Annotated in this window: 59 protein-coding genes, 1 pseudogene and 1 other annotated feature; of the genes and pseudogenes, 49 read left to right on the plus strand and 11 right to left on the minus strand. The window is 37.7% G+C overall.

The genetic code is table 11. The features are described 5' to 3' along the window. Positions 1-271: 271 nt before the first annotated feature. Genes F9U64_RS06325 through F9U64_RS06355 form a run of 8 tightly spaced genes read left to right on the plus strand, consistent with a single transcriptional unit; the run spans position 272 to position 3136 of the window. Entirely contained in the window at positions 272-460 is a 189-nt protein-coding gene (locus F9U64_RS06325) for a hypothetical protein (protein WP_153402163.1), read from the plus strand. A gap of 10 nt (positions 461-470) precedes the next feature. Continuing rightward, positions 471-878 (plus strand): hypothetical protein, encoded by a 408-nt coding sequence (locus tag F9U64_RS06330; RefSeq protein ID WP_153402164.1) that lies wholly within the window; start codon positions 471-473, stop codon positions 876-878. Then, entirely contained in the window at positions 879-1199 is a 321-nt protein-coding gene (locus F9U64_RS06335) for a hypothetical protein (RefSeq protein ID WP_153402165.1), read from the plus strand. Between the two features lie 35 nt (positions 1200-1234). Then, positions 1235-1360, plus strand: a complete 126-nt coding sequence (locus tag F9U64_RS23355; RefSeq protein ID WP_266095242.1) for a hypothetical protein — start codon at positions 1235-1237, stop codon at positions 1358-1360. A 59-nt stretch (positions 1361-1419) separates the two neighbouring features. Then, positions 1420-1608: a DUF6366 family protein gene (locus F9U64_RS06340; protein ID WP_153402166.1), complete on the plus strand. Its 189-nt coding sequence runs from the start codon at positions 1420-1422 to the stop codon at positions 1606-1608. Positions 1609-1668: 60 nt separating this feature from the next. Beyond that, a complete protein-coding gene (locus F9U64_RS06345; protein ID WP_153402167.1) occupies positions 1669-2187 on the plus strand; it encodes a DinB family protein in 519 nt (172 codons plus the stop codon). 20 nt (positions 2188-2207) lie between these two features. Further along, entirely contained in the window at positions 2208-2984 is a 777-nt protein-coding gene (locus tag F9U64_RS06350; protein ID WP_153402274.1) for an aminoglycoside phosphotransferase family protein, read from the plus strand. Then, complete coding sequence (locus F9U64_RS06355; RefSeq protein ID WP_153402168.1) at positions 2981-3136, plus strand: hypothetical protein; 156 nt, start codon at positions 2981-2983, stop codon at positions 3134-3136. The genes F9U64_RS06350 and F9U64_RS06355 overlap by 4 nt, the downstream gene beginning before the upstream one ends. Before the next feature lie 302 nt (positions 3137-3438). Here F9U64_RS06355 and F9U64_RS06360 read toward each other — a convergent pair whose 3' ends face one another. The 3 genes from F9U64_RS06360 to F9U64_RS06370 form a co-directional block, all read right to left on the minus strand. Further along, positions 3439-5028, minus strand: a complete 1590-nt coding sequence (locus F9U64_RS06360; RefSeq protein WP_153402169.1) for a DUF4179 domain-containing protein — start codon at positions 5026-5028, stop codon at positions 3439-3441. Next, complete coding sequence (locus F9U64_RS06365; RefSeq protein WP_153402170.1) at positions 5021-5536, minus strand: RNA polymerase sigma factor; 516 nt, start codon at positions 5534-5536, stop codon at positions 5021-5023. Before F9U64_RS06365 ends, F9U64_RS06360 begins: the two co-directional genes overlap by 8 nt. A gap of 146 nt (positions 5537-5682) precedes the next feature. Then, positions 5683-6597: a class I SAM-dependent methyltransferase gene (locus F9U64_RS06370; RefSeq protein WP_153402171.1), complete on the minus strand. Its 915-nt coding sequence runs from the start codon at positions 6595-6597 to the stop codon at positions 5683-5685. A gap of 193 nt (positions 6598-6790) precedes the next feature. Between F9U64_RS06370 and F9U64_RS06375 the strand changes: the two genes are divergently transcribed. After that, positions 6791-7630, plus strand: coding sequence for a DUF2785 domain-containing protein (locus F9U64_RS06375; protein WP_153402172.1), 840 nt, complete (start codon positions 6791-6793; stop codon positions 7628-7630). Between the two features lie 36 nt (positions 7631-7666). On the opposite strand, the gene F9U64_RS06380 is transcribed toward F9U64_RS06375, so the two are convergent. Next, the gene (locus tag F9U64_RS06380) at positions 7667-8911 is read right to left on the minus strand and encodes an MFS transporter (protein WP_153402173.1); all 1245 of its coding nucleotides are present in this window, start codon (positions 8909-8911) and stop codon (positions 7667-7669) included. Between the two features lie 60 nt (positions 8912-8971). Continuing rightward, positions 8972-9221 (minus strand) — a binding site (T-box leader). Between the two features lie 121 nt (positions 9222-9342). Between F9U64_RS06380 and F9U64_RS06385 the strand changes: the two genes are divergently transcribed. Beyond that, the gene (locus F9U64_RS06385) at positions 9343-10008 is read left to right on the plus strand and encodes a hypothetical protein (protein ID WP_153402174.1); all 666 of its coding nucleotides are present in this window, start codon (positions 9343-9345) and stop codon (positions 10006-10008) included. Here the strand turns inward: F9U64_RS06385 and F9U64_RS06390 are convergent. Next, positions 10005-10535 carry a GNAT family N-acetyltransferase gene (locus F9U64_RS06390; protein ID WP_153402275.1) on the minus strand — a complete coding sequence of 177 codons (531 nt, stop codon included), beginning with the start codon at positions 10533-10535 and terminating at the stop codon, positions 10005-10007. The two genes, F9U64_RS06385 and F9U64_RS06390, sit on opposite strands and share 4 nt — an antisense overlap. Continuing rightward, positions 10510-11400: an alpha/beta fold hydrolase gene (locus tag F9U64_RS06395; RefSeq protein ID WP_153402175.1), complete on the minus strand. Its 891-nt coding sequence runs from the start codon at positions 11398-11400 to the stop codon at positions 10510-10512. Before F9U64_RS06395 ends, F9U64_RS06390 begins: the two co-directional genes overlap by 26 nt. A 158-nt stretch (positions 11401-11558) precedes the next feature. On the opposite strand from F9U64_RS06395, the gene F9U64_RS06400 reads away from it, so the two are divergent. The 15 genes from F9U64_RS06400 (at position 11559) to F9U64_RS06470 (ending at position 19006) form a co-directional block, all read left to right on the plus strand. Continuing rightward, positions 11559-11981: an NUDIX hydrolase gene (locus F9U64_RS06400; protein ID WP_153402176.1), complete on the plus strand. Its 423-nt coding sequence runs from the start codon at positions 11559-11561 to the stop codon at positions 11979-11981. Next, on the plus strand, positions 11951-12271 hold the full coding sequence (locus tag F9U64_RS06405; protein ID WP_228275603.1) for a hypothetical protein: 321 nt from the start codon (positions 11951-11953) through the stop codon (positions 12269-12271). Before F9U64_RS06400 ends, F9U64_RS06405 begins: the two co-directional genes overlap by 31 nt. Before the next feature lie 28 nt (positions 12272-12299). After that, on the plus strand, positions 12300-12740 hold the full coding sequence (locus F9U64_RS06410; protein ID WP_153402178.1) for an NUDIX hydrolase: 441 nt from the start codon (positions 12300-12302) through the stop codon (positions 12738-12740). A gap of 14 nt (positions 12741-12754) precedes the next feature. After that, positions 12755-13486: a nucleotidyltransferase domain-containing protein gene (locus tag F9U64_RS06415; protein WP_153402179.1), complete on the plus strand. Its 732-nt coding sequence runs from the start codon at positions 12755-12757 to the stop codon at positions 13484-13486. A 2-nt stretch (positions 13487-13488) separates the two neighbouring features. After that, the gene (locus F9U64_RS06420; RefSeq protein ID WP_153402180.1) at positions 13489-13848 is read left to right on the plus strand and encodes a hypothetical protein; all 360 of its coding nucleotides are present in this window, start codon (positions 13489-13491) and stop codon (positions 13846-13848) included. A gap of 57 nt (positions 13849-13905) precedes the next feature. Continuing rightward, positions 13906-14196, plus strand: coding sequence for a hypothetical protein (locus F9U64_RS06425; protein WP_153402181.1), 291 nt, complete (start codon positions 13906-13908; stop codon positions 14194-14196). Positions 14197-14217: 21 nt separating this feature from the next. After that, positions 14218-14688, plus strand: coding sequence for a GNAT family N-acetyltransferase (locus F9U64_RS06430; RefSeq protein ID WP_153402182.1), 471 nt, complete (start codon positions 14218-14220; stop codon positions 14686-14688). An 89-nt stretch (positions 14689-14777) separates the two neighbouring features. Continuing rightward, positions 14778-15173, plus strand: coding sequence for a group-specific protein (locus F9U64_RS06435; protein WP_153402183.1), 396 nt, complete (start codon positions 14778-14780; stop codon positions 15171-15173). Positions 15174-15339: 166 nt separating this feature from the next. Beyond that, positions 15340-15696: an NIPSNAP family protein gene (locus F9U64_RS06440; protein ID WP_153402184.1), complete on the plus strand. Its 357-nt coding sequence runs from the start codon at positions 15340-15342 to the stop codon at positions 15694-15696. 35 nt (positions 15697-15731) lie between these two features. Continuing rightward, positions 15732-16211, plus strand: a complete 480-nt coding sequence (locus tag F9U64_RS06445) for an NUDIX hydrolase (RefSeq protein ID WP_153402276.1) — start codon at positions 15732-15734, stop codon at positions 16209-16211. Between the two features lie 13 nt (positions 16212-16224). Further along, positions 16225-16383 carry a hypothetical protein gene (locus tag F9U64_RS06450; RefSeq protein WP_153402185.1) on the plus strand — a complete coding sequence of 53 codons (159 nt, stop codon included), beginning with the start codon at positions 16225-16227 and terminating at the stop codon, positions 16381-16383. Between the two features lie 104 nt (positions 16384-16487). Continuing rightward, a complete protein-coding gene (locus F9U64_RS06455) occupies positions 16488-17021 on the plus strand; it encodes a GNAT family N-acetyltransferase (protein ID WP_153402186.1) in 534 nt (177 codons plus the stop codon). A 36-nt stretch (positions 17022-17057) separates the two neighbouring features. Then, entirely contained in the window at positions 17058-17366 is a 309-nt protein-coding gene (locus tag F9U64_RS06460) for a hypothetical protein (RefSeq protein ID WP_153402187.1), read from the plus strand. After that, entirely contained in the window at positions 17363-17848 is a 486-nt protein-coding gene (locus tag F9U64_RS06465) for a hypothetical protein (RefSeq protein ID WP_153402188.1), read from the plus strand. The genes F9U64_RS06460 and F9U64_RS06465 overlap by 4 nt, the downstream gene beginning before the upstream one ends. Before the next feature lie 249 nt (positions 17849-18097). After that, positions 18098-19006 (plus strand): endonuclease/exonuclease/phosphatase family protein, encoded by a 909-nt coding sequence (locus F9U64_RS06470; protein ID WP_153402189.1) that lies wholly within the window; start codon positions 18098-18100, stop codon positions 19004-19006. Positions 19007-19292: 286 nt separating this feature from the next. On the opposite strand, the gene F9U64_RS06475 is transcribed toward F9U64_RS06470, so the two are convergent. Next, positions 19293-19700: a hypothetical protein gene (locus tag F9U64_RS06475; protein WP_228275604.1), complete on the minus strand. Its 408-nt coding sequence runs from the start codon at positions 19698-19700 to the stop codon at positions 19293-19295. 160 nt (positions 19701-19860) lie between these two features. Here F9U64_RS06475 and F9U64_RS06480 point away from each other — a divergent pair, with 160 nt between their 5' ends. The 4 genes from F9U64_RS06480 to F9U64_RS06495 are packed head-to-tail and all read left to right on the plus strand — an operon-like array spanning position 19861 to position 22710. After that, positions 19861-20940 carry an NAD(P)H-dependent flavin oxidoreductase gene (locus F9U64_RS06480; protein WP_153402190.1) on the plus strand — a complete coding sequence of 360 codons (1080 nt, stop codon included), beginning with the start codon at positions 19861-19863 and terminating at the stop codon, positions 20938-20940. Position 20941: 1 nt separating this feature from the next. Next, positions 20942-21241 carry a hypothetical protein gene (locus F9U64_RS06485; protein WP_153402191.1) on the plus strand — a complete coding sequence of 100 codons (300 nt, stop codon included), beginning with the start codon at positions 20942-20944 and terminating at the stop codon, positions 21239-21241. Next, positions 21238-22146, plus strand: coding sequence for a VOC family protein (locus F9U64_RS06490; protein ID WP_153402192.1), 909 nt, complete (start codon positions 21238-21240; stop codon positions 22144-22146). The genes F9U64_RS06485 and F9U64_RS06490 overlap by 4 nt, the downstream gene beginning before the upstream one ends. 15 nt (positions 22147-22161) lie before the next feature. Further along, the gene (locus F9U64_RS06495) at positions 22162-22710 is read left to right on the plus strand and encodes an ATP-binding protein (RefSeq protein WP_153402193.1); all 549 of its coding nucleotides are present in this window, start codon (positions 22162-22164) and stop codon (positions 22708-22710) included. A 52-nt stretch (positions 22711-22762) separates the two neighbouring features. On the opposite strand, the gene F9U64_RS06500 is transcribed toward F9U64_RS06495, so the two are convergent. Beyond that, positions 22763-23398: a hypothetical protein gene (locus F9U64_RS06500; protein WP_153402194.1), complete on the minus strand. Its 636-nt coding sequence runs from the start codon at positions 23396-23398 to the stop codon at positions 22763-22765. Positions 23399-23983: 585 nt separating this feature from the next. After that, positions 23984-25240: a DUF4179 domain-containing protein gene (locus F9U64_RS06505; protein ID WP_153402195.1), complete on the minus strand. Its 1257-nt coding sequence runs from the start codon at positions 25238-25240 to the stop codon at positions 23984-23986. Between the two features lie 161 nt (positions 25241-25401). On the opposite strand from F9U64_RS06505, the gene F9U64_RS06510 reads away from it, so the two are divergent. The 11 genes and pseudogenes from F9U64_RS06510 to F9U64_RS06560 all read left to right on the plus strand — a co-directional run bounded on the left by F9U64_RS06510 (position 25402) and on the right by F9U64_RS06560 (position 32127). Continuing rightward, positions 25402-25800 (plus strand): SET domain-containing protein, encoded by a 399-nt coding sequence (locus tag F9U64_RS06510; protein ID WP_153402196.1) that lies wholly within the window; start codon positions 25402-25404, stop codon positions 25798-25800. Between the two features lie 107 nt (positions 25801-25907). Continuing rightward, entirely contained in the window at positions 25908-26408 is a 501-nt protein-coding gene (locus F9U64_RS06515; RefSeq protein WP_153402197.1) for a VanZ family protein, read from the plus strand. Beyond that, on the plus strand, positions 26408-26767 hold the full coding sequence (locus tag F9U64_RS06520) for a hypothetical protein (RefSeq protein WP_153402198.1): 360 nt from the start codon (positions 26408-26410) through the stop codon (positions 26765-26767). Before F9U64_RS06515 ends, F9U64_RS06520 begins: the two co-directional genes overlap by 1 nt. 12 nt (positions 26768-26779) lie before the next feature. Next, positions 26780-27513, plus strand: a pseudogene (locus tag F9U64_RS06525) (class I SAM-dependent methyltransferase). 5 nt (positions 27514-27518) lie between these two features. Then, complete coding sequence (locus F9U64_RS06530; RefSeq protein WP_153402199.1) at positions 27519-28577, plus strand: nucleotidyltransferase domain-containing protein; 1059 nt, start codon at positions 27519-27521, stop codon at positions 28575-28577. A gap of 51 nt (positions 28578-28628) precedes the next feature. Next, on the plus strand, positions 28629-29126 hold the full coding sequence (locus tag F9U64_RS06535) for a hypothetical protein (RefSeq protein ID WP_153402200.1): 498 nt from the start codon (positions 28629-28631) through the stop codon (positions 29124-29126). A 273-nt stretch (positions 29127-29399) separates the two neighbouring features. Further along, positions 29400-29957 (plus strand): histidine phosphatase family protein, encoded by a 558-nt coding sequence (locus F9U64_RS06540; protein WP_153402201.1) that lies wholly within the window; start codon positions 29400-29402, stop codon positions 29955-29957. Positions 29958-30030: 73 nt separating this feature from the next. After that, complete coding sequence (locus F9U64_RS06545) at positions 30031-30510, plus strand: DUF6985 domain-containing protein (protein WP_153402202.1); 480 nt, start codon at positions 30031-30033, stop codon at positions 30508-30510. Between the two features lie 46 nt (positions 30511-30556). Continuing rightward, positions 30557-31018, plus strand: coding sequence for a hypothetical protein (locus F9U64_RS06550; RefSeq protein WP_153402203.1), 462 nt, complete (start codon positions 30557-30559; stop codon positions 31016-31018). A 35-nt stretch (positions 31019-31053) separates the two neighbouring features. After that, positions 31054-31503, plus strand: a complete 450-nt coding sequence (locus F9U64_RS06555) for a hypothetical protein (protein WP_153402204.1) — start codon at positions 31054-31056, stop codon at positions 31501-31503. 138 nt (positions 31504-31641) lie between these two features. Further along, positions 31642-32127 (plus strand): hypothetical protein, encoded by a 486-nt coding sequence (locus tag F9U64_RS06560; RefSeq protein ID WP_153402205.1) that lies wholly within the window; start codon positions 31642-31644, stop codon positions 32125-32127. Between the two features lie 50 nt (positions 32128-32177). Here the strand turns inward: F9U64_RS06560 and F9U64_RS06565 are convergent, their stop codons facing one another. Continuing rightward, positions 32178-33260 carry an FUSC family protein gene (locus F9U64_RS06565; RefSeq protein ID WP_323125826.1) on the minus strand — a complete coding sequence of 361 codons (1083 nt, stop codon included), beginning with the start codon at positions 33258-33260 and terminating at the stop codon, positions 32178-32180. Between the two features lie 251 nt (positions 33261-33511). After that, complete coding sequence (locus F9U64_RS06570; protein ID WP_153402207.1) at positions 33512-34525, minus strand: S66 family peptidase; 1014 nt, start codon at positions 34523-34525, stop codon at positions 33512-33514. Positions 34526-34779: 254 nt separating this feature from the next. Here F9U64_RS06570 and F9U64_RS06575 point away from each other — a divergent pair, with 254 nt between their 5' ends. The 9 genes from F9U64_RS06575 to F9U64_RS06605 all read left to right on the plus strand — a co-directional run bounded on the left by F9U64_RS06575 (position 34780) and on the right by F9U64_RS06605 (position 46957). After that, positions 34780-35232: a GNAT family N-acetyltransferase gene (locus tag F9U64_RS06575; RefSeq protein WP_153402208.1), complete on the plus strand. Its 453-nt coding sequence runs from the start codon at positions 34780-34782 to the stop codon at positions 35230-35232. 81 nt (positions 35233-35313) lie between these two features. After that, positions 35314-35763, plus strand: coding sequence for an NUDIX domain-containing protein (locus tag F9U64_RS06580; RefSeq protein WP_153402209.1), 450 nt, complete (start codon positions 35314-35316; stop codon positions 35761-35763). A 631-nt stretch (positions 35764-36394) separates the two neighbouring features. After that, positions 36395-36565, plus strand: coding sequence for a hypothetical protein (locus tag F9U64_RS22610; protein WP_194287297.1), 171 nt, complete (start codon positions 36395-36397; stop codon positions 36563-36565). A gap of 154 nt (positions 36566-36719) precedes the next feature. Beyond that, on the plus strand, positions 36720-37088 hold the full coding sequence (locus tag F9U64_RS06585; protein WP_153402210.1) for a hypothetical protein: 369 nt from the start codon (positions 36720-36722) through the stop codon (positions 37086-37088). Between the two features lie 24 nt (positions 37089-37112). Further along, positions 37113-37394: a hypothetical protein gene (locus F9U64_RS06590; RefSeq protein ID WP_153402211.1), complete on the plus strand. Its 282-nt coding sequence runs from the start codon at positions 37113-37115 to the stop codon at positions 37392-37394. 222 nt (positions 37395-37616) lie between these two features. Then, on the plus strand, positions 37617-37757 hold the full coding sequence (locus F9U64_RS23480) for a hypothetical protein (RefSeq protein ID WP_323125823.1): 141 nt from the start codon (positions 37617-37619) through the stop codon (positions 37755-37757). Continuing rightward, a complete protein-coding gene (locus tag F9U64_RS06595) occupies positions 37736-38647 on the plus strand; it encodes a serine hydrolase domain-containing protein (protein ID WP_323125824.1) in 912 nt (303 codons plus the stop codon). Before F9U64_RS23480 ends, F9U64_RS06595 begins: the two co-directional genes overlap by 22 nt. Positions 38648-39396: 749 nt before the next feature. Next, on the plus strand, positions 39397-45810 hold the full coding sequence (locus F9U64_RS06600; protein ID WP_153402212.1) for an Ig-like domain-containing protein: 6414 nt from the start codon (positions 39397-39399) through the stop codon (positions 45808-45810). 67 nt (positions 45811-45877) lie between these two features. Continuing rightward, the gene (locus F9U64_RS06605) at positions 45878-46957 is read left to right on the plus strand and encodes an S-layer homology domain-containing protein (protein ID WP_153402213.1); all 1080 of its coding nucleotides are present in this window, start codon (positions 45878-45880) and stop codon (positions 46955-46957) included. Positions 46958-47220 lie beyond the last annotated feature (263 nt).

The raw sequence follows: 47220 nt of genomic DNA on the forward strand, positions 1-47220 counted from the left end.
GCGTTTATCCTATCAAAACTTCTGCAAGGGAGTGCAGATATGATAGTTAGAAGCGGTTATCCTATCAAAACTTCTGCAAGGCAGTGCAGATATGATAGTTGAAGCAGTTAACCTATCATGTCTTATCACAAAACAGTTGTTTTAGCGGATTAGAATAAAGTATTTACCAGACGGTCGAATGGATCGTCTTTTTTATAAGGACAATAACATTTATGGAATATTATGTTAGGATAGAGGGAAGGAAAAATATTAACACAGAAAGGTGATTCCATTGACTAAACATTCTTATGATTCTGAGAAACCTATCAATGATGCCACCGACCACCTGCGACAGCATCAGGGACTGCCGGCAAAAAGAGGAGGAAAACTTCCTGTTCCGATAAAGGTTCTTGGCTTTATCTTATTTGGCGTTTTCGGTATCATTTCTATTATTGGAGTAATTGTTAGTTTGCTAAACTAGGGGGATTCAGGTGATTAAACGAAAATTGTTGATGACATTGGTAGCGTCTCCACTTTCCATGTTCGTTATTGTTGCAGCCTTTTTTGATGTATGGCAATGGCCTCTCGGAATGTTGATGCTGACAGGAATCGGTGTCCTTATGGCATCCCCATACATTTTACTGTACGGGGTTCCTGTGAGTTTTTTCTCCGACTTTATAAGTAAGCGTTTCATCGGGAGGGTGCGTATGCTGATCGCTTTTCTTGTGCATATTCTGTTTGCATTCCTATTTGGTTTGATCGGTGTACTAAACAATAATATTCCTTTGTTGGGATTAGAAGTCGATGCAGGGATTGTATTTGCCGTGATAGTAGCATTTTTCTTCTGGTTAGTTGATGAGTTATTAAGAATAAAGTTAAAAAATATACGGAGGGATTAGATGGTCCGCAAAATATTTGGATGGACTGGCGCGGTATTTTTTCTTGCAGCGATTATTAGTGGGATTGCTGGTGTGAGGGTATATGGATCAGAGTTGTTTGTTTTTTACGGGCTTGGATTGATTGGCTTTGTTTGGAGTATTGCTGGCCGGTTTTGGAAGGTAGCAAAACCTGTGCCAGAAACTCCACTGTTTCGAGCTGTGGAAAGAGTCAGTTTTTATGGGAATTTAGTAATTACTGTTTTCTTTTTTCCGCCGTTGTTAATGTTGTGGGGGACATTGTTAGATTGGTTAATCGCTTGGTTGAAGGGGATGTTAGAATGAAAGTGGCAGGGACTTATATGTTTTGAGTATTTAACATGTTTCTGGAAGTCTTCTGGTTAATTACAGATGTTGGTGGTTCGAACATGGAAATTTTCTATGTATTTTCTTTAGTTGTTGGCGCAACTGGACTGAAACTGTACAGTGATCATCCAAGAAATTAGACGATTGGATGAAACTTTCTCCAGGTATCTTTCGTATTCAAAAGTATGGAGGCGATAAAATGAACAAAGAGAAAGAAACACCTGAAGAAAGAAGAGAGAGAATGAGACAGGAAGAATTAAAGCAGCCCTCCAGCAGTGTGCATGGCAGTGGATTACAGGATTTAGTCGGCGGTATTGGTTGGAAAGGCACTTTCATTATTATTATTGTAATTATTGCAGCATTTATTATTTATCAAGTATTTTTCTAGATAGAAGACAAACACCTAATGAAAAATAGAAAATAAGATAGGATAAAGGGGAAAATACGAATGTTTTACGATTTGCAAGGGGAAGCAAAAATGGCACCAATTGTGGGCATGTTATATTCCATGGTTAAAGAAAATACGGAAAGACTGCAATGGATCACAAGTGGAATGATTCAGCAGGAAGTCGATTACAAGGGACCTAACCAAGAGTATAATAGTACGGCACAATTAATCAGACACCTTACATATGTTGATATTAATTGGGTGTATCGCATCAAAGACCAGCCAATTCCCAAGTCTCTAAAACAAAAATACGGACCAATGTTAGATAAGAACAACCGACTTCCCATGGTTCAAGGAGTGTCATTAAACAGCCTCATATCAGATTATCAATCAGTTATATCATTGTTAGCTGAAACGTGTATACAATTATCGGATAATGAACTAGAGAAAGTTGTGACATTTGGGCATGAAAATGAAAAGCAAGCAACGATTCGGTGGGGATTATGGCATATGGCTGATCACAACCGCTATCATCAGGCTCATATTAATCAACTTAGAAAGTGGTATGGGAAGGGATGATGAATACTATGAAATATGATATAAACTTAGGTTCACCCATAGCAAAAGGGAATACAGCAGAAATCTATCTATGTAAGGACTGCATTGTCAAGGTTTTTAACGATTGTTTACCAGATACAGAGTCCTCCTATGAAGCTGATAAACAAACATATGCCTATTCATGCGGACTGGCTGTGCCTAAAGTGTTTGATGTGACGAAGATCAATGGCAAACAAGCGATTGTAATGGAATATATCAAAGGAAAGACTCTAGGAGAGTTATTATTAGAAGATAGGGAAAATGCGGAATATTATTTATCTCTCTCCGTTGATATTCAACAAAAATTGCATCAGATTATTCCAGATAACCTTGAATCAATGCAGGAAAAGCTTCAACATCAAATCGAGAGATCTCCTCTCGTGGGAAAATGGAATAAAAATTATCTAATAAAAAAATTGCATGCACTGACATATGAAAACAGACTCTGTCATGGGGATTTTCACTTGTTTAATTTGATTATGACAGACACTGGAGTTTCGATAATTTATTGGGTGGATTCCACTGCAGGAGATATCCGCGCAGATATTTACCGTTCCTATCTGCTTTACTCCCAATTTTCAGCGGAATTAGCGGAGATGTATCTGCAAATCTATTGTGAAAAAAGCGGATTACTAAAGACCGAAATTTTGCAATGGGCTCCAATTATAGCTGGAGCAAGGTCAGCTGAAGGTGTGTCATCAGGCAATTCGAAACTGCTTTTGGATATTATCCATCATTATTCTCCTATAAAAGATTATAATTGGGAGGTCAGGCTGTGAAGGCAGCTGAGATAAAGAGGAAATTATTTAAGTCTGCAACCATTTTTGAGACAGCGCCGGCTTTTGAATTGGATGCTCTGCCAAAAGATCCAGCGCTTGGATTTATTTTTACCAAATATATACTCATTACCTGTAAAGGGGCGTGCTATTAAACGATCAATTGCTTAGTTAAGAATATCGCAAAAAGGTGATCATGGAAGTTTCTATGGGTATGGAAGCAGGAAAGAAAAGGAGAATGAGTAAATTAGTAAATAACATGTAATAGGCTATGACCTTGTGTAAGCTTCCTTTTAGCTTTTTATCCTAATGAGGAACTCAAGGTTGTTGTTTGTTCAAATACATCGAGGGGGTGCTGTGTGATGATGGAGTCTATAGAAAGAAATCAAATGGAAGTTTTGAAAAAAACAAAAAAAAAACCAACCATTCTCAGCAAATAGTTGGCTCCTCCAAATCACTATTTAAGTTTCACTATTTCTGACCGATCTTCATAAATGGAATAGAGAAAGACATGTAAGGTAAGATCTTGTTCATTAATATCAGTAAATGTCTCTACTTGTTTATTGCTTCCATTTAATCCGTCATTAGAGCGACTATCAGCGAAAATTCTCTTATCACCTTCATAAATCACACTTTGCGAAATAAGAGCAAATCGATTATCTTCACTTCTTGATTCGACAGTTAAGCTGCTACCATCAAGATAATACGTAAATTCAACTGGATATCCATTCACTTTCGTTTCCACTGTTTTTGGTTCATTCGAAATGTTCTCCAACAGAACCTTGTCTTGCTCAGAACCTTCATAAGAGACTTTAGCATCTTCTAAAGCGAGTGAAATGGATTGTTCATCTATATCATTTAACACACTTTCCGTTTCAAAAGTTAAGTAATCCTCTCCAGAAAAATAACCATCCCATTCTTGATCACCGATCTGCAGTTTCATTGTATTGTAATTGACAAAAACTTCTTTACTAATGATCTTCTCCTCATCATAATAAAGTCTGGCTTCAGTTAGAGTAATCGCTAATTCTGTAAATTGAAGCAAGCGGCTTCCTAGTTCTACTTCTTCATCGACATCCATCACAAAGGTAGATTTTTGGGCAAGGTCATGATTGTATACAAAATCCACTGACCATGATGCCGGGTGATAGGCTAAAGTATCCTGGTACTCTAATGATAGATCCAGTTCATTGATTTTATCTTGAGCGATTTGTAGAGATTCTCCAATCTTTATCACATTTGGTTCAGGTCGTTTATATACAACACGTGAACTCTCCACAGTTTCCCCATTAAGTTGAAAATTTAAGTTGGCAAAATCCGTTTCGTTTAGTTCATCTAATTCAATTAGATAATGTAATTGATAGATACCATTACTATGATCATTATTTAGAATGTTTATTTGTGAGATCCCATCTTTTTTAATGGGGATTGAGGTCATATTTACAACTTGATCATCAGATAAATCTATTTTCTTAATTTCGAACTCCTGCAAGCCTGAGAGGTTAAGGGTAACAGACTCATCTGCTTGAATTTCTTTCTCTGTATGAAGGAAGCCTACAATTTTTCCAGCACTTTCTTCATATACAGCAGTTGCCTCTAAAGTTGTTTCACTTCCATCCGGATTAACAAGCGTCGCCTGATCAAATTGGGCTGCGCTGACATCTTGGCTGTGTTCCTTTTCTAAACTGAAATTAATCGTTGTTCCATTTCGATCTGTCACTACATTGTGAACAGTTAAAGTTCCTAAATCATTTTCGCTTGTTTGATTAATCTCTTGTCCAAATCCATTCTCTAATGATGTGATGACACCTGGTCGATTCACTTTATGCATCCAGTCCATAATTTCGCTAGAGTATGCAGCTATAACTGGTGTTGAGGTAAGAACAATTGCGAATATAATCGCAGGGATAGCTACTTTTAATTTCTTACTGGACCGTTCTTTTTTCTGTTGTTTAATCAGTATTTTATTCCACATATCATCCTCCTCAGGTATATGATGATCATCTTTTTTTACATGCTTTTTAAAAATATCTGAGAGATTATTCAAAGCTACTCCTCCATTCTAGAAAAAAGTTTTTGTCGTCTTGAAACAGTGTTTTGATTAATTTTTTTCCTTTGAAATGTCTCGATTTAACTGTTCCTTCAGGGATCTTTAGAATTTCTGCTATTTCTTTATCTTTACATTCATGCACATATTTCAATATCATGACTTTCCTGATTCGAACAGGCAGTTTTTTCATCAGTTCGGCTAGTTCACTTCTATGTTCACTAGTTTCTATTGCTGGCTTATTTTTAAAAGGTAAGAGCTGAACCGTATCTTTTACAATCATTCTGTTACTTTTCTTCAAGTAGTTTCGTGACATATTCATCGCAATACTGAGCAGCCAGGATTTCTGATTTTCGATCGACTGAAAATCTGCAGTTAGCGCTTTTGCAAAAACCTCCTGGCAAAGATCTTCTGCATCATGTGTATTGTGAACCAAATAATTGCATGCACGAAAGACGTCTTTATAATATTTTTGGAATAATGCTTTTGCGTTAGTGACCTGTTCCATCATTCCACCTCCTTTTTTTGTATCTACACTAGTAACAATTTCTTATGGCAAATAGTTCACTTTAAAAAAAATGTTCTAAACAGAAGATGTAATTTCCATTTTAAATAAGCCTCTCAACCAATGTGAGAGGCTCAATAAGTCGGATTTTATTTTTTTACAGCGTGGATGTAATGAATTGTCTCGAAAGCAGTTAAGTAATCTGTTCTGTTTGAAAAGAATTGTTCATTAATTTTGGTCGGTGTTAAATGTTCATAGACTAGCAGACCAGCACTTTCTAGCATTTTCTCGATTTCTGTAAAAGTAAAACTAGATTTCATCGGTTCCCCGCTGGCCGCAGCCATTTTTACCATATTATCCACTCTGTTGTATTTTCCTTTTTCTGTAAATAAGGTTTCATCTGCATAATCGAAAACAATGGAACTGCCTGAAGGAACATTAGTAAACAAGTGATAAATCAGGTTTTTATTCTGTTCTTTGGTTAAATAATAGGAAACGCCCAACAGGCTGAAGAATGTTTTGTTGTTGGCAAAACCTTGATCTGTAAGGGACTTGTAGGAAAATGTATCGGTAAAATCAGTAGGAATAAAATGAATATTTCCTGGGACATGAAGTTTGTTATCGTTTATTCTTTGCTGTTTCATTTTCTGTGTTGCTGGATGATCCAGTTCGTATATTGCTAAGCTATTTTCAGATTCAGGGTATCGAAAGGCAAATGTATCTAACCCTGCACCAAGGATAACGTACTGCTTTACCCCTAATTTTTGTTCATGCAGCAACACTTTCTCACAGTAAGCAGCACGTGCTAAAGGTGTCGGGGAAAGCTGGACTTGCACAATCCATTTTAATATTTCCTCAGGATTTTCTTTCCACTTATGGGCGATTTCCTGGTTGAAAAATGGGATCCCATCTATCATACTTTTACTGATAGACTTGAATTCTTCTTGAGAAATGAATTCTTCTGCAAGAAAATCGTCAAAAATCTTCGGTGAATCATTTTTACTGTGATAGGCTCGGACAAACGCTGATACAAGAGAAGTCATGCTGGACTCGTTCTTTTTCATATCAAATTCCTCCATAAAAAAATAGATTCCCCCGGCCGGGAGAATCTTATAATAACAGTAAAAATGGTTTATGTGAATAATAGCACAATTGAATTTTTTTGTCAAATCTTTTGATTGGATAATTCAGGAAGGAAAGTTAATAGATTATAAGTATGAGAAATGCTATGTTAATTATAAGAAAGTGGGGAATATTATGACCTTAAAGTCGAGACTTAAGCGATGTGATTTGGATGCAGATAACGATAAGCTGGATCTGTTGATAGAGGAGATGCTGAACAACATTGGATCAACAGATTCGGAATTGCGAGATCAATTAATTTATCAGACTTTTGGTAATTTGATCATGGAAAATTATTTGAGCAAAGAACAGGAGATCCATATATTAGAGGGTTGCAGAAAAAGGCTATTCTATCAGATAGGTGTGAAAAACGATGATTCTGTTTTTACACGTTCTTTTTCAGCATTGGTGATTGTTCTTATTCTGGAAAAAGATACGGTAAACCGGAACCTAGCTGATGAACTTGTTCTGAAGGTAATCGAAGACAGCATTTGCTATGTAAAGTTGGAAGAAGATGTGCGGGGTTTTGTCCAGGATAAGGGGTGGGCACACAGTGTTGCCCATGGAGCGGATTTATTAACAGCAGCAGTGAATCATCCCTGTTTTACGATTGGTTATACTTCAGAATGTCTTGATGCTTTGAAAGCAGCTTTATTCAAGCAAAAAGAAAATAATCTTCCTTTTATTGATGATGAAGACGAGCGGCTTGTTTTTGTAATGGAAGCCCTGATAACGAAAGGGGCGAGTGAGGATAAGCTTATTTCATGGATAAAAGAAATTTCTGAAACATTACATCACTTTTTGGAGTCAGAAGATTTTTATCCTGGTTTTTTGATGAAAAAGTCTGATGTTATTCATTTTTTCCGATCATGTTATTTCCGGTTATTATACAAGAATCAATTTCCTGAACTGACAAGGAGTATTGCCTGTGTGCTGGAACAGTGGCATATGAGACTTTATCAGTCAAATGATTAAAAAAGTGTTTTCAGATGTAGTAGAACCATTCAAGCTTTAGTGCTGAATGGTTTTTACTGTTTCCATATAATGTTTTCCAGAAGGATAGAAACTGATGATAAGTAGCATAACAGAAAATAATACCATGAAAATTACGCCGATCATCACAGTCATCTGAATAGATATAAATTGAGTGGCAATTCCCATCAAGCCAGTTGCTATGATGGTGATAAATGCTTCCATCAGTCCATAAATACTGCCAACCCTCCCGATCATTTCTGTGGGGATATTGTTCTGATAAAAAGTAAGAAACCCTGTGTTGGAAAAAGAAAGGAAAAAAGCCAAAATAAAAAATCCGCTACCTGCCATAAACAATGTTTCTGAAATGGCGTAAATCACATATCCTGATGAAACAAACATTGTTCCAAGACCAATTAACCATGTTATTGGCACATGTTTGACAATAATAGAATTGAGAACAGCACCTGAGAGAATTCCTGCACCTGCAATAGAGACTAACAGCCCATACTCACTATCTTTTAATAGCAAAACTTCCTTCGCAAAAGCTGCTTCCAAAGAATCAACCGCACTTGCCATAACCACCATCACAAAACTAAATAATCCATATACAATCAGTACATACCGATTTTTGCTGCTGTATTGCACAACAACTTCCCAATCTTTTCTTAAAAGCGCGATCGATACTTTTTCAAATGGAATGGTGTTGTTTTTCGTTTCTACATTTGGCATAAAGCATGTGATCGTACCAGAAATGAATAATGCAAGTACATTTACATAGATGGCAATTACAGGTGTACCAATCAGAAATAAGAATCCCGCAATAGCTGGCCCAAGTAAGAATGCACCTGATGTTAATACACTATGAAGAGAATTAAATTGTTTTCTGTCTTTTTCAGGTATCAGTTTTGTGAGATAACTTATGCTTGCAGGCTCAAACAAGGCACTGGCCATGTTAATCATAAAGACTATCAGATAGATAAAAAGTATCGACGGGAAAGCAGGCAATAACATAATAAGAACAGCTCGCACCATATCTAAGAAAATCATCAGCTTACGTTTGTTTATGCGGTCGACAAGACTGCCTGCCCAAAAGTTTGTAAAGAGAGCAGCAAGTGGTTTCATGATATACAATCCGGAAACCGCAAGAGGTGATCCAGTCATATCCAGAACGATTAGGTTGAGCGCAATAAAGTAGACCCATTCTCCAATATTGGATATACCAATTCCAAAGAGTAAAATAAAACGATACTTCCATATTGTCTTCTTCTCTTTCCAATTCATGTAATTCCCTCCCTTGTTTTTTTAAACAATAAAAAAATCCCGCTCCCCAAGACTTTAAGCCTTGGGGGCGAGATTGTATCTGAATCGCGGTGCCACCCCAGTTTGTGAATATGTCGCCATATTAACCTCTTCAAGTACAGCAACAGCTTTACTCTAGCTCAATAACAGGAGCTCCTGTCACACTATCATTCTCTAAATCCAGTGTGAAACTCTGAGGCTTGGTTCAATAAAATCATTCATGCTTCTTTTCAGCTGCCGAAGCTCTCTGTTATGAATTCTTTCTATCTACTCTTCTCTTCATTGTCAATTACTATTTAATTTTATCTAGATTATCATTTGGAATAGGTATTGTAAATAAGTTTTCGTAACTTTTCTCCCCACAAACCGTCTAATTGATTAAGATTGCAACAATATGGGGAGGCAATGCAGTTGTGAAAAAACAGTGGGTGTCTATACTGCTGGTTATGTGGATTGGTATATTCATATTTCCGCTCAGTGCGAAAGCTTTAAGTTGTGAAGAAGTAAGAGAACCTGTTATTGATCATTATGATCTCGCTGTTATTGGAAGTGTTCTGGATGTGAATGACTTTACAGGATTAGATATATTTTTTCAGCAAGAGGAGCCGTTTCGCTATGTATGGCTGGAAGCAGAGAAAAGCTGGAAGCAGGGTGTTCCGTCACAGCTGACTTTTACTGCTGATTTCACCTGGGGAACGGATTTTGAAAAAGGACAGAAATACCTCATTTATCTTAATGAGGAGAATGGAGAATATCAGAACAGTCCATGCAGCCCTGTCCAAAAAGTGGAGGAGGATGTGGAAATAAAGGGCAATGAAGCATTGTTCCCAGATGAAGAGGGTACAGTTGGATGGAAAAACTGGCTCACATTTCAGGCAGATATTATTGGAATAAGTGGGCTGATTATTTTCGGCTTGGCGGTTATTCTGGGAATTGTTATAGTAAGAAGAAAAAAGAATGAGGTGACGCCTGTGAAAGGACAGCGAAAAAGCAAAATAATTGTGATTACTTTGTTTTTCGCCTGCAGTTTCTCTTTTGTTTTGCTATGGCTGTATTTGTACGTAATGTCTGGCACTTAATTACTTGTAGTAATCCAAAAACGGTTCACAACATTAGCATCATCCGTCATAAAGTCATCATCCTGTATTCCACCATTTTTCAGAATCGTTTTCTTTGAACCAATATTTGTCTCAACACAAACAACCAAGACTTTTCCCAATCCTAGTTCTTTTGTTTTTTCTAATGCTAATGATAAAAGTGTTGTGGCATAACCCTTGCGTCTTTCTGATGGTCTGATTCCATAGCCGATATGACCGCCAGACTGGAATAGCTGGTATGTTAGACGATGCCGGATATTTACAACACCAAGCACTTCTTTGTCTTCATTCACTAACCAATAGGTTGAATCAGGCACCCAGTTTTCCGGCAGATTCTCACCACGTTCTGATTGATAGAGTGATTCAAGCATTTTTTCGAAATGGGAAGGATCCTTGCCGATTACCCATGGCACCATAGTTTCACCGCTGTCCTTCCACTCCTGATAAAAGGAAAGGTATGCTGTTTTATATTCGATGGTTGGTTTAATTAGATATAGTTTCTGCAAAATTCCCACCTGCCTGTTTCTTAAGAAAATTGATTAAAATACGATCTGTCTCTCTGGCTGTATTACCAAGCCAAATCAAATGGCCCCATGAATCCACTATATGCAGTTCTGAGCTTGAGATAAGTTTATGAGCCAACTCTGGGTGCTCAGGCGGAACCGACCCATCATGTTTACTGTGCATAATAAGAGTGGGGCACTTCACTGCATGCAAATCTTCTGTTGTGATTGTATTCACTTGTTCTAAATCGATGAAAAAACCATGGCCTGAACGTTGGCGGTTGTTCATTTTCCTGATTTCTTCCACATCTGTCTCACTGAATTTTGCCTTTGCATCGCGGAATTTAAGCAGACTGAATGATGGGAACATTTGTCTGAAAATAAAGCCGGGGAAGATGTTATTCATTGTCGCAATCATTTTCCATGTGTATTTCTCTGTTTTGGGATGGAACAAAACTCTCGCTGCTTTATATTCCATATCTTTTGGGGTGAGCCATTCTTTTGTAACAGCTGATTGTAATGTGAGCGTTCGGACATATTCCGGATAGTGTGCTGCAAAATAAATACCGCTTGGCCCGCCTGCTGATATCGCTAAAACATGTACCTGCTCTATTTGTAAATAGTCTAATAATTTTTTGTAGTGTTCACATGCTGTTGCCAGATTTTCTCCGATTTGCTGTGAAGTTTTGCCATAACCAGCTCGTGAAGGGGTAATAATTGAGAATCCTGCTTCCACTAGCGCATTATAGCCAAATTCCTCCGAGCAATTGGAATGCCCGCCATGAAATAAAAGAATCGGCTCACCTTCTCCAATAATAGAGTATTCAAGCGTAAATTGATCCATTGTGAATGTTGCGACTTTTCTATTCATCCCTTTTCTCCCTTGAATTTTTTTATTTTCATAATATCATAGTTTGTTATTGAAAAATAGATGGTTTCCTGTAGAGTTAATTTATGGAATAATTGAGAGTGAACGTAGTAACGGTTGGTAAACACAGAATATTGGGAAAAAATTGTGAGGTGCGATAAATGGAGAAGTGGCGAGGTTCGGCAGGTGTATGTATAAATGAAAGCGGTAAATTACTGATGGTCTTACAGGGGAAACCTGATGAGAGGAAGACATGGTCAGTACCATCAGGCGGATGCGAAGGGGAAGAAACTTTTGCAGCATGCTGTGTTAGAGAAGTCTGGGAAGAGACAGGGTATATGGTGGAGATGGAAGAAAAAATAAAAGTCAAAAATGGCAGTAATCCAAACATTCCTATTGATTATGAAGTACATTATTTTTCAGTCAAAATTATTGGTGGGAAAATGCAGATTCAAGATCCTGATAAGTTAATTCATGAAATCGCATGGAAAACAATGGATGAAATAAAAGAATTAGAGTTGAGTTTTCCTGAGGATTTGGAATTTTTGGCAGAATGGATGTTACAGAATTCGATCACCAGTTAAAAGCTATGGGGAATGGAGAAAATATGAGATTACTAATCAAGTCAGTAATTTGTTCCATCGTTATTCATGTGGTAGTTATTGCAATAGTTATAGCAATCATACAATTGTTTCATCGTAAAAATACGATCCCGCCAGATATTTCTGCTCGTTATGAAAATGTGGAGATACTTCAAAGCGAGGTAGCATTTGGATTCTCTTTTTCACCAATGATTATTTGTCTTTCGTTCACTCTGATTTCATTTTTAAGTTGGCTGGTATTTAAGATGTTACAGAATTCTAACGTAGCATAAATAGACTCTTATCATAGGGGGAAAAAGTATGGGTTATGTAGAAGATCTGCGTAAAGTTGTTGGCAATCAACCAGTAATACTTGTTGGAGTTGCGGTTGGAGTGGTTAATGAGAACGGGGAAATTTTGTTACAAAAGCGATCAGATGGACGTTGGGGTGTTCCGGGAGGATTTATGGAATTAGGTGAGAGTGCTGAAGAAGCTGGAAGAAGAGAAGTATTTGAGGAAACTGGATTAGAAATTGGTGAGATGGAACTCGTAAATGTGATGTCAGGTGAACAGTATCTTGTTAGATTACCAAATGGTGACGAATTTTTTCCTGTAACGATCGTCTATCTTTCGAAAGAGATAAAAGTTGGTGAACTAAAACCAGATGGAGTGGAATCTTTAGAAGTAAATTTCTTCTCAATGAAGGAATTGCCAGATGAGTTGAATCCACTGATAAAAAATTTGATCCATCAATATTTGTGATAGGAGGAAATAGCATGGGGAATAAATTACCGGCTTGTGATGCTGCAAAGCGATTTATCGAAGAATTTTTTCCGACTTGTCAAGCAGCAGTTCTCGCTGGAAGTGTTGTTAGAGGAGAAGCTACGGAAACATCCGATTTGGATATTGTTATTTTTGATAACAAGATTGACTCATCTTATCGGGAATCATTAGTGGAGTTCGGCTGGCCGATCGAGATTTTTGTACATAATCTTTCTTCATATCAACACTTTTTTAAAATGGATTATCAAAGCGCCAAGCCCTCCATGCAGCGAATGGTTGCAGAAGGTATTGTGTTAAGAGATGAGGGAATATTACCATCAATTAAAGCAGAAGCGGAACAAATGCTGGAAAAAGGTCCAGAGAGCTGGACGGAAGAAACGATAACATTGAAACGTTATTTTCTCACCGATATGCTGGATGATTTTATTGGCTGTGATAGGCGTGCGGAGGAAATATTCATTGCAGGAGAGTTGGCGCAACAGTTGCATGAGTTTGTGCTGCGAACGAACAATTGCTGGATAGGTTCTTCGAAATGGATTGTTCGCGCGTTACGTCAGTATGATCCTGTTATTACGGAAAAATTCGTGGAGGCATTTGATTGTTATTACAGGACAGGTGAAAAAGACAAGGTTGTTCGGTTGTGTGATCAAGTGTTGGCGCCATATGGCGGAAGGTTATTTGACGGGTTTTCTTTAGGGAAAAAGTCAGATAAAGGGGAAGGATAAATATGGGGCATTTATTGCCAACTTTGCTGCATTTTTTGATGGGTGTATGTATCTGTTTCCTTCTCTTCAACCAGGAAATCAGATCAAAGAAAAAGCGTTTCATCATATTTCTCTTTGGCGGAACCTGTGCGATTGCACCAGATATTCCTAAGTATTTCGGCGACTTCTTTGGTCACTCCATTCTTGCTGTACCTCTATTTGGTTTATTATTTTCAGCAGTCTTCTACATCTTCATCAAAGAATTTTCACTTCTAAAAACCTGGCTGATTTTTTTCTATAACTGTATTGTCTGGACAAATACTAATCGATTATCTTGGAAACGGGGCAGCATTTCTTTATCCGTTTATAAAAAGGGAGATTGACTTTCATATTATTGACAGCACAGATTATATTATCATCATAACTCTGCTGATTACGTCTTGACCGGATTTTTCTCAAAAAAAGGGAGAGCAATTATTTTAACAGGTACCATCATTATCTGCTCCTATCTTGCCGTTTTAGCCATTTCCAAGTTTCAATTAGAATACAGCTTAAAAAGTGAGTATGATGAGAATAAAATTGAACTCTTGCAGACATATCCAAGTGAGCGACATGGTTTCGCTATGTGGGATTTTCATGTGAGAACAAAGGAGATTTGGGTAAATGGCTATTCGCCGATGTACAACACAGAACTCCATATTGAAACTGAACGGAAAGTAGATTTTAACTAATACACTGAACGGAGGATTAAGATGCATCTAACCATTGAGAAAATGGATGAAAATGCAGCTGGAGAAATAACTGGCTGGAGATATGAAGAACCTTACGATTTTTATAATCATAAAGATGAAGAAACGGGTGAACTGCTGGAAGGCTCCTATCGAGCGATTATGGATGAACATGGTGATCTTGTCGGGTTTTTATGTACTGGAACTTCTGCCCAAATACCGGCTGGACATAAAATTGGTGCCTATAATGAGAACTGTGTCGATATCGGCTTGGGAATGGCACCAGCGTTCACGGGGAAAGGGAATGGTTATGCTTTTTGTACCTTTATCATTGAGTATATCCAGCAACAGTATCCAGATGTTTCCTTAAGATTATCTGTTGCAACGTTTAATCGAAGGGCGATTCATTTATATCACAAACTTGGATTTGTGAAAAAGGGGAGAATTTCAACTGAAACGGCAGATTTTATGACAATGGTGAGAAGGGGAAGGTGATCTTACATTTTGAAGTGTTGCCAAGCGATCTTTTAGGACCCCAAAGATGCAGAGCAACCATACCAGCAAACTAAAAGGTGGGAAAATAATTGTATAAGTTTTATATTGCTTCAGGCTTCAAGAACATAGAGAATGTTCGTCATGTTAGCGATAAGCTAAAAGACGCTGGTTTTATTCAAACATATGATTGGACCCAAAATCAAAGGGCCACAACAATTGAGGATTTAAAAGAAATAGGAACACTAGAAAAAAATGCAGTAATGGAAGCAGATTTTTTCATTATCTTATTACCAGCAGGGAAAAGCAGTCATATTGAACTTGGGATGGCACTAGGGCTGGGAAAAAGAATATATCTGTACTCAGAAAACGCTGAATATAATCATTTCGAGACTACCAGTACGTTTTATCATTTACCTGAAGTTAATAGATATAATGGATCCATTGATGGATTGGTTGCAACTTTAAAAAGAAATGCAGGCTTATAGGACTGCTACGGTGATCTGATGACCATAAAATCATAGCTCGGGTGTTACCGGCCTTTTTTTAGCGGGTAATGTTTAGAAGGAAGAGTTTTTTTCATAAAAAACAGGTATGAAAGCAGGATTTTAACTAAACTTATTGAAGGATATTAAGTGAAAAGGTGGGGATCCAATGATTTACCGCAGAAAAACGTATCAGATTGACCGGAGTGTGCTGGCAAGTTTTAACGAACATTTTAACAAAACGCTTTTGCCGACCCAGCTTAAGTATGGTGCCAGACTAGTTGGCAGGTGGATGACAAAAGAGAAGGACGGGATTGTTGAGATTTTTGCCATTTGGCAATATGACAGTTATGAAGATTATGAAGAGATTGAGAAAAATGTAAAAAGTGATAAAGAACATGTGGATCTTGTAAAAAGCTGGTATAAAAAAATGGGCGGGAAAGAGAAATTGAAAGAAGTATTTTTGGAAATTGAACAGGATTTTATTGAATCAACTGTTCCGCCAGAGAAAACAATTTGCGATTAAAGCTTGAGCAGTAGGGATGTGGAATAAATTTGAGTATGAAAAAATATCATCGAGCTTTTGGCGTTTATGGCATATTAATTGAGGAAGGCAGGTTATTAGTGATTAAGAAAAATGCTGGTCCTTATATTAATCGCTTTGACCTGCCTGGAGGAAGTCTGGAAGATGGAGAAGGTTTAGCTGAAGCGATGAAAAGAGAATCTCTTGAAGAAACCGGTCTGGAAATTGAAATTAAGGACAATATTGGTGTGGTAGACTTCAAGCTTCCCTGGATGTGGGGAGAGTATACAGATGTCCATCATATTGCTGTTTATTATACGGTGAAGAAGGTTGGAGGAAAGCTTAGTGTACCCGAACAATTCGATGGGCAAGATTCGCTTGGTGCGATATGGGTCTCTGAGCATGATGTATCATTGGAAAATGCTTCTCCATTAGTGCTGAAGACGTTTGAATGGTTTAGAACGAAAAAATTAGGCATAGATTCAGAGATTTATGAAGAGTGGACAGTCTTGGAATAACGGGGGGGAATTTATGGGCATTACTCAGTTAACAATTGCTAATCATGATGAGGTTCTCAGACTTTTTGGCTCTGAAATAGATAATTATCATTTTATTATCAATGATTTAACTGTTAACCATTATGTCGGTGATCAATTTAGGTATTTGGGGAGTATGAAGAGGGAGTATTAGTATCAATCGTCCTGAATAATTTTGGCAATATCACTTATTATTCCAGACAAGATAGAAAGATAGATGCATATAGTGACCTGTTAAAAACATTATCGTTCCATAAGTTGTCTGGACCAGCGGCTTTCATTCAAAAGTTTATCCCCTATGTTGATGTGAAAAGAAACAGGAAATCCCATCTTGGTGTTGTTAAGAAACTATCAACGAATAGAAAATACCCGGAATTAGAGGTGAAACTCGTCCGATCTGACGAAGAAATTGGCATGCAGTATGATTTGTTTCACTTAACTGACGAATTTACTGGCAGTTTACCGGAAAAGAAAGCGGATTATATCAGAATGGAAAGTGAGAGATTGAAGGCGACTAATGATCGCACAGCATATGTAAGTATTGATAATAAAATGGCAGCATCTTGTGCTACGATTAGAGAAGGGATAAAGAGCGCGATCATTATTGGTGTTTTCACGAATCCTGAATATCGCGGCAGAGGATTTGGAACGGAAGTCTTAACAGGGTTATTTGATATGCTTTTACAAGAGGGCAAATATCCTTATCTTTTTTATAGTAATCCTGTGGCACGGAAGGTTTATAAGAAGATAGGGATGACAGAGATATGTGAATGGTGTGTGTTGGAGGTTTAGATACAGGTAAAATATCTATTATGGAGGGATCTGATTATGGATTTGTTCCAAACATTGATTATCGCACTCAACATCTTGATGTTAATCGGAATTATCGTCTCGGTTATGAAGCGAAGGCAAAATAAACATGCTGCTGCATCTTATGATTTATTCACCGCACATTTTGTATTGTTAGCGGCTGCGGGATCTGGATTTTTATTGGCAATGCGTACTTATTTTTTTCACAATATTGAACCAGTTGGCCAGATTTATTCGACAGGTTTTGTATGGATCATTAGTGTTATCTGTTTGTTTTTAGGGATTGTAAAGACGAAAGGCAAAAATAAAGAGGAAGATCGTCTATGAGAAAACTTCCGGTATTAATATTTATTATTCTGTTGTTTGGTTGCAGTAACGAAATGGCTGATAAGGAAAGATTAACAATCATTGAAGATAAGAGCCGTATGGTTTATATAGAAAGTGAAGATATATTAGCTCCACAAGTATGCTTGGAAAATCAGCAAAACAAAGAGACTGTGAAACCTTATCTGGTGACTTTTGAACTTACAAAAGATCTTGAAGCTATAGTAGATCAGTCATATTATGAGCCGATTGACAGTCGGAGTATATTTAATGGAGAGATAAACTTCCCCGCAGATGTCCCTTTTTTTTGCACAGGCAGCAATTTTATCGTAACTGAAGAAGTGACCCGGAATAACTTAGAGGCAATGATGAAAGAGGGTGCGTTTACGGCAATCATTACAGAGTTAAATGGTGATGTGATAACCTCCCTTCCTATTGAAAAATTGATGATTGGCAAGCCAGAAGGTACAGAAGTGAAACCATAGCAAGGTCAAAGAATGGAATTACTTTCGTTATGTTAATTATGTAAATTTTTCTAGGTCATCAATCACTAACTTGTTTACCGATTCGTAATATAGTATAGAACGATTTTCCCCTTTTTTCCTAGAGATCCTTGTTGTGGAAGAACTCTTTCTATTAAAAACTGTTGTAATATATACTAAACTTCTCTTTAATACAGCGTTAACATTTCCCCTATATACTTTTTATTGTACATAAAAAAGGAGGAATGGTTAATGAAAAAAGTATTACAGTCGGTTTTTGTCTTGACAGTGGTAACAGTGTTGGTAAGCAGTGCTTTTGCGAGCGCATCAACAGTGCAGGCGTCCGGAAAACCGGACAAAGCGGAGGAAGTTGATTTACAGGTGATGGCCTTTAATTTAAGGTATCTGAATGACAGTGATCCATCACCACACACATGGGCAGAACGAGTTCCTGCAATTAAAAAACTCATCCGCCAGCACAAACCTGATATTATCGGCACACAGGAAGTTGTCTATCAGCAGCTTCAGGATCTGGAAACGAATCTGAAAAATTACAGCTGGATTGGGTTAGGGCGTGAAGGTGGAAGCAATGGCGAATACTCCGCAATTTTTTATAATGACAAGCAATATTCCCCGCTTGAATATGATCATTTCTGGTTATCTGATACTCCTGCAGTAATCGGCTCCGCAACTTGGGGTAATACAATTCCGCGTATGGTAACATGGGCAAAGTTCCTCGATAAGAAAAGTCAGCAAAGCTTTTATGTTATCAATACTCATTTTGACCACAGATCAGAAAATGCGAGAGAAAAGAGTGCAGAATTGATTGTGGAAAAAATCCAGGACTTTGATCCAGAACTTCCGATTCTTTTGACAGGCGATTTTAATGCAAGCCCGGAAAGCGCTCCCCACACAGCTTTAACAAGTGAAAATGCTTTCGATGACCTGTGGAACACGGCAGATGTCAGAATCAATGAAAATCTGGGAACATTCAATGGCTTCGATGATCCTACTGGTGGCGGGCCTGAAAAACGAATTGACTGGGTGCTTGCGAAAGGAAACATAGAGACACATTCGATTGAAATTATAAATGATGAGAAAAAAGGACAATTCCCTAGTGATCACTATCCTGTTATGGCAGATGTGACGTTGTCTTACTGATTATTTGTCTGGGCTGTTGAGAGAATAAACTCTTGACAGCCTATTATATTAGCAATGTGTAAGTGATACAATGATGAAACTTTTTAGAAAGAGTGTATCCTATCAAAACGAGGAGGTTCCGAGTACGTTTTGATAAGAAAAAGCGATAAACCTATCAAAACAAGTATCCGCCGGGACAGATGTGATAGGAAAAAGCGATAAACCTATCAAAACAAGTGATCGTCAGGATAGTTTTGATAGGAAACCGAGCCTGCAGAATGAAAAATAGGTTGGAAGTGTCACAATGCTAAAAACCGACATCTGGTTTATTTTTATGCTGAAAGCTGTTTTGGTATATATCGAAAAATTTGGAAATTTCCACACCTTGTTGTTGAATAGTTGAGTCGGAAGTAGTTAGTTGCCAGGCATATGCAAAATACTGTTTATAGTTATTATGACTGACAGGCTCCAATTCAAATTCCTCCGCTGTTGCTTCAAAGCCGGCTTGATAATCCACTTTCGCCTGCTGTAAAGCTTTCTCCGTATTTTTGAAAATAGGCATTCCTTCGACATTTGCTCCAATTTCATATGCTGTTTTGTTAGTAAATTCACTGCTTAATTGACTGGTATCATAGTCATCAACGACTGTTGATAAAGACTGGTTACCACAGGAAATCAACAACATAATGGAAAAGAGAATAGGCAGAATCTTCATCTATGTCCTCCTTTTTGAGATATATTAGCTATTCTATATAGACGTATGACGGCAAAATATGTTACAAAATAATGGTAACAAAATAAAGGTATTTTCAAGAACGTATCGAAATAGTATTGGAGATAATTCAATATTGGGAATGAAAGTGGGGGTGTACCTGATGTTTTACCAACACATTACGAAACATCTCAATATAAAATATCCAATCATCCAGGCACCAATGGCTGGTGGTGTGACAACATCCAAATTAGTGGCAGAGGTTTCCAATGCCGGTGGGCTTGGAATGATTGGGGCAGGTTATATGCCACCAGAGAAAATCAGAGAACAGATCAGAGAGATCAAACAATTGACAGATCGCCCGTTTGGTATCAATCTTTTTGTTCCGAATGAGTTTCATATCTCAGAAAGTGTAGTCGAATTAGCCGACAAACTGCTGCAGCCGATTCGTGCACAACTGAATATACAGAAAAAAGATCAGCTGGAAATTCCGGATTATGAGAGCGTTTTAGAAAACTTTCTAGCGCAAGTTCAGGTAGTAGTGGAAGAAAAAGTGTCTGTTTGTTCATTTACATTTGGAATCCCATCTGATGAAATAATAGAACAGTTGAAACAGCATAACATTGTCCTTATCGGCACTGCCACAACGGTGAAAGAAGCTGTGGAAAATGAACGGGCAGGAATGGATTGTGTCGTGGTTCAGGGCAGTGAAGCTGGAGGGCATCGCGGAAATTTTCTCAGCAAAGATGACGAATGTGTTGTTGGCTTGATGTCACTTGTTCCACAGGTTGTTGATAATATAAAAATTCCTGTTATTGCAGCTGGTGGAATTATGGATGGCAGAGGACTAATGGCAGCACAGTGTTTAGGAGCACAGGCAGTTCAGATGGGTACAGCTTTTTTGACATGTGAAGAGAGTGGGGCACACTCGATACATAAAGAAGCAGTTCTAGATGCTGCTGGGGAGGAAACAGTCTTAACTCGGACGTTTTCAGGAAAATGGGCGCGCGGTTTGAAAAATGATTATATCTCGCTATTCCAGGAATATGAGAATTTTTTTCCGACGTTTCCAGTTCAGAATAAATTGACACAAGATATCAGAAAAGCTGCTGCTGCTCAAAATAATAAAGCCTTTATGTCGCTATGGTCTGGACAAAGCACAGGTTTAGCCAAAGCGCAAACTGTTCGATCATTGGTGGATAATATCGTATCTCAAGCCGAAAAAATAAAGAAGGGAGAATAAAATGAAGAAAATCGTTTGTTGTGCTGTTCTTTTTGTTTCCTTGCTTTTGGTTAATGTTGCTGACTTGAAGAGTGAATCACCACAGTTGTTGGATAAGCATATTTTTGAACCTGTTCCTTCTGACAAAGAAAAGCAGAAGAAAGAGAAAGAATTGGAAGAGTTCCTTGCCAAAGAAGTCAAGCCGAACAGTCTTTTACCATTGCCTGATCCAGGTGAAAAGATGATTTTGCAAGGGATGCCTTTGCCAAATGGGGAGAAGGCAGAGGTTGAAAAGATTCAAACTGAGGAGGAGAATCGATGAAACAAAACATTGTTCCACATTTATGGTATGACAAGGAAGCACGGGAGGCTGCTGAGTTTTATGTATCAGTCTTTCCAGAGTCCAAGATTACAAATTTGAAAACAATCCATGACACCCCATCTGGTGATGCAGAGGAAGTAGCTTTTGAACTATGGGGACAGAGTTTTATGGCAATTAGCGCAGGCCCTTATTTTTCATTGAATCCTTCGATTTCGTTTATGGTAAATTTCGATCCAGCGAGGGATAAGAATGCTGCTCAAATGATAGAGGAGGTTTGGCACAAGTTGTCTGAAGGCGGGAAAGTATTAATGCCATTTGATACCTATCCATTCAGTGAGAAATATGGCTGGATTCAAGATAAATATGGTTTGACATGGCAGTTAATTCTTACCAATCCAGAAGGGGAAGAAAGACCGACTATCATGCCTTCTGTTATGTTTGTCGGGGAAAACTGCGGCAATGCGGAAGAGGCGGTGAATTTTTATTTATCCGTATTCTCAGATGCAAAGAATGGAGAAATAGCTCGCTATCCTGCAGGCATAGAACCTGACAAAGAAGGGACAGTCATGTTTTCAGATTTTATGCTGGAGGATCAATGGTTTGTGGCAATGGACAGTGCTCAGGATCACCGTTTCCAATTCAATGAAGCCGTCTCGTTCATGGTATTTTGTGATACCCAGGAAAAGCTTGATAACTATTGGGAAAAGCTGTCCGCAGTTCCGGAAGCAGAGCAATGTGGGTGGCTGAAGGATAAATACGGCATCTCATGGCAAATTGTACCGAGTGAGATGGATGAAATGATGCGTGAGGGCAATCCTGATCAAATCTTACGTGTTACACAAGCAACACTTCAAATGAAAAAGCTCGATATTAACGAATTACGGAAAGCATACAAAGGAATGTGATAAGGAGACCGGCGGATGAAGAACAAAATTCATATATTAGGAGCGTCAGGTGCAGGAACCTCAACACTTGGGGCAGCTTTATCTAACGTGTTGCCACACATCTATCTTGATACAGATGATTATTTCTGGAAAACAAAGTTTACAGAACAGAGAACAATTCCTGAACGAAGGCAGATGCTTGAAAACGACCTGTCTTTTAATGAAAAAGTGGTTCTTTCCGGCGCGGTTTGCGGATGGGGAGATGATTTTGGCGAATTCTTCGATCTTGTAGTTTTCTTATGGATACCTCAAGATTTAAGGTTAGAAAGACTGAAGGAGAGAGAATTCGAGCGCTATGGTGAGGAAATATTAGCTGGTGGCAGCAGATATGAGCAATCGAAGACATTTCTGGAGTGGGCAGCTTTGTATGATACAGCAGGGATGGAAGTTCGCAGTAAAACGTTGCACGAGCATTGGATGGCAGACTTGGCATGCCCGATTTTAAGATTAGAGGGAGATTATACGGTGGAGGAGCGGGTGGAAGCAGTGCAAAAATATTTAAATGCTGATGGCGTAAAGTTATAGGGTGCAGAAAACGCTTGGAAGGGAACGGTATCCAAGCGTTTTTTTGGGCCCATTATTCAACTTCAATTACAATTTCACTTGTATCAAGCTGTAGCCGTTTTTTTAATTCATCTGAAATTTGAAAGGAAATCTGCTCACCTGCTTTGGCATTGGTTGTTTTAAAGCCCCGTGAGGAATTAACCGTCCCATCTGTTCCTGCTGGAGACCAACCGGCGCTATCAAAATTTAAGATTTGGTCGATATAATCTCCACTGATTTTCCCTTTTTCTGACCATTCAGGCTGCAGAAATTCATATCCCATACTCTTTTCTGATAATAAAATCTCTATCTCTCCTGAGGGTACAGTGATTTTCCCGCTTTGTGGAATGGATTCTCCGTTCACCTGTAACTCATAAATGAACTGGGCCTGGGCAAAGGCCAACATCTCTTCATCTGAAAGACTTCCAGAAAGTGTATTGATGACAGAGATTAAATATTGGTTTTGCTCTTTCAACGATTCTGTTTGTGTTTGGAGTGACTCTATTTCAGTGGTGTAGTCTGTGATTTTTTGTTCCAGTTTGTTTACGTTATTTTCTTTTTCTGTATTTTGTGTTTGTTGTATCTCTGGGGCTGGGGTGTTGGTGCAACCGAGTAAAATGACACTGATGCATAGAAAAAAGATGACCAATGGTTTTTTATTTCTTTTCATGTGTTCATAACCTCCCATTCGGTAATGCGCTTTCATGGAGTTAACTTATTTATATCATAAGAATATATTTTAGATCAACCTGATTTTTCCAAAATATATGGTGGAGTATATCTGTTTGGGTTCCGGATAGCATTGATTGTATTCATGAAGGCGTCATAACATCAAAAGTGGCAGGAGTCATGGGAGTTATGCAGTTATGAAGGCGTCATAGCATCAAAAGCGGCAGAAGCCATGGAAGTTATGCAGTTATGAAGGCGTCATAGCATCAAAAGTGCCGGTAGTCAGAGGGGTTATGCAGTTATGAAGGCGTCATAACATCAAAAGTGGCAGGAGTCATGGGAGTTATGCAGTTATGAAGGCGTCATAGCATCAAAAGTGCCGGTAGTCATGGGAGTTATGCAGTTATGAAGGCGTCATAACATCAAAAGTGCCGGTAGTCAGAGGAGTTATGCATTTATAAAACCAAACTGTCATGCTCACATATATAATAGAAGCTATATATGCTTTCTGCCATTCGTGAATTTTCTCAGCCAAAAAAGAAAACTGCCTCATAAGTTAAATATGAAGCAGTTCCTTAATCTTATACTAAAACCCATCTAACGGGATAGTATACTGAAGTTTTTCAAATACCTCTGGATATGGATACAGCCATGAAGCTACCTTGAGTGGGCTGGATTCAATACCTGTGACAGGGAATTCTGCAATGTAAGTATTATGCAGACCGACTGGTTTTACTTTGCCTAACAGATTGCGAACAATATAGACAGATGACACATTTTTATGGGAATTATTTTCTAACCAAATATTATTACCTGGATATACCTGGGAGATTGGATATTTCAAATGGTCTTCATAGGTAACGATCGTTTTATCATCTTTATATTCTATATCTGTAATTAGCAGGCTGCCGATCTCTCCTTGACTTAAAGTGATAGGTAATTCTTTCGGATCCAACTTTTCTGATGACTTTGTTAAAGTTTGATAAAATTCTGCGTCTATATGAGGACTGAATGTGAGTTGACTGACGCCATCTTCTGGTAATGCGAATTTGAAAAAGTATTCAGTGGTTACCGTATTATCCTCTTGATTAATCTGTGAAATTGATGATTGATATCCAGTAAATAATTCTAAAGCATCACCATTGTCCGTGATTAAATTGAATGCCACCATATCTGCATTTGTTAAACTTCTTTCCTCAGTGAAATTCACGGAAACCTCTGCATCGTTCCATTTAATATGATGGAGCTCGAGTTTTACATCTCCTTCTTTTTTTGCTGCATTATCAATTTTTATTACATTATTGTCTGCTTCCTTAACTGGCATTTTAAAATTCCAATATCCTTTTGTGTTCATCACCTGATTGAAAGTCATTTCAAAAACCTCGTTATTTGAGATTTTAGTATTTGGGTGAACCTTCAATATCATTGCGACCTTCTTATCGGACACTTTTTCATACCATAATGAACTTGCGAAATTTATCGTTTTACCATTATATTTGATATGTGGTCTCCCTAAATACCGAAAAGGCTCTGCGATCAAGTTATTTTCCGTAGACTCTTCGTTGGTAAATTTTTTCTTACTTTCAACAGTCATCGAGTAGCTCAATTCATTGTCAAAATAATAAATTTCGTTTAGAGTTACTGTGATACCATTATCAGTTACACTTTGATTCAGCTTTTCCGTTAGATTTTTTTTGCTGGCAGTCATTAATTGTCTGTAAATAGAGTTTTCGAATATAGTTGATCGGTCTTGCAATTCCTCTTGGGCATTGGCAGGAAAGATGACTAAGCCTGATAGGATTATCACGAAACTTATGATTGTTAATCTCTTTCTGAAAATCATTCCAATTCCCCCTTTTTTATCAATTAAGTTAGTTTATACAAATTTAAGTCACCTATTCGATAAATAGGGAAATATCCGATTTGGAAGCATTCAAATGATTTTAATGTTATAATAGATTTTTCACTTGGGAAAAAATCTTAAAATGTGAGTAGGTGAATGACATGATTGAAATAAAAACATCTGAATTAAGTGATGGAGAATTCAATAGAGGCGTGTTTGCTGTTCGCGATATTAAAAAAGGGGAGCTTATTCATGAAGCACCTGTTATTTCTTATCCAAATGAAGAGCATGAACACATTGAGAAGACCTTACTCGCTGATTATGCTTTTGAGTATGGCATAAATCATTCTGCTATCCTGCTTGGTTATGGCATGCTGTTTAACCATTCATATGAGCCGAATGCCAATTATGAAATTAATTTTGATAATCACACGTTCGAATTTTATGCTTACACAGATATAAAAGCTGGTGATGAAATATTGATCAACTATAACGGTGATGTGGATATTCAGGATCCGCTCTGGTTTGATCAGGAAGATAAGGAAGAGAAAGACCTTTAATTCATATTAGAGGTCTTTTTTCTATAAAGAAATATGTTATGATAAAATGGATATATTGACCATTTAAGGTAATTATGAAAACACATGCTGATTGGAGTCCCGTCACAATGAAAAGTATCAAAACACTGCTTTTCCTTGTATTAGCAGCTTATATACTTATTATTACCGATTTGATTCTATTCAAATATACTAGTTTAGAAACGTTTGTACAACGTTTTCATCTAGACTTCCAGGATAATCTCTTCCACTGGCAATCACACAATTTTATCCCATTGAATACGATCAGCTATTATCTGTTCCAATCCGAGCTTTCTTTTTCAATAAGATTCCGAAATCTTTTCGGGAATTTTGCTGGTTTTATCCCGTTTGGCTTTCTATTTCCACTCATTTTCATCAAATTTCAAAGTTTGAAAAATATTATGTTCGCCACATTTTGTTTAAGCCTGCTTTTTGAGCTAGTCCAACTTGTTTTTGGATTAGGTACATTTGATGTGGATGATTTAATCTTGAATACACTTGGCGGAGTGTTTGGTTATTTTCTGCTGTTTTTGTATCTCTTATTCAAGAAATCTATTAAAAAAAGTACTCTCAGAAAAGGGGGAGGATGATGGGGTTTTCTGTAATTCTATTAGGGATGGTCTTGGTTGTGCTGCTTGCAGTGTCTGTAATTGCATTCATTATCGTGCAGACATTTGGGAATGGAGCAGCACCTCTTAAACTGTCTTATATCTCTTTTGGATTACTGGTTATGCAATGGATCTTATTTTTGACCGATTTTTATGCAATCTTTCCAAATGAAATAGGAGACGTTGTATTTATGCCCGCATGGTTTATTGCATGTGGATTCGGCGCCATAGCTATCATTCGGGAATGGAAGAATAACTCGGCAGTTGCAGTGGTTTTGGCAGTTTTGACAGGATTAAGTTTTATTATGGCGGTCTTTATTAATGGAATTGGGAATATGTAGGAGGAGAAAAGGATGAAACAGAATATCTATGATAATGAGACATTTTTTCAGGAATATAAAAGATTGAGAAACAGCGGCATTTCATACAATGACTTTGTAGAACAGCCTGCGATCCATCACTTTTGCCTTCACTTGCTGACAAAACGGTACTGGATTTAGGCTGTGGCTTTGGACATTTTGCCAGATCCTGTATTGATCAAGGTGCAGCAAAGGTGGTTGGGATCGATATTTCCAGCAATATGATTACATATGCAGAGACAGAAAACAGCCATCAGAATATTGAGTATATTTGTGCCCCGATTGAAGAGGCAGACTTAGGTGAAAGAAAGTTTGACCTGATTGTCAGTTCATTGGCAATTCACTATATCAAAGATTACGATCGTGTTGTTAAGAAAATCTATCATTTATTAAGACAACATGGTGAGTTTATTTTTTCTATCGAACATCCGATAGTTACTGCACGAAAAGGGATGGGTAATTGGGTGAAGGATAAAGATGGGGAGAAGTTGCATTGGGCTGTAGATCACTATCAGCTAGAAGGTGAACGCGGGAGGCACTGGGTGATTGATGGAGTGATCACTTATCACCGGACAATATCAACGTTAGTCAACACATTAATTGAGAACGGATTCATTTTAGAAAAGATAGTCGAACCACAATCAACTGATTATGGATTAGAGCAGATGCCGAAATTGATCAATGAACAAAGAAGGCCTTCTTTTCTTGTGATCAAATCAAAGAGGTGAATTATATGGAGCAATTGGAAAAGAGAAACCAGCAGTTAATTGATATTGTGATAGAGAAAGTACAGCAGGATTACGCGGAAGACATTGATTTAATCGGTGTTTACGGATCTTTCATTACAGGGGATTATCATGAAAGGTCAGACTTGGACCTGCTAGTTGTTTTAAATAATGATAAAGGATATGGCTTTTCCACTTGTTTTATCTTACATGAAATTGGTTATGATTTATATGGTTCCACATGGTCGAAGCTTGAGGATATTGCTACATTTGATCATACTTTTACGGCAGAATTGATTGACGCAGAGATCGTGTATTATCGGAACAAGGAAAGTATGGAAAGGTTCCAACAGTTGCAACAGCAGGCGCTTGATATCATCAACAGTCCAATGACACCTGATATGGTTCAAAAGGCAAAGAAACATTTGGATGACGGAATCCTTGCTTATGGAAAAATGATGTTGGCAGAAGACATTGGGGCAGTAAGAATGGCATTAGGTGATGTAGTATATTATTCGTTTAATGTGATCAGTCTGCTGAATCACAGTTATTATAAATATGGAGTGAAGCGGCAGCTGGAGGAAGCGGTTGCGATGGCATACGTTCCTGAAAACCTGAGAACACAAATAGATGAATTTTTGCAGGCAGAATCTGTTAAGAAGATTAAGGATAATGCAGGAAAGTTAATCAAAAGTGTGAAGAAACTGTATGAGGAAATTGCAGCGGAGACAATTCCGAAACTTGAGCCGACAAAAGAAAAACTGCGAGGAACTTATGAAGAAATATGGTCGAATTGGTACAATAAAGTGCTCTATGCAGCAGAACAAAAAGATACTTTACTGGCATTCTCTGCTGGTGTGAGTTGTCAGGATTTTTATGATGAGATGCATAATAATTGTGGAACAGTGCGCATTAATTTAATGCAGCATTTTGAGCAGTGTGATCTTGGCAGTTTTGCGGCTGCTTTTGAGAATGCGATGAATCAATACAAGATGGAGTATGACAAGGTTGGACTCAAGGTGCGGAAATATGACTCTGTTGCTGCGCTTAGGGCGGGCTATCTTTAGAGGGTTTATACAAGGAAATAAATCATCAATTATAAGAAAGGTGGTTAAAAAATGGCCCAGTTAGCTTTTAGTAATTATTTCTTTTTTGCAGTTGTACTTGTTTTTGCCATTTACATCTCATACTCCATATTAAGAAGGTTTGTTGAGAGGAATGAGAAGGATTTTACAAGGGAAGAAGGACAGAGTAGTGGGGATATTAAGTGGAAATCTATTTTTGCCTTCTTAAGTGCGGCAATGGTTGCCAGTTTTCTTTACTTAATGAATAACGATCAATCAGACGCTATCATTTTTTTCGTAATATTCTTCCTGTTTGGATTAACATCAGAGAGGAGACGCGAGCCAAGTCCCAGCCCATCAACGACTGATAAAATTATTAATTCCATTGTTTATGCAGTTATAATATGTTTCTTTATATTTATCACCTTTACCTCGACTGCCGGTATGGTCAGTAAGATTGGTGCCTGGGTGATTTTTCTTCTTACTTTTATAGTTAGAAAAATGGAAAAGAAGTATTTGATTTCAGATAATACGAACAGTCATGGTATATAGACAGGGGAAAGTGTTGCTTATCTTAAAAAAGATATTAATCTAGTTCAATGAGAAAAGTCAGTTATATTTAAGAAGATAACAAGAGGAATTTTTGTAATGGCTATTGAGATTTTTTCAGGCTTTCAGCAATATAAAAAATGAGTATGTTAGAAAATGAATGGAAAGAAATAAATTAAGGGAACATTTAGTACAAACAAGGGTGAAAGTTAATCAACCGCAGACTTAACTTACAAAAATTCTGAGAATATCAGACCTTCAGGAGTTGAATTCAACTTGACTAATTTATATTTTGTTAGGCATGCACACTCTATTTATACACCAGATGAATTAAATAGGCCGTTGTCGGAAAGAGGTTTCATTGATGCTGCACAAGTTACGAATCTATTAGAAAAAGAAGAAATTAATATGGTTGTTTCAAGTCCATATAAACGTGCTGTACAAACGGTCGAAGGCATAGCTAAATACATAAATAGGAACATTGAAATAATAGACGGCTTGAAAGAACGTACGTTAACCAAAGACCCTGCCGCAGATTTTACTTTTGCAATTACAAAAGTATGGGAAGATTTCAGCTTTTCGTGGAAAGGTGGAGAATCTAACCTTGTTGCACAAAAAAGAGGTGTGGATGCTACTTATGATATTTTAGAGAGGTACAAAGACGAAAATGTTGTTATCGGCACACATGGAAATTTGATGGTTCTAATCATGAACTTCTTTGACAATCAATATGATTTTTCTTTCTGGAAAAATCTCGATATGCCTGATATATATAAATTAACGTTTGATGGCAAGGCCTTAATAAATGTAGAAAGATTATGGGAAAGAAACTAATATTATTTTTCAATTAGAGATATGTCCAGAGAAAAATATGATGAAAATTAATTAGCAGGAGGCAGTGATTATAATGCCAATTAAAAATCTTAAAACCAATGAATCTCATGAATTAGAAGGAGTAGCCTACTTAGAATTATTTGATCAGAATATTAAGGTATACATAGATCAAGAATCGGATATTGAATACGCGGAATTATGTATAACATACTTAAACACTATGCATGCGGGACTAATTGATGAAATTTGTAAAGCATCTATTAGATACTGTAATGAATTTCTTGATGATATTGGAGAAGATGTTATAAAATTTTCTAAACCGACAGATGTTCTAGCTTGTATTACACCAAATACTATATGTATTCCGAACCCTGAAGATAAAACTCAACCTGTCATAGATTTGGAACTACTTTGCACATGGGAAGAAGAACATGGGATGGAATGGGTCATTCGAAATGGAAAAGTTATGTATGTCGGACCTTATAATGGGATAAACCCTTATGGAAATTGTGATATGGGAGAAGATTGGAATTATGCTCAAGGTCTATTATAATTTCATTATGCATATTAGGATGTTCTAGCAGGAAAGGAAATAACAAATGAAATATTTAGTAGATGAAGACCACTGGGATTTAGCTGGTTATGCAGCAGAGAAGCAGAAACTATTAACTAGATTTAATCAGGAAACAGCAAATTTTTTAAAAAATAATTCATTTCATGATGGTAAAGTAGTATCGATTAATATTATGAATCAGGAAAATGGAACTACCAAAGACCCGACCACAATTAAAATGGATATCGAGCATTATAGCGGTGAATTATATGAAATTCAGTGGAAAAATGTCCGTAAGTTTATGATGGATTATGATATAACCCGAAATGTTTACGCGAATAACCCGCATGAGATTGTATTTGGCGGAAGGAGGGGTCTTGATGAATGGGGCTATGATGAGATCCTTTCATTGAGTAAGAAAAAACTGCAGCATGAAATTTTTTTGTTCTCGCAAACAACTATCATTATCCATTGCTCGAATATTAAAATCAGGAAAATAAAGGCTTAGCCTAAATATGGTAATAAAGAAGGGGTATTTGTGTGATGAATAAATTCTTAATATTATTGATAGGTACATATTTCCTGGCATTTGTATTTAACTTTATGCCTGCGCTGAAGCACCCTGATTTAGATATGGGTATTCTCAACGTCCTTGTAACGGTATTGTTTATGTTTTTGTTACTAATGTACACTAAAAAAGGCAATAGGTTCTTGAAGTTATTTTCTGTATTCGGCGTTATCTCCAGTGTAATTGTATTTATTATAGCAACATTTGAACACACAATGATTGGGAACGGTATTTTTGATATCAGTGCAACAATGCAGTATCCCTTTTATCTAATCTTTATTACACCTTTATTTGGCGGTAATATCCTATTTGATCTAAGTTATAGTTTTTACTCCCTCTTAATGTCATTGTTTTATGGAGTGGTATTCGTTCTAACAGCTTATTCAAAGAAAGAACATGCAAAATCTGTTGCTTCATTTTCCTAATTAACAAGGCAATCAATAATTGTATTCTCCTTTTTGAAAGGCTTATGCAATTTTACGTTATTATTGAACGATGATTTTAAGCATGGCAGAATTGTTAAATAAGCAGAAAGTAATCAATGATAAGAAAGGCGGTTACTGATGAAGGTGTCACTTATTCACATAGGTTATTTCGTTGCATTAATTATCCTCTCTGTCGTATCCTTTTTCGTCTTGCTTGGTGCAGGATTTGCGGGTCATCTCAATACATTAGTTTTATGTATCCCGCTTATTCTTAGCGTGTTATGGCTTTGTGATTATATCTGGCGAATTTTCAGTGTGAATACAGATAAAATCAGGCTGATTCGGCCGGCTAAGAATTGGGCATTTATCAGTTTATTTCTATCAGGAGTTTTTACAGTATATAGTCTGTTTCTAACAACTTTAACTCCATCACCGACAGAAACTGCTCCTGTATGGATGTTTCTAGGGACACCTCTTATTCTGCTTCTCATTTGGTATTGGCTGCTTTATAGATACCTAAAGAACATAAACCATTTCTCTCAACAGGTTTTGTGTACGGTATTGTTTATCATCTCCTTGATATATTCTTATCAGATTTTTAAGTTTATTATTTTGAATACATAAAGAGCCAAAAAGGACCAGATTTTATCTGATCCCTCTGTCTTGCAATGTTATTAATTTTCTTTCGGTTTTTGGTATTGATCAATCAGTTTCTCCAACTTCTCTAAATGAAAGGAATAATCAATAATGGATGAAGCAATGATCATATGGCGAAGTTGCTGCTCTTTATTCAGGTGATAGAATTCTAGAACCTGATCATAGAATTTATCTTTCTCCTTTAAAATATCTTTTTCACTTCTCTCATGCTCCAGTTTGATTTTACCAGAGTATTTAAGCAGCAAGTATTCATGATATTTGATTAGTTCTTCCAGCTGATGGTCAAATATTTTACTTTCATCTTTCAACGATTTGCTTTGAAAATAGTGTTCCTCAATATTATCTAAAAGCTGATTGCCTTCTTGTAAGACCTTAAGCATTTGTTTGAATAAGATGATTTCTCTTACATTCAATCGTTTTGTCTTACCAAACTTCACTCTTTCTTCATCAAACATTTTGAATTGGTCTTCTAATTTTACCAGGTCCTTTTTAAACTTATCATTGATTTCCTGATAGGATGTTTCTTTCATTTCATTTGAGATCACTGTCCTCAAGAGGAGTGACATATTCTGAAATGTGTTGTTAACATCCTGAATAAATTTCTTTTTGTATTTCGGCGGAAAGATAAATATATTTACTATCACGGCAGTGCAGGTCCCGATTAAAATGACGAGAAATCTTTCTAAAGCAAAATCATAGTTTTCCCCACCGGTTGCACTCATAATTGCTAAAATGGTAACTAGTGTTAAAGGTATGGTATTTTCCATCTTTAATTTAATGTTTACAGCAATCATTATTGTAATAACAAGTCCTATACTGATAGCATTTACTCCAAAGAAATAAATGAAAAACAAGGAAATCGATGCACCTAATGTATTGGTGATGATTTGATCAGATAATTGCTTCCATGTTCGGTAAACGGAAGGCTGGACAGCGAGGATGGCAGCAACGCCTGCAAACACATAGTTCTCCATCCCAAAGAGCATACAGATATATATCGATAATGTAACTGCTAAACCAGTTTTTAGAATTCTAGGGCCAAAAGTAATCTGGATCTCCCCCTTGTGTATATGTAAGATACTTTCTAGTAAGTTATCGATTCTATTTAATACAAAATAAACTCATTAGTCAACAATTTCTATCATTATGGATAGTGGCTTTTACAATAGCATACGTAAATCCTCGTTATTTCAGATGTGATTTTTCTGTAAAAGAGATAGAAAAAAGCCATTGATTACTAAATGGTCTTTATCTGTACCACAAACGTACCCTCTTACATTAATTGTTTGTAAAACGAACTGATGCAGCGGTTTATCAACATGCATACCTGTCTGCTTCCCAAATAAAATTTTCAATTAAAGGTTTGCAATACAGTGCCACGTCCTTTATCCAATTCGATTTCAGCATAAGCTCCGTTTATAAAAGTAATTTGTGGTGGTACGTGACCACAATCAATATCGTATAAGACAGGAATTTGAAGCTCTTCCGAAAGGTCTATATAAACATCTTCAACTGTATAATTTGTAACAGGCGTATTAGCTGAACTTCTACCAAACAAAATGCCGCTGCAATTGTCGAACCAGCCAGATAATTTCATTTGGACAAGAGATCGACGTAGATCAGTTGTTGATAACTCACAGTTTTCTAGAAACCAAATGACAGAATCTCCTTTAATATGCCTCTCTTCAAAATTATGAACATCCCCATATGGTGTACCAGCTAAATGCCTTATTGTGTCAATACATCCACCGAGTAGACGTCCTTGTAATTTAACTTTATCGCTCACAGTTGATTTCCAGTAAGTTTGCTCTGTCAGATTGAAAATAAAAGGAGTTGGTTTATCAAATTGCCATTCCTTTTGATATCTATCTGATGAATGCTGGAGGATTGATTCTCGTTCCTTAGTAGCCAAAACTGATTGCCACATTGCTGTCGTATCATCTGAATACTCACCTCTTAAATCTACCAAATTAGTTCCGTGAGCAGTAGCAATACCAGTTTTCAATGTGATTGCTAACAACAGTAAACTAATATCAGAATAGCCTAACACCCACTTATTCTGTATATTATCAAAGTCAATATATTCAAGGATCTCAATAAGCAGTTCTCCGCCCCAGGGAGGAATAATAAGTTGAATATTATCATTAATCATCATTTCATTAAATTCTTCTGCACGCTTTTTTGCAGACGCAGACTTTGCCTTATCCTGAGTCCAGGCAGTTTCACCACTGATGATGTTAAAACCTTTCTTTTCCATACTTTTCATTGCAGAATGCAACAATTTATGTAATTCACCTGGAACCCCGGATGATGGTGCAGTTACCCCTATTGTTGCACCTGTTTCTAAGAATGGATACTTTATCATATTTGACCATCTCCCTAAGTTTTTGTAATATCTTAACATTAAACTTAAGTTAAGGAAACTTGTTATTGACTAGCTTTCGATGGATATTTGAGTTGTAAATCACAATTGTTTTGGTTTTTTTATATAATAAATGGAATATTATGTTATTATTGAATTGGAGATGATGAGTTAAGCGGGCAGGACTTTAGAAGGAAAACATGCGATGTTTTTATAACAATCCACTTTGAAGCCAGCAATATTAGGAGGAAACTAAGTTGATAATCGAAAGAGTTGCATCCCTCGAGGAGTATAATTTGGATTTACTCATAGATGACAGTATATCAGAGGGTTACAAATTTATAAATAGACTTGTTGATGAATATACATCTGGTAACAACAAATTTGATAAAACCGGTGAGTCACTTTATGTTGCTAAAATAGGTGGCGAGGTTGTTGGAATTGGAGGTTTGAATATTGATCCATATCTTAACCTTCCCGATGTAGGGCGAGTAAGGCATCTTTATGTTTTGCGTAAGAACAGAGGTGTTGGTTTAGGGAAAGAATTGCTGAACACAATCATTGCTGAAGCAAAGGGGAATTTCAGGACAATAAGGTTATCCTCTACTGATGATCCAGCTGCTCAACAATTATACATAGCATGTGGATTCTCGAAAGTGGAAGGAATCTATAAGGCTAGTCACATATTGGAAATATCAAAAAGTTGGTAATGAGTGAAAGACAGGGAGAGATGAAAGGACGGCATTTGAGAATAGGTTGAAGAATGAAATCCAATTAAAAAGGGAGACAAAATGAAAACACAAAATAATAATGGTTTTGAATTTCTTGATTTCCACTTAATAGAAGAAGCTGAAATATATAATTATCACAGATTGGCTGGTTCATATGCCGTAATAAAATGTAATGGTAAGTATCTTTTATGTTATAACATTTTAAGAAAACAATGGGAACTGCCAGCTGGACGAAGGGAAGCGAATGAAACCCCAAAGGATTGTGCAATAAGAGAACTTTATGAAGAAACTGGCCAAAGTGTAACCAAATTAGAATTTAAAGGATTATTAAAAGTAAAAAATTTATTCCTTGAAGACATTAAGTATAACCCAGTTTATTTTGCAACTATAGAAAAACTCCAGCCGTTTATAGAAAATAAAGAAACATCTGATATACAGTTATGGGATCAAAAGCAAGAGATCGGAGATATTGATGCAGTGGATATGAAAATATTAGATTATATAAATTAAGTTGTACGTTTTTTATAAAGTGAACAGAACCGTATAATAATAAACTAGCATTTCTTCCATAGTAATTTTGTATTTTTATAGTACGAATAGTGGACATTTATGCCCGGATACTTGATGATCTGTATTACTTATACTTAGTTTGATAGATTAGTATGTAAAGTAAAGTGTGTATAATGGTATGCAAAATGGCAATTTCATTAAATTGGGATTGAGGTGAAATGAAAATGTTAAGCAGGATTAAGGAAAAGTATAGAGAAAGTAATAAGATATTTTTATTTCTTAAGCTTATTATAAGTGCATTTGCCATTTACTTTGCTATCAGAATTTTATTTATTTCTGTTTCAGGGCTGGTAAGTTCGAATCCTTCAAATGATTTCCCCAAATTATTAATTTTTGGTATGTTGTTTTGCTTGGGATTATCTAATACTGTTCAGCTTGTTGAAATGTCAGTTACCAAGAAGAAAGAACATTTCACAATTTTACTAATTTCTACAATTTTTACTTTTGGTGTGTCCGTGTATATTTTATGGTTATGAATCATAATAAAATTGGATCCATTTCTTTGGGCAGGATTGCTGCTTAGAGGTAACTATTAAAATCTCGACTGCTTCAAATCTTAGGGGGTAAAAGATTGGAATTAAAACTTGAATATTATGTTTTAGCATTACTTATCATATCGTTTGGATTTTTCTTTATTGTTGTTACGTTATTAGGGGGAACAGATCAAGCGTATAGAGATGTACTCCTTACCATCGCAGTGGTCCATTTTGTTATGTCAAAACTTATAACCTTAAAAAGATAAATAAAGAAAATAGAGTATTTCGGGTGCTAGTTTGCCAGTTCAAATTTGAAGATAATTTCGAGTAAAATGCGTGACAATGTTAGCGTTTACTGTTTCATTTTTTGACGGTCAGTCACGGCAGTATATTTACCTGAATAGACAGAGGGGTGATTTTGTGATTATAAGGAAAACGATGACTACTATACTCGCTACTTTTATTTCTATGACCATTCTATCAATCTTTATATTTGGTGAAATTGGTGCGGATCTGTTTCAAGTGGTTTTATTTTCAAGTATGGTTTTTTCTCCATTTATTTTGTTTTATGGTGTACCAGTAACATTCTTTTCTGACTTTGTTACTAAGCGGTTTTCAGGAGCTAGAAGAGTTTTATTGGCGATGGTTATTCATGTACTGTTCGGAATCATATTTGCGTTTCTATTCACATTATTAGGCGATCCCAGCGAGGGCGAATTTTTAGTAATGTTTTTTGTTGGAGCTACAACAGTTGCCTTTTTCTTTGGTGCAATAGATGAAATATTATGACGGTCATTAAAAGATAAGAAAGTTATGAAATATCAAATCTCCAAGTCAAATAAGTGGAAATTCTGGCTAATTAGTTTCTTGATTTTATTTCTAATTATTGGTCTGGCTTTTACCTTGCAAACTTTAATAGAAGCTGAAATTTACAATAGACAAAATGTTAATTGGGATGGAGTTATTTTATTTAATATTCTCTATTCATTAGGTTTGGCTTTAATTCTGTCACCAATTGGTTATGTTGGCATTAAAGCACTATATTATAAGAGAAATAATAAAAACGGTGTTGATTTATCACGAATTAAAACATAAGAAGGGAGCATTTCTAATTAAAAGTATTATTATTTGATGGTGGTTCAACATACTCCATTTTAACAGAGGAACAAACTAGCCAGTTGAAAAGGATTTTAGAACAGTAGGTTTACCTTTTAGTAAAAAGATCTAATTAATTTCCGAAAACTTATTAAAAAAAACATAACACGAACATATATTCTTGTTATAATAAAAATAAATAAGTTGATGAGGGAGCATAATATGAGACTGAAAAATATTGATATAGAAGAAAGAATGAAGCATTATCGTGTAAAAGGGATATGTATGGCATTCATTGAAAATGGTCAGATCAGCGGAACAGAAATTATGGATTGCTGGAAGTGGAAAGTGAGAGAACTGTAAAGGACCATTCGATCTTCAGTGCGTGCTCCATTAGCAAATTTCTAACGGGACTGCTTGCTGTGAAGCTGACAGAGGATGGAATGCTTGATTTAGATGAAAATGTTAACGAAAAGCTTGTAACATGGAAAGTGCCTGAAAATGAATTCACCATACATAAGAAAGTTACATTAAGAAGCCTGCTGTGCCACCAATCTGGAATCAAGGATCCTGAAGGGAGCTTTTCTCGCTTACAACCAGATGCTGGCATTCCTTCCATGATTGAATTGTTAGAGGGAAAAACGGTTTATTGTAAAGTTCCGATGGAAGTACAGTGTGAACCGGAGAGTGAATTTCATTATAGTGATGCTGGCTTTTGTATTATCCAGCAATTGATTGAAGATGTCACGAAAAAGCCGTTTGATCAAGTGGCAGATGAGCTTATATTTAAGCCATTGGTTATGGAGAACAGTCATCTGAGCCTGTCTAAAGTGGATGATGGAGATCTGGCTTGTGGTCATAATAAAAATGGGGAAAAGATTGATGGAAAATACCCTCTCTACCCTAATCCAGCGGCTTCGGGATTATGGACGACTTCATTGGATTTAGCGTCATTAGTTGTCGAGCTCATGGATGCTCTGAATGGCGAAAGCAAAATTGGCATTTCAGCAGAATTGACGCAAGAAATCATCACACCTCCATTCGGCAAAAGCTGGACTGGTTTAGGTGTTTTTTTAGAGAAAGACGAGACCAAATTAGAGATTACCTCAATGGGGTGGGGAGCAGGCTTCCAATCAATGCTGGCTGCATATCCGCACTCTGGTAAAGGTGCTGTCATCATGACAAATGCGGAATTAGGCGTGCATCAATTGGATGGGATTATAGGAGAGATATATCGGTCGATGATTTTATAAACATTTGAAAATATCATGGTTGAACTATCTTACACATACCTATCATTCCGCTTTATGCTCAAGCTGTCGCGCTTGGTTTCTGCTTTTTATATACCGAACCAGAGAAAAAGTTCCCCAGACAAAACCTATTATATTCACTATAATTAAGTATGTACTAAAGTCATTTCTCAAGTTCATTAAAAACAGTGTTAACAAAAAGATAATATAAAAATATATGCTGGAAATGACAAAGAAATACTTATCAAAAAATCTCTTCATACATAACATCCTTAATTTTTAATTTCATGATACAAAAAATGATAATATATGTAAATCTTTTTTGATTTTCTACACAAATTCTTTACAAAAGTAGCAACTGGTATTGTCTAATGAATTTTTTCTAGGTAAATACGAATAGTAGAGATTATGTGTTGAGAATCAAAATGGGAAGAGGAAATGCCCTCCAGAGGCCTTTTCTCTTTTTTGTTAGTTCAAATCTATCAGCGAGCGTGTATTCCTGCAAAATCACTCTATTAATTGTTCTGGCAACCTTCATTCTATCTGAGTAGTAGGTATTTATTACTTTAACTCACGAATAGTTTTCGATGTTGTGTATTAATTCCTATATAATAATACCCATTTAGTCACAAATAGGGTAAATATTTACAAAATGTTTATATAAAAACAGGTTCTACTTAATAATAGCTTCTTAGAATAGAAGGTGGGATTTACTAAGTTAAATCTTAATTTATATTTTAGGAGGTTAGAAGATGGATCTTAAACTAACCAAGGTTGGGAGGAACAAGAGGAAAAAGGGAAAGGCACTATACATACTTCTTATTTTTGCACTAGTGTTTTCTTCTTTTGGCCAAATCGCTGCCGCTCCACTTCCGGAAACGGAGTATGGCACAGTCTTGGACACACGACAGGTGGAACTGGTTCCTGATGTGAATTATTCGTGGCGTAATATGGAAACAGAGCATGGATTACAGAAAATGCACATGGTGGAGTTTGACCCTGCAAATGAACATCTAGAATTGCAGGGAGGGACGAGCAAGGGAAAAGTGCGTGGTTTTCAACAATTGACCGGCATGGCAGAAAATGTTGATGCACCGGGCAATCGTGTTATCTCTGGGATTAATGGTGATTTTTATGAAGTGGCAACAGGTATACCAAATGGGATGTTTATCAATAATGGCGAAATCTGGAACACAGCAAACTCTGATAACCGCTATGCATTTGGGATTACAGAAGATGGAAGAAGTGTATATGGACAACCGAATAAGCATCTGACAAAGGAATTGCTGATTAACGGTCAAACACACAAAATTAACCATATCAATCGTTCGCGTGGAGATAATCAGCTTGTCTTGTATACGGATAAATATTTCACTTCTACCCAAACGAATGGCAGTGGAGATGAAGTTATTGTAAAAATCGTATCAGGTAACGTGAAAAGTGGCGAAACTTTGGTAATGGAAGTTGTGGAAGTTAAGAAAGATCAAGGGAATACGAAACTTGTTGAAGGACATGCTGTATTGTCTGCTAGCGGCACAGCAAGAAACGCCTTAGCAGGCCTAAAAGCTGGAGACCAGATCGAAGCAAGTTTTCAATTTGAAGCTCCATGGGATGAAGTAGTGACAGCAATCGGTGGTTCTGCCATGCTTGTTGAAGATGGTGTGGCAAACACAGATGCAACCAATGGGGTACACCCCCGCAGTGCAATCGGTACGAAAGCAGATGGGTCCATTGTTATGTTCGAAGTGGATGGACGTCAGCCTGGATTTAGTGAAGGATTAGGACTTGGAGATCTTGCGCAAGTAATGAAGGATTTAGGTGTCGAAAATGCGATTAATTTAGATGGCGGTGGATCGTCAACTTTTATTGGAAGAATGCCTGGTGATACATCTGTGCAAATGTTAAACAGCGGTTCAGATGGCGGGGAACGTAGTAATGCGAACGGATTGCTGCTCGTTAGTACAGCGCAGGAAACAAATGTAGCGGAAAAGTTGGTCATTGACCCTTCATTTGAGCGGATTTTAGCTGGATCAAGTCTTCCGTTAGAAGCATCTGCTGTTGACAGTAATGGACATGCTGTTTCATTTGATGGAGAGTTAAACTGGAGTGTTGCTGAAGGACTTGGTTCTATAGCAAACGGGCAGTTTACAGCAACTGACAAGTCAGCTGCAGGAGAAATTCGCGTATCATCAGCAAATGTAAACGATGGAGTGGCAACTGTTGAAGTTGTCGACCAATTAACAGATTTACAGTTGGAAACAGCGGAAATGGCAGTTATGCCTGGTGAGTCAGTTAAATTGGATGTTACTGCATTAAGAAATGGACAAGTCATTCAGTCGGATGCAGGCCAGTTTGACTGGAAGGTTGAAGGGGATATAGGTTCGATAACTGACGCAGGTGTTTTTACAGCTACTGAGCAAGATGCAGTAGAGGGAAAAATTATTGTAAGCTATGGCGATATTGTGACTGAAATGAGCATTAATGTTGGGATGCCGCCAGTGGCAGTGGAAGATTTTGATGGTTTTAAAGAAGAATTTGTATTTACTGATCGTTATTACACTCAGTCTGGGGCGGCATATGCATCCGTAAACGCTGGATTGGAATCGAATCCGGATTACGTCCGTTCAGGTGATCATTCCCTGCGTCTTGACTATGATTTTAGAGGGAAAACAGGAACATCGGGAGCCTACTTGACAGTAAGAGGAACTAGCAATCGACTAGAGATTCCAGGTTACCCGACAAAGTTAGGTATGTGGGTCTATGGTGATGGCCAAGGACACTGGTTGCGCGCTCAGTTACGTGATGGTGATAACAACGCCGTTCCGGTGAATTTAACTGGCAGCAATCCAGGAGTAGACTGGGTTGGCTGGCGATATGTTGAGGCGAGCATTCCGCAAGGCCGTCCATTGCCACTGTCGATTGATATGCCAGTTCGTTACATGGAAACAAGTAATAATAATAAAACAGCTGGAACTTTGTATGTTGATGATATTCGCGTAATGTACGGGGAAGTGGAAGAAGACCGTGAGCCGCCGGTTATCCGTGATATTTATCCAGCTGCCAACGAAACGATTGATACAAATATGCCAACAATTCAGGTATTTGCCGAGGACGCGCATTATGATCCAGAGCTGCATCCTGCCAATACTTTAATCAATCCTGATAAAATCCGGATGTATGTGGATGGTGAACAAGTGGAGCCTGCATTGTATCCACTTAATGGACAAATCAGCTATACACCAGAGGAGAGCCTGAGTGACGGTATTCACCATGTTAAGCTTGCGGTACGCGACATGTCTGAGAATGAGACCATTCATGAATGGCAGTTTAATGTCGATACCGGCTCATCAAAATTTAGTTACACTACTCCAGAAAATGTGTATGCGGGCCATACTTATACTGTCGACATTACAGCAAATCAGGTTGAAAGATTGAGTGGTGGTCATTTAGCTTTCCAATTTGATCCGAATCAAACGGAAAATTGGTCAGTTTCACCGCATTCTTTGCTTGCAGAAGGTCAAGTAAGCAGCGAAATGGATCAGAATGGGCTAGTTAAGGTTATGTTTGAAAACCTGGAGAATCAGAGTTTAACAGATGAAGATATACTTGCACAGATTCACTATACGGTTAAAGGTGCGGCTGCAGGAACAAATCAGATTCAGTTCGTTTCTGGAGATATGCTGCAAGTCGGAGGTTCCGAACCGCAAAGCTATGCAGGTGAAAATCTTGCATCACAAATTGGCCATGAGCTTAGCCTCGAGTGGGATAACCAATATGCACAAGGGCAGACGACAACTTTTACAGTGAAGGATGAACAAGGACAGCCTGTTGCTGGTGCAGCTTTGTATGCGAACGGTGAGCGTGTTGGTGATGAAAGTGTAGTAACTGATGAGAACGGATTGCTGCAAACAGCGTTATTAACGCAAGAAGTAACAACACACAGTATTCAGGCAGTGGAAGGCATCCGTCACAGTCAATTGCAAGAGTTTGAGATTTCTGAACTTTCGGGAAATATGGAACCATACAATATTAGTGTTGCGATGGGTGTGGAACCTGCAACGGAGAGAAAATTCAACTGGAATACTCACCCTGAGATTGATAATACTGTTGTAGAAGTTGTGAAAACAGAAGAGTTTACTAGTTTTGATGCAGAAAATGTAATAATGTATCGAGGATCCAACTATTCGTACAATACAACATTAGGTGGAACGATCCGTGTTCATAAAGCAAGTGTGGACGGTCTGGAATCAGGAACTTCTTACACGTACAGAGTAGGAGATGGAGAAGGGTATTACAGTCAGACAGGTACATTTACAACAGCACCTGCTGCTGGTAATGAAACAAAATTCTTGGTGTTTGGTGATTCACAGGCTGGTTCACTGGAAACTTTCCAATTATGGGGAAATACGTTGGACCAAGCGATGAACAATAATCCGGACAGTGAATTCATTCTTCATATGGGCGATATGGTCGACCATGGCCATAACGAACAGCAATGGAACTGGTGGTTTGAAACAGCACAGGAACATTTGCTTCACACAACGGTTCAAACGGTTGTAGGGAATCATGAAGTGACAGGAACTCGGATGAATGAAGATTATTTGGCACACTACAACAATCCCAGTACAAGTGCTCCTAATGAAGCGTTGGACGGAACAGTTTATTCATTTAATTATAACAACATTCATTTTGTTTTCTTAAACAGTGAATATGATTATGCAGCACAGGGTGAATGGCTGCGCAATGACCTTGCTCAAAGTGATAAGGATTGGACAGTAGCCGTATTCCACCGCAGCCCATATGGCAGTACTTATGTAACAGAAGCTGTACAGGAACACTGGGTACCTGTCTTTGATGAGTTTGGGGTTGATCTTGTTCTGAATGGCCATGATCATATCTATTTAAGGTCCCATCCAATGAAAGGTGGCCAGCAGGTTGCCGAAGGAGAAGGTACTACTTATATGACGCCTGGTGCGACAGGAAATAAATTCTATGGTCTTACAGAATATCCTTGGCAAAAGATTGTCGATGACGAGAATACTCAAATGTACTCGTCTGTAGAAGTGAATGGAGAAAATCTTCATGTTATAACAAAAACAGTTGGTGGCAGAACAGTGGATGAATTTAACCTAACACCACTTGATAAGCCGCATGCTGATGAAGAAGTTTTACCAGATTCTATTACACTTAATAAAACAGAAGTAGAGTTAGCAGTAGGCGAGAGCGAACAACTTGAGGCAACAGTTTTACCGGAAGATGCTTCGGAAAAGAGTGTAGAGTGGAGTGTTATTGATGAATCGCCAGTGGTAAGTGTTTCTGCTGAAGGAAAGATTACAGCCCTTGCTGCTGGGGAAGCGACAGTGAGAGTCACAAGCCAAACGAATCCAGACATTTTTGCAGAAGCAGTGATTCGCGTAACAGAAGATACTGGCGGAGAAGAACCAACAGAGCCTTCTATTACTCTTAACAAAACAGAAGTAGATTTACTCGTAGGAGAAAGTGAACAGATATTAGTAACAGTTTTACCGGAAAATGATACTGACAAAGAAGTAGAGTGGAGCGTTGTTGGTGAATCTCCAGTGGTAAGTGTATCTCAAGATGGAATGATAGAGGCACTTACGACAGGTGAAGCAACAGTGAGAGTGGCACTCAAAGGGAATCCAGAAATATATGCAGAAGCAGTGATACGCGTAACAGAGGATACTGGGGGAGAAGAACCAACAGAGCCGTCTATTACTCTTAACAAAACAGAAGTAGATTTACTTGTAGGTGAAAGTGAACAGTTAGAGGCCACAATTTCAGCGGAAGATGCTGCAGACAAAGAAGTAGATTGGAGCATAGTTGGCGAGTCTCCAGTGGTAAGTGTATCTCAAGATGGGATGGTTAAGGCACTTGCAGTAGGTGAAGCAACAGTGAGAGTGGCACTCAAAGCGAATCCAGAAGTATATGCGGAGGCAGTGATTCGCGTAACAGAGGATACTGGTGTAGAAGAACCAACAGAGCCAGAATCTATCAAACTTAATAAAAATTCATTAGATTTAACAGTAGGAGAAAGTGAACAGATTTTAGCAACTATTTTACCTGAAAATACTACAGATAAGGGAGTAGAGTGGAGTGTTGTTGACCAGCCTTCTGTAGTGAGTATCAATGCAGACGGAGAAGTTACAGCACTTGCAATGGGAGATGCAACAGTAAGAGCAACAAGCACGGCGAATCCAGAAGTTTTCGCAGACGCAGTGATTCATGTAACAGAAGATGGTAGTGAAGAGGAACCTTCTGATGTGACAGCACAGTTTACAGGTCCTGATCAAGTCCAAGCTGGGGATGAACTCACTTTACTTTATGGACTAAAAGGGATAAACGGGCAGCTTCCTGCTCAGCATGTTACGATTCATTATGACGAAGCGCAACTTACCTTTGAAGGTTTTGCAGAAACAGCAGAGAAGGAAGGATTCAGCATCTTATCTCACGAGCATACACCTGGTGAAATCCAATTTGTCGCTGTAGATCAGTCAGAAGATGCAGAGGCCTTAAATGAAGCATTACAAAAGTTAACTTTCCGTGCGAATGAAACAGCTGAATCAGGCATTACGGAAATTAACTTGGATGATGTGCTGATGGAAAATGAGAATGGGGAAGAAGTCCGTATACCAGGTATGACTTTCGCAGTTACCATTCAAGTTGACGATAAAGCGGAAATAAACGATTTAATTGCAGAAGCACTCAGGTTGCATGACAACACCCAAGAAGGAAATGATCCTGGAGAGTATGAACAAGGATCGAAAGAGAAACTGATGGAAGCAATCAAAGCAGCACAGCTTGTAGCAGATGACAGCACTGCAACAAACGAAGAATTAAATCAGGCGGTTAACAAGCTTACAGAAGCAATTCACGAATATCGGAATGCAGCAAATCCTTCACGCCCTGATGAAGACGATGATGATAATAATGATGGAGGATCGAACCAGCCTAGTGACCCTGAGCCAAATGAGCCTGAAGAAGAACCAGAATATACGGTAGGTGATTTGGATGAAGTATCGAACACTTATGGTATTACAAGGGATCATCCAGATTGGGAAGAATATGAAGAACTTGATTTTAACGACGATGGAGAAATTGGGTTAGAAGATCTTGTGCATATGGCCCGTCATATCCTGAAAGATTGATTCAGAACGGGAGCGGCTGTAATAGCCTCCCTCCCGTTTATTTCTTAGTTGGAAAGGAGCGTTTATTGTGAAACAAAAATCTATATTCTCATCGATACTATTCAGCTTTCTTCTGCTTTTCATTCTGCCATTTGGGTCAGTCTCAGCGGCTGCATCATTTGATTGGAAAACAGATGCAGAAGAAGTTATTATTGACGAGGAATTTACTGTTGAGATTAATGGCCAGGACTTGGACGATATTTACGGATACGAGATTTTGCTTGAATATGATCCACAATACTTCCAATTTGTAGAGGCAGACAGCAGCTTATCTGATCAGATGTTTCATATTGAGGGAGAGAACGGAAATCAACAAATATTGTTAGGTACAAAAATTGGAGAAGTAAGTGGAGATAACGGGGACCTTGAGCTGATTAAGATTGTGTTTAAAGCTTTGAAGGAAACCGATGGAAGTGAAATGACATTAAAAAGTATTAAAGTGGCGGACTCACAGGCAGAATCGGAGTTTTATGAGTTGAATAAGGAGCTAAGTCTTGTTGTTACTGAGGAAAAGCCAGCAGAGGAAGTACCAGTGGAGGAAGAGCCGGTTGAAGAGGAACCAGCCGTACCAACTGCTGAATTTACAGATATTGATGGCCATTGGGCGGAAGCAAAAATCGGTCGTGCGGTAGAACTGGGAATGATTCAAGGTTATGGCGATGGAACATTCCGTGCAGATAACAAGGTGTCCCGTGATGAGTTTGCGGTTATGCTGCAAGCAATACAACAGTATGATACTAATCCTGGAAATGTAGAGTTGCCAGCAGATTATAACAGCATTGGTCCATGGGCAAGAGATGCAGTCATTGCTTTGATGGGAGAAGGAATTCTTTCAGGCTATGATGATGGTACTTTCCGTCCTGAACAATCTCTTCGCCGCAACGAACTTGCGACAATTTTAGCTGCTACCCTTGATTTGGATGTTTCTGAATGGATCGAACCAGATTATAAAGACGCAGAGGATATTCCAGCATGGGCTGCACCTTCTATCGGCGCTGCTAGTGATGCCGGCTTACTGCATGGTCGTGACGGTGGCTATTTTATGCCAAATGAAACAACTACACGTGCTGAGGCAGTTCAAGTTCTGTTGACAATTTATGATTATTAAAAATTATATTAAAAAAAGAGCAAGCTGTTAAGGCTTGTTCTTTTTGTTATAAGGAAAGATGGACTGGCTCCTGCTAATCTGAAGATAAACAGGAAAAGTAGGAGAAGAAGCCAGCGGATTTCCTGTTAATCCGGAGATAAAGAGGAAAAGTAGGAGAAGAAGCCAGCAGATTTCCTGTTAATCCGGAGATAAACAGGAAAAGTAGGAGAAGAAGCCAGCGGATTTCCTGTTAATCCGGAGATAAAGAGGAAAAGTAGGAGAAG

This window comes from Gracilibacillus oryzae (assembly GCF_009498735.1).
Classification (GTDB): Bacteria; Bacillota; Bacilli; order Bacillales; family Amphibacillaceae; genus Gracilibacillus; species Gracilibacillus oryzae.

Excerpts from the sequence above, each read along its gene's own strand:
- F9U64_RS06335 (WP_153402165.1), top strand. The coding sequence starts at position 879 with ATGGTCCGCAAAATATTTGGATGGACTGGCGCGGTATTTTTTCTTGCA.
- F9U64_RS23355 (WP_266095242.1), top strand. The coding sequence starts at position 1,235 with ATGTTTCTGGAAGTCTTCTGGTTAATTACAGATGTTGGTGGTTCGAAC.
- F9U64_RS06340 (WP_153402166.1), top strand. The coding sequence starts at position 1,420 with ATGAACAAAGAGAAAGAAACACCTGAAGAAAGAAGAGAGAGAATGAGA.
- F9U64_RS06345 (WP_153402167.1), top strand. The coding sequence starts at position 1,669 with ATGTTTTACGATTTGCAAGGGGAAGCAAAAATGGCACCAATTGTGGGC.
- F9U64_RS06365 (WP_153402170.1), bottom strand. The coding sequence starts at position 5,536 with ATGGAACAGGTCACTAACGCAAAAGCATTATTCCAAAAATATTATAAA.
- F9U64_RS06370 (WP_153402171.1), bottom strand. The coding sequence starts at position 6,597 with ATGAAAAAGAACGAGTCCAGCATGACTTCTCTTGTATCAGCGTTTGTC.
- F9U64_RS06375 (WP_153402172.1), top strand. The coding sequence starts at position 6,791 with ATGACCTTAAAGTCGAGACTTAAGCGATGTGATTTGGATGCAGATAAC.
- F9U64_RS06380 (WP_153402173.1), bottom strand. The coding sequence starts at position 8,911 with ATGAATTGGAAAGAGAAGAAGACAATATGGAAGTATCGTTTTATTTTA.
- F9U64_RS06395 (WP_153402175.1), bottom strand. The coding sequence starts at position 11,400 with ATGAATAGAAAAGTCGCAACATTCACAATGGATCAATTTACGCTTGAA.
- F9U64_RS06400 (WP_153402176.1), top strand. The coding sequence starts at position 11,559 with ATGGAGAAGTGGCGAGGTTCGGCAGGTGTATGTATAAATGAAAGCGGT.
- F9U64_RS06405 (WP_228275603.1), top strand. The coding sequence starts at position 11,951 with ATGGATGTTACAGAATTCGATCACCAGTTAAAAGCTATGGGGAATGGA.
- F9U64_RS06410 (WP_153402178.1), top strand. The coding sequence starts at position 12,300 with ATGGGTTATGTAGAAGATCTGCGTAAAGTTGTTGGCAATCAACCAGTA.
- F9U64_RS06415 (WP_153402179.1), top strand. The coding sequence starts at position 12,755 with ATGGGGAATAAATTACCGGCTTGTGATGCTGCAAAGCGATTTATCGAA.
- F9U64_RS06420 (WP_153402180.1), top strand. The coding sequence starts at position 13,489 with ATGGGGCATTTATTGCCAACTTTGCTGCATTTTTTGATGGGTGTATGT.
- F9U64_RS06430 (WP_153402182.1), top strand. The coding sequence starts at position 14,218 with ATGCATCTAACCATTGAGAAAATGGATGAAAATGCAGCTGGAGAAATA.
- F9U64_RS06440 (WP_153402184.1), top strand. The coding sequence starts at position 15,340 with ATGATTTACCGCAGAAAAACGTATCAGATTGACCGGAGTGTGCTGGCA.
- F9U64_RS06445 (WP_153402276.1), top strand. The coding sequence starts at position 15,732 with ATGAAAAAATATCATCGAGCTTTTGGCGTTTATGGCATATTAATTGAG.
- F9U64_RS06450 (WP_153402185.1), top strand. The coding sequence starts at position 16,225 with ATGGGCATTACTCAGTTAACAATTGCTAATCATGATGAGGTTCTCAGA.
- F9U64_RS06460 (WP_153402187.1), top strand. The coding sequence starts at position 17,058 with ATGGATTTGTTCCAAACATTGATTATCGCACTCAACATCTTGATGTTA.
- F9U64_RS06465 (WP_153402188.1), top strand. The coding sequence starts at position 17,363 with ATGAGAAAACTTCCGGTATTAATATTTATTATTCTGTTGTTTGGTTGC.
- F9U64_RS06470 (WP_153402189.1), top strand. The coding sequence starts at position 18,098 with ATGAAAAAAGTATTACAGTCGGTTTTTGTCTTGACAGTGGTAACAGTG.
- F9U64_RS06475 (WP_228275604.1), bottom strand. The coding sequence starts at position 19,700 with ATGAAGATTCTGCCTATTCTCTTTTCCATTATGTTGTTGATTTCCTGT.
- F9U64_RS06480 (WP_153402190.1), top strand. The coding sequence starts at position 19,861 with ATGTTTTACCAACACATTACGAAACATCTCAATATAAAATATCCAATC.
- F9U64_RS06485 (WP_153402191.1), top strand. The coding sequence starts at position 20,942 with ATGAAGAAAATCGTTTGTTGTGCTGTTCTTTTTGTTTCCTTGCTTTTG.
- F9U64_RS06490 (WP_153402192.1), top strand. The coding sequence starts at position 21,238 with ATGAAACAAAACATTGTTCCACATTTATGGTATGACAAGGAAGCACGG.
- F9U64_RS06495 (WP_153402193.1), top strand. The coding sequence starts at position 22,162 with ATGAAGAACAAAATTCATATATTAGGAGCGTCAGGTGCAGGAACCTCA.
- F9U64_RS06500 (WP_153402194.1), bottom strand. The coding sequence starts at position 23,398 with ATGAAAAGAAATAAAAAACCATTGGTCATCTTTTTTCTATGCATCAGT.
- F9U64_RS06505 (WP_153402195.1), bottom strand. The coding sequence starts at position 25,240 with ATGATTTTCAGAAAGAGATTAACAATCATAAGTTTCGTGATAATCCTA.
- F9U64_RS06510 (WP_153402196.1), top strand. The coding sequence starts at position 25,402 with ATGATTGAAATAAAAACATCTGAATTAAGTGATGGAGAATTCAATAGA.
- F9U64_RS06515 (WP_153402197.1), top strand. The coding sequence starts at position 25,908 with ATGAAAAGTATCAAAACACTGCTTTTCCTTGTATTAGCAGCTTATATA.
- F9U64_RS06520 (WP_153402198.1), top strand. The coding sequence starts at position 26,408 with ATGGGGTTTTCTGTAATTCTATTAGGGATGGTCTTGGTTGTGCTGCTT.
- F9U64_RS06530 (WP_153402199.1), top strand. The coding sequence starts at position 27,519 with ATGGAGCAATTGGAAAAGAGAAACCAGCAGTTAATTGATATTGTGATA.
- F9U64_RS06535 (WP_153402200.1), top strand. The coding sequence starts at position 28,629 with ATGGCCCAGTTAGCTTTTAGTAATTATTTCTTTTTTGCAGTTGTACTT.
- F9U64_RS06545 (WP_153402202.1), top strand. The coding sequence starts at position 30,031 with ATGCCAATTAAAAATCTTAAAACCAATGAATCTCATGAATTAGAAGGA.
- F9U64_RS06550 (WP_153402203.1), top strand. The coding sequence starts at position 30,557 with ATGAAATATTTAGTAGATGAAGACCACTGGGATTTAGCTGGTTATGCA.
- F9U64_RS06555 (WP_153402204.1), top strand. The coding sequence starts at position 31,054 with ATGAATAAATTCTTAATATTATTGATAGGTACATATTTCCTGGCATTT.
- F9U64_RS06560 (WP_153402205.1), top strand. The coding sequence starts at position 31,642 with ATGAAGGTGTCACTTATTCACATAGGTTATTTCGTTGCATTAATTATC.
- F9U64_RS06570 (WP_153402207.1), bottom strand. The coding sequence starts at position 34,525 with ATGATAAAGTATCCATTCTTAGAAACAGGTGCAACAATAGGGGTAACT.
- F9U64_RS06580 (WP_153402209.1), top strand. The coding sequence starts at position 35,314 with ATGAAAACACAAAATAATAATGGTTTTGAATTTCTTGATTTCCACTTA.
- F9U64_RS06590 (WP_153402211.1), top strand. The coding sequence starts at position 37,113 with ATGAAATATCAAATCTCCAAGTCAAATAAGTGGAAATTCTGGCTAATT.
- F9U64_RS23480 (WP_323125823.1), top strand. The coding sequence starts at position 37,617 with ATGAGACTGAAAAATATTGATATAGAAGAAAGAATGAAGCATTATCGT.
- F9U64_RS06600 (WP_153402212.1), top strand. The coding sequence starts at position 39,397 with ATGGATCTTAAACTAACCAAGGTTGGGAGGAACAAGAGGAAAAAGGGA.